This is a genomic window from Paenibacillus plantiphilus (assembly GCF_927798095.1).
Lineage (GTDB): Bacteria > Bacillota > Bacilli > Paenibacillales > Paenibacillaceae > Paenibacillus_Z > Paenibacillus_Z plantiphilus.
Genome location: NZ_CAKMMF010000019.1, coordinates 57,672 through 115,342, shown reverse-complemented (window position 1 = coordinate 115,342; position 57,671 = coordinate 57,672). Strand labels below are relative to the sequence as shown.

Below are 57,671 nucleotides of genomic sequence, written 5' to 3'. Positions count from 1 at the left end.
GCTGATCTCGCTTGATCCCCGTCAACCCCAGCGTTGACATGGCCTTCCCGCGTATCGCTGACTGCGGACAACTCACTGCTCCGAATAGCGTTACTCCCGGTTATGCCGTCCCCCGACAGCCGCTCATCACGACCGCTGAATCTGCCTCCAGCAGCCCCTCCGCTCCCGCCAATGGCCCCGGAATGGTGCGTGGGCTCCGCCATGTAGCCATTGAACTCCTGCAGCATTCGAAAAGCCAGCTCCTTCGACAGCGGCGCTTCATCTACCGCTACAGCACGCAAATATTCCAGCCATGCCGAAGGCGACAAATTTTTCAGCAAATAACCTTGCGCCCCCCGCTTGATCGCCTCGAACAAATCGGTTATATCATCCGATACCGTCACCATGACAATCTTGATTCTCGGATCGGCGTTTTTAATAAAATGCGTAGCTTCCATACCATTCATAATCGGCATATTAATATCCATCAGCACGAGGTCAGGCTCCAGCTCAATCGCCATAGCAACAGCCTGCTCGCCATTGACCGCTTCGCCGACAATATCAAAAGACGGGTCGCAGCTCACAATTTCACGCATGCCCTCGCGCCCGTGAGGATGATCGTCCGCCAGCAGGACACGAATTGCCGCTTTTCCTTCCGACATCCTCTACGCCTCCTTCACCACTTCTACGATCATTCCGTTCCTCTTACCCTGTTCACTGTCGATCCGCTTGCCTTGTTCACTCTCGACCCTCTCGCCTTGTCCGCTTTCACCAGACTTGCCTTGTTCGCTCTCATCCCTCTTGCCCTGTCCGCTATCGTCAAGCTTGCCTCGTTCGCCCTCGCTCAGCTTTCCAATATGCAGCGACCAGCCCATCGCCTGCGCGCGACCCTGCATCATACGGACGCCATAGCGTCCCTTGGCAAGCAACTCGGACATCTCAGCGCCTTCGCCGTCATCCTCTATCGTACAACGAAACCCTTTGCCCTCAGGCTGCGGTACTGCGCGTACAGTCAGGCGAGCAGCATTGGCATGCTTCTGAACGTTCAGCATGGACTCCCGAACGATGGCAAGCAGCTCCACCTTCTCCTTGGCCGTCAACTGGCTGTCCGACAGCCGCCAGTCTATAACAACGCTCAGACCTCCGAGCTCCAGCTCTTCCGCCATTCGTTTCACCGACTGCATCCACTGCACCTCTGTCTTGGAGGGGTCGCTCTGCAGACTCGCAATGGATTGTCTTACATCATCATAAACATGCCGAACGGTTGAGCGAATTTCATCCGTAGTTTTCTGCACATCGCCGTGGTCCTTCGCCTGCTCCAGCTTATCCAGCTTGACAGACAGAAGGAACAGCGATTGCGAGATGCCGTCATGCAGCTCGCGCGCCAGCTGTTCACGCTCCATGAATGCCGCCTTCTCCGTCTGCTCCTGATGCAGTGAATCAGCAACCTCCTCCATCCTTCGAAACAATTTGCGCACTAACGTTATCGTAATGACAAATACAAGAATCGGGGCCAGCACATTGCCCAGATCCATCGATATAATCGGCAGCAGGAAGGCATGCCGCACATACTCCCAGATCGCTAGCGTTACAGTCGGAATAACTAGAATAAGCCATTTGATCCGTTGATAGGACGGCATGCTCCGCTCCCCCTCCGATTATTAATAATTAGTGAACTCGTACTGCTCAACCTTCTCATTATCCTCTTGATCCATGATCCGTATCTCTGCTTTCCATCCACCGGCAAAAGGAATGAAGGGACCTTCAGCAACATAATCCGCCTTAACGAAGCCCTCGAAGGAAGTGAGGTCCTTATCTTCCTTATTTATTTCCAGCGGCACATCAATCGGTCCAAGCTCCTCTCGGTCCAGGGACCGCAGACGCAGCAGCACCGACTTCGGCATCCCCACCTCTTCCGGCAGCCATACCTTGAGCGTGAATTTGTTCACCCCCGGTTTATTGGGCGAGATACGAAGCGTATAGTGCATGTCAGCCCCCATCTTGTGATTGTAAACGGGCGCATTCGCCGGCAGCGGACTAATATAGGTAAAGAGCGCGGCAACAGCGATAATAAGCGCCATTAATCCGATATCGATGCGCAATAGCGAATATGTCGGCAGATCGCCCCTCCTTGCACGCAAGTGCAGCAAGCCGCCTGTTAGAAACACGAGGCAGACAAGCCCTGTTTTGATCAGAAGCAGCGTGCCCCAGCCGGTATAGAACAAGTAGCTCCAGCTTGGCAGGAACATCAGCGTCATCCCGATACCGCTCAGTACAAGCAGGGCAAGCGAGATGAGAGCAGCTCTGGAGAAACGGGCAGCGAAGCGCCCCGCCTCCTTGCGATCTGCGAACCAGAGCGCCAGCAGCAGCGCGAGTCCGCCGGCCAGAACAGCTGAGCCGGCCAGATGGATGAAGTCCATAAGAACCGTTAGAAGGGCTGGCTTAAACACGACCGCATGCCCGCTCCAGCTTTCCAATCCCAGCAGAGCTGCCACCCACAGCACCCGCACAGTCCTGCCAAGCCGCAGCAGCATGAAGCTTGCCACCGTCAGCACAAGGAGCGCAATCCATCCCCGTCCAACCGCGGTTTGCAGAAACAGCCGGCTATATTCCTCACTCGGGAAACCAATCAGAATATCCCTTGCATGGACAAAAATATAGAGGATCGCTGCTATGAGAAGCGCGCGCAGGGCGAACAGCTCCCACCCAGGAACAACCTTGCTCGCCGCATCGACTCGCACGCCAATGACGGACCAGAGCACAAGACCGGCAGCAAGCAGCAGAGCCAAATAATAGAGAATACGCACCGCATAAATAATAAACTGCTCTGTTGTTAACTGCGTTTCAGCCGTATGGCCTTCATGGCCCATCTCGCTATGCGGATTGAATGCCGAGGCATCCACACTCTCCGGCGGGTTGCCCACGACGAAAATATACGAGCCGCTCACAGGATGTCCGTCGGCAGAAACGATCTGGTAAGAGACGGTGTAGACGCCTTCCCTGAGCTGAGGCAGCGCAAGGCGCAGCGACTTGCGGTCACTGCCTGCCACTGCGACATCCTCTGTCACCCTGTTCGAACGCGAGTCAAGCACAGTGATCGAGCCGACATTGGCCTCGATCGCTTCGTTAAAGTACAGCTCCACCGCCGAAGGGGAGACATCCACCCTCGTATTGGGATCTGGCACGGCCTGCTCCAATTCCGCATGCGCTCCCGCTGTTCCCGGTGAACCGATAAGCAGCAGTATAAACAACAAGCCCGCAGCGATCCTGCTGCAAGCTTTCCCTATCGAAATCAAATAACGCGGATAAACAAACATAGCGTTGTATCCTCACTTTCTCTCCTGTACAAATATTGCCGGGCAACTATAGCATGGTCATTCATTAGTTTACTAAACGATTGCGGACAAAACCATTCCATAAATCCGAATTTTTTATGAGCAAGCAATAAATATTTATGGAGGGCCGATTCGCTGAAAGGAAGCATAGCCATTCCAAGAATATGAGTCGCGACAAGTTTTCATCGTCTTTTCAAAGGAAAAAAAAGCCCTTTTTGGCATCCTTTCATGTCGAACTGCACACCTTGACACACCACTATATATTGGTGTAATTTAGTTTAGTGCCATCAACATATTGTGTATATAGGGGTTAAAAACGACACCCTTCGACAAGGAGTGAATCCGCTCGTGGATATTATTAAAAGGAACGGACAGAAAGAAGAACTCATTTTTTCCAAGTTAAAGAAAGTTATCGATTTCTCTTGCGTTGGTTACAACGATTGCGATCCGCTTGAGCTGGAGACGGCGCTGCTGCCGTACTTCCGCAACAATATCACAACGAAAGAAATTCAGCGTACGCTCACACAAGTAGCAGTGGAGAAAACAAGCATCGAACAGCCAAATTGGCAGTATGTTGCGGCGAAGCTGCTCGTGTACGATCTCTATAAAGAATCTGCGATCAATCGGAAGTACGGCTATTTCGGCTACGGAGACTTCTACTCTCTGATCACCTATTTGACCGACAAGGGCTTCTATGGCAAGTACATATTGGAGCACTATACCCGTGAAGAAATTCGCGAGCTCGGCAACTATATCGCGCCTGACCGTGATTACTTGTTCAACTATATCGGTCTGAAGACGCTCGCTGACCGTTACCTTATTAAAGGCTTTAACGGCGAGGTGCTGGAGCTGCCGCAGGAGCTGTTCATGGGTGTTGCCATGCATCTGGCCATGAAGGAGAAGGACAAGCTCGGCTGGGCTCGCAAGTTCTACGATGTGCTGAGCCGTCTGCAAATGACGGTCGCCACTCCGACCCTTGCGAACGCGCGCAAGCCGTTCCATCAGCTGTCCAGCTGCTTCATCGACACAGTGCCGGACAATCTGTGGGGCATCTACAACGTCGATTCCAGCTTCGCGCAAGTATCGAAGTTCGGCGGCGGCATGGGAATCTACATCGGCAAGGTGCGGAGCCGCGGCTCCAACATTCGCGGCTACAAAGGCGTCGCTGGCGGCGTTGTGCCTTGGATCAAGAACTACAATAATACCGCAATCGCGGTTGACCAGCTTGGCGTTCGTTCCGGCGCTGTCGCCGTCTATCTGGACGTCTGGCACAAGGATATTCTGGACTTCCTCAATTTGAAGACCAATAACGGCGACGATCGGATGAAGGCGCATGATATTTTCCCAGGCGTATGTATTCCCGATCTGTTCATGCGCAAGGTGCAGGAACGCGATTCCTGGTATCTGTTCGATCCGCATGAGGTTCGCTCCTACATGGGATGGGCGCTTGAGGATTCATGGGGCGAGGAGTGGGAGAGCCGCTACGAGGAATGCTTGAACCACCCGGAGCTGTCCCGTGAAGAGGTTCCTGCCATCGACATTATGAAACGGATTCTGACCAGCTCCTTCGAGACCGGAACGCCTTTCATCTTCTATCGGGATACCGTTAACCGCGCGAATCCGAATAAGCATAAAGGTCTCATTTACTGCTCCAACCTGTGTACGGAAATTTGCCAGAACATGAGTCCGACGGAATATGTCACCACGACGCATGAGGACGGCATCATTACAACACAAGTGAAGAGCGGCGATTATGTCGTCTGCAACCTGTCTTCGCTTAATCTTGGCCGTACCCGCACGCGGGAAGAGATTGAAGAGGTTGTTTCCTGCCAAATGCGGATGATGGACAATGTTATCGATCTGAACCACTATCCGATTCCGCAAGCGGAAATTACGAATCAGAAATACCGCGCAGTCGGACTTGGCACAAGCGGCTATCACCAGTGGCTTGCCCTGAACGGCATCTCATGGGAATCCGAGGAGCATCTGGACCGTGCGGACGAACTGTATGAGTGGATCAACTATTGCGCTGTTAAAGCATCGATGGAAATTTCCAAGGAAAAAGGCGCATATCGCGTATTCGAAGGCAGCGAATGGCATACGGGAGAGTTTTTTGACCGTCGCGGTTATGAAGGGCCATTGTGGCAGAAACTGAAGGAAGACGTAGCCGAGCATGGCGTGCGCAATGCATGGATGTTCGCAATCGCGCCTACAGCCTCCACATCGCTCATTGCCGGTTCCACAGCAGGAATCGATCCGATCTTCAACAAGTTCTTCGTTGAGGAGAAGAAGAATGCTGTCATTCCGCAAACCGCGCCGAACCTGAACGATGAGACGTTCTGGTTCTACAAGGAAGCGCATCATATCGATCAGCACTGGAGCATCCGCGCAGCGGGCCGCCGTCAGCGCCATATCGATCAGGCGCAATCCTTCAACCTGTATATTACACCTGAATATACAGCCAAGGAGTTCCTTGAATTGTATATGGCCGCATGGGAGAACGGTCTGAAGACCGTATACTATTGCCGGAATAAGAGTTTGGAAGTCGAGGATTGCGTAAGCTGCAGCGCATAAAGCGCTGCAGCTTTGCTGCCAATGGAGACATAAGATAACCATGGCGATGAAACACGGCACTGTACCATGCCGTGTTTCATCTCTGCCAATTGAAGGTATGGCCTTATAGAGCAACGAGTGTAAAATGTAGTATTGAATTGAAGGAGGAGCAAACATGGAGTTACAGAAGAAAAAGCTGTTCAATGAGGACGGCGACCGCGACTGGGGCAAACGCCGCATGATCGGCGGCAACACGACGAACCTGATTGAGCTTAACAATGTCAAATACGACTGGTCCACCAAGATGTACCGGACCATGATGAACAATTTTTGGATTCCCGAGGAAATCCCTCTTGCCCAGGATGCCAAGGATTACCGCAACCTGTCGCTCTCTGAGCGCAACAGCTATGATAAAATCATCAGCTTCCTGATCTTCCTCGACTCACTGCAGACGGCAAACCTGCCCAACGTGAATGAGTACATTACCGCACCGGAAGTTAATCTGTGTCTTACCGTTCATACCTTCCAGGAAGCGGTGCACAGCCAATCCTACTCCTATATTTTGGATAGTGTCTGCTCTGCAGAAGTACGCGACCAGATTTACAATCTGTGGCGCGAGGACAAGAACCTGCTGAAACGGAACCGTTTCATCACCGATCTGTACGAGAATTTCATTGCAAACCCATCATCGCAGAACCTGATCAAGACGATCATGGCGAACTATATACTTGAGGGCATTTACTTCTACAGCGGGTTCAGCTTCTTCTACGCCCTTGGACGTCAGGGAAAAATGCTCGGAACGGTCTCCGAGATCAAATACATTCAGCGCGATGAATTAACTCATCTGGCGTTGTTCCAAGGCATCTTCCGTGAAGTTCGCAAGGAGAATCCTGAATTGTTCACACCTGTTCTTGTTGAAGAGCTGCGCCAAATGATGCGCACTGCCGTTGAGCACGAGATCGAGTGGGGTCAATATATAACGAACAACCAAATTCCAGGCATCACGAATGAAATCATCGATCAATATATCAAGTTCTTGTCCAATGAGCGTCTTCGCAAGCTCGGTCTGGACATCCTCTACCCAGAGGTCGTGGATCACCCGATGAAATGGGTCGAAAGCTTCAGCAACATGAACGGTATGAAAACCGACTTCTTCGAGCAGAAAGTGACCAACTACAGCAAATCGTCCAACCTCAACTGGGGCGACCTGTAGTACGAAGAAGCAACGGACTCCACAAACATTTGCACTTCGCAATACAAGCATCTTCAAGCCGTCATTCCAACTTGACTGGCTCGAAGGTGCTTTCATTTTAACGGGGATATAGAAAGCCCCTTTGTTCAGCGCACATATCGGCTCACGACTTAGTCTTGTATGGAAAATATCAAACAGAAACCGCAAATATATGGTATGATTTCAATGGAACTTATCTGATCTGATGACGAGTCCATTGATAGGCCGCCGTGCCGTGAGGTATATTTGCTCCCACTATTGTTTGATTGATACTGCTGACTACATCCTGAAGATTACGATCGTACGCGACTTAAGTCTGGCTTCAAACTAGACTGCAGACAATTCTTCCCGTCCTGCCGTATCTGTAAGATAAGGGAAGTGAGTTGAACTGGGGGAGTTATAATGTTAGAAACGCTTGATCGGGCAGTTGCGATTGCCTCTCTTGCTCTTGTATTACTGACACTAATGGCCGGATATGGGGCCGGCAGCATTGCATATCGGACGAAAGTCGCCAGTATGCGTCGCGCTGCTGTCGTCAACATCGCGCTGCTTGCATTGACGGGACTTACTGCACTGGTAATTCTGCTATTGTTGGCTTATTCAACTTCCTTGCACTCCTCTTACCTATGGAAGAATACTGATATTCTATTTATTCCGTTTGTAGTCGTACCGTATGCGATTGCCATCCTGCTGACGATGCCTCGGCTGCTCACGCTGTCACGCCTGATGCCAGTTCAGCAGCATGCCATAGCAAGCCGCACGAAACGGAGAGCTGCGGCAGATGTAGCACTCGTCGTGCCTGTCCAAATGCTCACACTAGGCTCGCTGCTGTACACGTACCTTGTTATTTATCCGATGCCATTGCAATTCGGCACCATATTAATCGTTATCGCACCTGTAATGCTAACCGCCGCCTCATGGCTCATATGGCGTCAATCGGTGCGGCGCAGACGCATCCATCGTGATAACGGAACATCGTTGATTCATTCGGTAAAACGAATTAGCGTATACACCTCCGCGTGCGGCTTAATCGTCTTAGGCATCACGTATCCGGCTGTTAATATCAAACAGGGCAATAATCTGCTGGATCTCGATGATTACGGAGCAATTGAGTATGAATTCGGCGTTCAACCACCTGAACGCCCTCCAATCGTACCCGCTCCATACGATTCGCCCATCGAGATCGAGAAGATCAATAACAGCGAAAGCCATGTACCGCATAATCAGTTGTCTTCACAGCCCTACAGTACGATTATTCCGGACTCATCCTTGATCAATGAGGAAATAGCTCTGCATCATGTCACGTTGGCCTATGAATATAGCGGCAGCCACTAGAGGCGGGACGGGTGGAGACAATGAAAAAGGGGTCATTCTCCTTGCGCTAATGAAGCGCATAGAGAATGACCCTTTTTTTAGATGAGCATGCCCACTCTGCCCCATTAGCAAATCCGGGACAACAGCGATGGAAAGTACATTCTGCCTCCAATGCCGCTTCCCTTCCTGGCATTGCCCGTCTTGAATCGCCTGCCTATTCAGCACCCATCTTGCTGAAGTAGAAAGTCGGCCAATATTCCTCCATAATGGGCGGATATCCACGGGAAGTGTCCCAGACATATACCCATCCGCAATGCTCCGCTTGATGGGCATCCGCTGTCCATACGCGATCATAATCGTTATCCTCGTCTATACCCGAGAAGCCCTCCAGACGATCCATCTCACGCAGTCCATTCCGATCAATCACGATCCACATTCCTCTGACCGATCGACCTTCCAAGGCTGCCTTGTCATCTCTTACGAGAGCAGGATAGGGTCCGAAATCAACCAATCGACCAGCGATACGGCCTGGTCTCGAAGAGATCACATACGCTGCGACAACATGATGATTCATATGACCCGGCAGAAGGCTGCCGTATATGAAAACAGTGATATTCTCTTCGTTCATATCGATGAAGACCCTCCTGCATAAAAATTGCTAAATTATTTGTTCGCGATGTCGATACCAATTCTCGAACAAGTTGGCAGGGATTGGCTTCGTAAAGAAGAAGCCCTGCGCTTCCTCACATTGACGCTCGCGAAGCAAGCGGACCTGCTCGTCGTTCTCAACGCCTTCTGCTGTAACCTTCAGATTCAGATGCTTGGCCATAGCTGTAATCGTAGTCACAATCGCGGCATCACTGCCGTTCTTGTCAAGATCGTTGACGAAGGAACGATCAATCTTAAGCTTGTCGATCGGGAATTTCTTCAAGTACACAAGCGAGCTGTAGCCAGTGCCGAAATCATCAATGCTGATCTGGACGCCAAGCTCCTTCAAGCTGGTAAGCATTTCAGTCGCAAATTCGACATCGCTTGTCATGCTTTCCGTTATTTCCAGATCCAAATATCGCGGATTCATTCCCGTCTGCTCCAGTATGGATTGAATCCGCTCTGCAAGTCCATGCTGTCTGAATTGCCGCATAGACAGATTGACGCTCATCATAATCGGCGGAAGCCCTGCATCCTGCCAAGCTTTGTTCTGCTTGCATGCAGCTCTGAGCACCCATTCGCCAAGCGGCAATATTAACCCGTTCTCTTCGGTGAGCGGGATAAAATCACCCGGTGGCAGCAGACCGCGCTGCGGATGATGCCAGCGGACTAGCGCTTCAACGCCGACAACTTTGCCGGAATCCAAATTAATAAGCGGCTGGTACGCCAGTGTGAACTGCTCCTGCTCCAGCGCCTTGCGCAAATCGCTTTCCATTCGCAGCCGATCATGGGCTTTGACATTCATCTCCGGCAAATAGCTCGAAAACTCATTTCGGTGTACCTTGGCGCTGTACATCGCTGTATCCGCATTTTTAATCAGCACATCAACACTCTCGCCATCCTTTGGAAAGAAAGAGAGTCCCACGCTGATCGTCACGTGGTATTCCGCCTCGCCCAATACGAACGGGGCGTCGAACAATCCCATGAGTGCCTGGGCATGCTTATCGGCAGCCTCCGTACTCTCCAGATCAGGCAGCAGAATGACGAACTCATCTCCCCCCATCCGAAATACATGGTCAGGCTTGGCCGCTGCATGGCGCAGCCGCTGCGAGACGGCTTGCAGCATTTGATCGCCGAAGGAATGGCCCAGTGCATCGTTGATCGTCTTGAACCGGTCAATGTCCAGCAGCATAATCGCGAGCCTGCTGTCATTCTGACGCGCTCGCTGCATCTCGGCATTCAGCCGTTCACCGAACAAGCGGCGATTCGCAAGTCCTGTCAACTCATCGTGAAACGCCAAATAATGAATGCGTGAGTCCGAACGCTTCTGCTGCTTGAACGGCTCCTCGATCGTTACGAAATAGATGCCTTTCATCAGAAAATAGTAGCCGACAAGCTTGTACACATGACCAAACAGCATATCGGTATCATGTATATTAGCGCCCAGAATGAACTGAATATTCGAGAAAAGGAAGAATACAAGCGCCTGAATGATCGTAAGCAATGCCTGTGGACGCTCATTGCGATTGCTGTACAGAATGGTCCCAATAGTGAAGAGGTAGAACATCAGAATCACTGTCTCGCTCAATGAATACAAGTAATAGAGGCCAGTGCCTGCCAACTGCTCTGCTGAAAACCAATCCCCGATTGCGTAGATGAGGATCGCCAGTATTGCACCTGACCCTAAAACGATGCTCACAACCGGCAATCTTTTGTCCGCTCCAATCGGTTGATCTTCCTTGCGAAAAATAATATAGAGCCCGATTGCGCCGATCATCTGTGCGGAAGCCGCATAGATCAACGATAATGAAGTGTCGCCAACCAACCGATAGAACGGCATGCCCTCCATTGTGAGCGCATGCAGCATATCAAACAAGCCGACCACACTGAACAATGCAGCGGTGAACAGACGCTGGCGGGAAAGTGACTTCACGAAGAACAGCCATCCCAGCACCAGCATGGTGAAGCTAACTGCAAAGCTGATGAACTCCATGCCAGAGTGAAGAAACAAGTAGGTGCGGCTTGGTATTAATAGATACAATTCGTCATGAAAAACTCTCATGATAATAAAGCTGAATATGGCGATGAATGCTGTCCATATCGTTATTTTTTCCGCCCGGTTAATTGACACGTTGTCCTCCTTTTGAAGGAAAGCCAGAAGATGTCTGTTTGTTGGATGAAGTATAGGATGAATAGAGCAGTTGGAACTGCGATCATAATCTGAGTTTCGATACTTGACTTATAACAATCTATTGTGGATGCTGCAGCCTGATGCCTGCCTCCTGGAGTCCTTGCCTAAGCGAAGCTGCCAAATGCAGCGCATTGGGGCCATCGCCATGCAGACAGACCGTCTCGGCCAGCACCGCAGCCTCACTTCCTTCGGCTGTGCGGGCTTTGCCGCGGATAATCATATCCAGCGCTTGTCCAAGCGCCTCCTCCGGCTCCGTCAATACGGCTTTCGGCAGATGCCGTGGCGTTAGAGCCCCGCTCGGCAAATAGGTTCGATCAGCGAACACCTCGGCTATCGCTCTCATTCCCTGCCTCCTCGCTTCCTCCAGCAGCAAACTTCCCGATTGGCTGTAGATAAACAGCGCAGGATCAAGCGACTTGACCGCCCGAACAACCGCTGCGGCAATGGCTTCATCATGCCCCGCCATATGATAGAGCGCCCCGTGAGGCTTCACATGGCGAAGCTTGCCGCCGGCAGCCCGCACAAATGCCTGAAGAGCACCCACCTGATACAAGGTGTAATCACAGGCTTCCTCAGCGCTGATTGCCATCTCCCGTCTGCCGAAGCCAAGCCGGTCAGGAAGTCCCGGATGGGCGCCGATTGATACACCGGCTGCCATTGCCCGTTCGACCGCTTCGCGCATCGTATGAGGATCGCCGGCATGAAAGCCGCATGCGATGCTCACAGATGTCACATGCTTCAGAAGCGCTTCGTCCTGACCGAATGTATATGCACCGTAGCTTTCGCCAAAATCACAATTTAAATCGACGGTTCTCATGCCAGCCCCATTCGATTGGGGTTGAAGCCCAGTCTTCCTTAAACGCATGAGCTAGTCGCCCCTCTCATGTACAACGGACTAAACAAAAGCAACGATACTTATTGTGATACTTATAGTGATACTTGTAGTGATACTGACAATTCGTGCTGAAAGTGATACTAACAATCTTGGCAACCTTAATAGAAATGCGGTGCTAAGACATGCGGAAATGTTAAAGCATGAAAAATGCTAAGTCTTGAGACTCTGCTAAGGCAATTGGCATCGAATTCCTGCAGCAAGATGCCGCATCTCGCGCTCGAATGCCAATTCGATGCGCTGCGCCTCAGCAAGCGCCACCTCGCGAAAAAAAATGGCGGCCCCAGGCCTCGCCTGCGCAAGCAGCGGCAAATCCGCCGCGATGACATGCGCAATCTTGGGATAGCCGCCCGTCGTCTGGCAATCGGCGGCTAACACGATTGGATTGCCCCCGTACGGCAGCTGCACCGTGCCGGGGACAACACCGTGCGACAGCAGCTCTGTGCTGTAGCGCTGCTCCAGCGGGGGTCCCGCCAGGCGGACCCCCATCCGGTCTGATGCCGGAGCGACGTTGAATCGCTCCGTGAAGAACGCTGTTCGGGCTGCTGCGCTCAGCCGCCCGAACTCGCTTCCCGGCATCGCGCGCAGCTCGATGCCGTCCGCTGCGCCGCCGCCATAGGCGAGCGGCGGCGCGAACCAGCCCGGGGCCGCGAAGCCATCGCGGCCCCGCGGCTCTGCCGCTGCGCGCGCAGCAAGTCCCGCGCGCCACAAGCGCGCCCATGCCGCGCGCGCTCCGCTGTCGCTTCCGCGCTCGCCGCAGGGCAGCGCATCGCCCGCCTGCAGCGGGCGACCGTCCACGCCGCCAATGCGCGCGCGGACATCCGTGCTGCGGCTGCCAAGCACCGCCGCAGCATCAATACCTCCGGCCACCGCGATGTACGCGCGGCAGCCCGCAGAAGCCGCGCCGAAAGTAATCCGGCTTCCGGCGGCAACCCATACGGGGCGCCACATCGGCAGCTCCCCGTCATCCATTTGCGGCGACATATATGCGCCGCATATCGCCAAGAGCATATCCCGCTCCGTCGTAAAAGTCGGTCCGACGAGCGTCAATTCAAGTCCTGCTGCTCCCTCGTCATTGCCTACGAGCAGATTGGCCGTTCGCAGCGCGTAGCGGTCCATCGCCCCGCCCGCAGGAAGACCGTCCTTGCGCCAGCCGTTCCGGCCCAAGTCCTGTACAGTCGTGAAGAAGCCGGGCTTCAAGATGATAAGACTCATTGCTGCCCTCCCCACGCTTCCAATTGCTTCTTGTCAATCGGGATGAAACGAACCTCGTCTCCCGCTTGCAGCAGCGAAGGTTCCTCTTGCCTGACATCGAACAGTACGACAGGAGATCTGCCGATCAACTGCCATCCTCCAGGCGAAGAAAAAGGATAGATCCCTGTCTGCATGCCTGCAATTCCGACAGATCCTGCCGGAACTCGGCTGCGTGGCGATGATTTGCGAGGCTGTTGCAGCTCTCGCGGTAGCCCGGTCAGGTACGGAAACCCGGGCATAAAACCAATCATGGCAACACGATATCGAGCGGAAGCGTGGCGCTCGGTGAACTGAGCCGCGCTCATTCCCGCGCGCCCTGCCGCCTCCTGTAAATCTGGTCCGTATTCACCGCCGTAGCAAATCGGAATATCAACAACTTTCGCCATGCGATCAAGCTGTTCATCCGTTCGCTTCAATAATTGCTGTATATATGCAAACGCTTGCGCATATGGCGTGCTTGCAGCCCGCTCTGCTTCTGTCATCATGTCTGCCAGCAGGACGGGGTCATAGACAATCGTAACGGTGTCGAAAGCAGACACGACGTCAATCATCCATTCTCTGCCCCCAGCTCTCAGCTTACTAGCGATAGCAGCCATTAATACGGGATTGCACGACTCGCTATCCCCTGTCCAGCGCGCAACGAGCGCTCTGTCGCCCAATGGCTCCAAACGCATATCCGTCCTCTCGGAATGGCTCACAGTACTCCCCTTCTTTGACAAGGTTGTATTTTTGATATAATGAAATGGAAGCAACTCCCGTGATGCCCTAATCACTACTAGTTTGTACCATTACAGTACATCTTGTCTAGACTCTTTCTAAAGCTTTGTTAAAACTTTTTCTACAAACGTCTCGTCTTTGCATCAGGAGGAGAAACATCCATGCTATCGGCTACCAATTTAGGTAAGAAATATAGAAAAATATGGGCAATTGAGCCCTTGTCCTTGCAGCTCTCTCAGGGTATGTACGGATTGCTCGGTCCTAATGGAGCCGGCAAATCCACGCTGATGCGGCTGCTGGCCGGCTTGCTGGCTCCATCGACCGGGGACGCCACCGTGAACGGAATTTCCGTTCGCAGCGGCAGCAAGGCCCGACTGCAGATCGGCTATGTGCCGCAGACGTTCCGGATGTACCCGCAGCTGTCCGCCCGTGAATGGCTCCGTCATGTCGCCAAGCTGAAAGGAATCGGCTCCTGCCGCGAACAGCATTGCGAGGCGGACCGCCTGCTCAGCCTCGTGCATTTGGAGAAGGAGGCCGACCGCCCTGCGCGCACCTATTCCAGCGGGATGGTCAAGCGGCTTGGAATCGCGCAAGCGCTGCTCGGCAGCCCTGCGGTCATTATTGTGGACGAGCCGACAACAGGACTTGATCCCGAGGAGCGCGTCAGGCTGCGTCATGTATTGTCTGAGCTGGCGCAATCCAGCGTTGTGCTGCTGTCTACGCATGTGCTGGGCGATGTGGAATCCAGCTGCAGCGATGTCATTGTGCTAGGAAACGGCAAGCTTCATTATAATGGGCGCGTGGCGGGTCTGGCTCAATTCGCAGAAGGCAAGCTGTGGGAGTGGGAAGCTTCCCATCACGAATGGCAGGCAATCGCGCAGGAGCGCCTGCTTGCAGCGCGCAAGACGAGCGAAGGCGTTCTGTGCAGAGCCATTGCCGACACGCCGCCAAGCCCTTATGCAACAGCAGCGAAGCCCGCGATGGAGGATGGCTATATGGCGCTTATAAGCAGCTTGTCAGCTGCTAAGGGAAGATGAGAATACTGCTGCTGCAAATCATGCTGGAGCTAAAGCTTCTGGCCAAAATGCGCTGGCCGCTGCTGCTGCCGCTGCCTGCGGGCGGCTGGCTGCTGCTGCAGACAACCAATCAGAGCCACGGCGCAGCCATCGACATTGACCTGTATGCCGTCAGTGCCAATACGATAATTTTAACTTTCGCTATGGCAATCCCTATACTGCTTGGCGTTCTGCTTATTCGCCGCGATACACTCAGCAGCGCATACGAATGGAGCCTTGGCCTGCCCGTGTCCAATGCCGTCATCATCGCGAGCAAATGGATTGCCGGGTTTCTCTACAGCAGCTTGTTCACGGTATCCGTTCAGGCCGTCTACCTTGCCTTGGCATGGCATCACGGACTTCCATGGTCTTCCACATTGCAGTTCATGCTCTACTATAGCTTGATTTACGAAATGGCTTTTGCAGCTGCCGTTGCGCTGGGGCTTGTGCTGGGAGCGATGATGCCGCTCAGATTCTCATTGCCGATCGCATTTTGCGGCTGGGTGTTCGGATCACTGTTTGTACCCGCATATCTGGTGATGAATATGGGTATGTACCCGCTCAAAGCATTCAGTCTGAACCACCTTACTATTCCTTCAACGATGAGCAATGTAGGGTGGTATAGAAGCTTAAGTGATCTGGAGAATATCAGAATGTATCCTTTTGTCGCCCTGTTCAGCCTGTTCATGCTGACAGCAGCCGCAGCTTTAGTCGCTCGAACCAGACCCGTTCGCCGACCTCGGCTGCCTGTCATTATTATGCTGCTGACACTGCTCCTGTCAGGCATTAGCTACATTCCTTACGGCAAGCTGTGGATGGATCGGCTGGAACAGCTGGATGTCATGCAGGCTAACGCAGCTGACATAACGCAGTTCATCCAGCCGCATGAGCCTCATGTGTTCCGAATCTCCAGCATGAAGCTTGATGTGAAGCGGCATCCTGACAACGAGCTGGAGATGACTGCTGTCATCGTACTGCCAACTAACAAGGGCCAGCTGATTCCGGCAGCGCCTGGAATCAAGAAGGTTGCACCACAGCAGGAAGGATACGTTTCCTTTCTGCTGGACCCGCTGCTTGAGGTTCAGACTCTCACAGTTAACGATGCAGAAGTCTCATGGAGACAGCACGGACAATTCGTATCCTTTGAGCAAGCTGCGCTCATGGATGGAGCTGGCGATAAGCACACCATCGAGTTTCGCTATCGCGGCACGATTAATAGATGGCTTCCTCTATTCGGCGGCGAGAGCTACCTTGCCTTCGCTGTTGATCAAAGTGTCTTCCTTCCCAGTTATTTCGGCTGGTTCCCGCTGCCTGGGGGTTACGGACTATATGTCGATAGTGCAAATGTACGGTCCAGAGGGGATATAACACGATATTTGCGCGCAGACTTTGAATTAACAGCAAGCGGCTTTCCCGGTCCGCTCTATTCTACCCTTCAAGCGGCGCCGGATGATACGGCACAGCGGAGACATTTTATCCAGCATGACTCTGAAGCTCCAGAACTGTTCGGCGGTGATCTCGTAACGGTTCGTATCGAAGGTGAGCCTATTGCGTTTATTACGACAAAAAGCCGCGAGCAAGCGGGCAGACAATTTTTGAAGGAGATCAATAAGCAGCGCAGCTTTTATGAATCATGGCTTGGTAGGCCGCTTGATTCCATCCACCAAATTGTTTATTTTCCAATGGGGTCCATGTGGGACTGGATGAACACGGGTGAAAGCTATTCCAACGGGAATACGATCTATATTAACGCACAGAGGTATCAAAGCCTGGATGCCTCTCGTGCTCAAAGCATAATAGGGCGTCTATTATTTGACGACCCCGTGAACGCGCACCAGCATGTGAATAACTGGGCGGACTATAAGAATCCCAATGAGGACTACTCGATGATACAAGAAATTCGCACGCTCATCTTATCGCTCCATCGTCTTGAATCGTTGAAGCGCGAGGAGCTGACGTCGTCCGATTATTTTGTCGCTAGCTGGTTCAAATTAGCAGATCCAATGATCAAGATGGTTAAGGAAGCCTACGTGGAGGGCAACTCCGATCTGGTGAAAAGAGTGCTCAAACGCTTCTATGACGGAGGACTGCATGTGGAGGACCACTTTGAAAGAGGAGCTATGACCTCTCAGATGGCACAGGGCACACGCTATCTTTTCCCAACAATCAATTGGCAGGACTGGCTGGCGGTATGGAATGAAGAGAAGGGCAGGTGAGGACGACGTGACAGATGATGATATGCTCCAAGGGATGGCGTCAGGCGATCAGGCGAGCTTCGAAGCGCTAATCCATCGCTACCATGCGCCATTATCGGGGTTCCTGCAGCGCCAGCTTAACGATACAGGCAAGGCCGAGGATTTCGTGCAGGAAACATTCCTGCGGCTGATCAGGCAGCTGCAGCACAAGCAAGCGCCGGATAATGTGCAGGCCTGGTTGTATCGGGTTGCGCTTAATATGTGCCGCGACTACTGGAAGAGCGCTCAATATCGAATGGACCGCTTTCCCTTCGACGAGCCTCCGGAGCAGCGCGATGCAAGTCCCTCTGTTGTAGAGCTTGCGGAGAGGCAAGAGACGCGCAAGGAGATGCAGCAGTCGCTGGAATCGCTGCCAGAGGTTCAGAAGGAGATTATAACCCTTCGTTTCTATCAGGATCTGAAGCTGCAGGATATTGCCGATATTCTCAGCCTGCCGCTAGGCTCGGTCAAGACCCACCTGTATAACGGCTTGCGCAAATTGAAATCGCGACTTCGTCCCGAACAGCCAGAGACGAAGGAGAACAAAGGAGGCAAACGGTATGAACGCGCCAAAAGACAATGAAATCAAGCAGCTAGAAGACGAGCTCCGTCAGCCATTGTCGCAATTGATGGTCAAGCCAGTTTCATCAATGGATACGAGCATGCTGATCAAAGCGCTTCAGCCTGCCTTCGACACGTTGAAGGAATCCGCTGAGGAAGAGCGTTTCGCAAGACGTGAAACGATCCGTTCCCGTCACCCCTCCCTCCTTCGTCTTTTGCGCTCGCAGCTGTCCTCCTATTCAAGGATGTATTGGCTTGCCAGTCTGTTTGTATTCGGGATGCTGCTGTACCTGCTGCCAACCGACAATCATACCTCCTACATTTCAGTTGGCGACACCTTTTCCTTCGTGCTGCCCGCCCTGCTGCTGGCTTCGCTCGCCTACAGCTTCCGAACCTGGAACAAGGAAATGCGCATCATCGAAAGCATTACGCCATACCCTCCGGCGCTGCTGCTGATCGTGCGGATTATGATTGTCATCGGCCTCAACCTCGTATTCGGCATTACCGGCTCCATCTATATGAATGTGCAGGTCGAGGCATTCCCTCTCCTTCCATTCATGCTCCAATGGCTGTCGATTCTGCTGCTTTTAAGCGGGGTGACCGCTTATGTACTCATGTGGAAAGGCTTCAAAGCCGCCTTCTCCTGCTCGATCATCCTGTGGATCAGTTGGCTCGGAATGACGCAGGTCGATTCCCCTATAAGAGAAATGGCGGATCACCGGAATTGGACTTCCCTGCAGGGCACGGCGCTAGCCGCAGGTCTTCTCCTGCTGGCACTGGCTTACCGCAGAACTTTCGGGATGAAGCTGTTGCCCTAAAGACTGCAGACGATTCATGACGATATTACCTTGTCAATCCCATGAATCGGTTCGCAGTATTTGAATCAAAGAGGAGGCTCGACAGCTATGCTGGAGCTGCACCAATTAATGTGGAGAAGAATGCGAGCCGATTTTCACCTGCACATTCCCAGACTGACCATCAAGCCGGGAATCACACTGCTCGTCGGGCGCAATGGCGCGGGCAAATCATCGCTTCTTCATCTGCTGGCTACCGCACAATTTCCGAATGAAGGGGATATCCGTTACAACGGACTGACAGCAGCCCGCGACCTTCCGCTCATTCGTTCGCAGATTGGCTTCGTGCCGACAGGTATCGAGCTGTATGAAGAGATGAAGACAGAGAAGCTTCTTCATTATCTTGCCGAGCTCAAGGGCGGCGCTGAAGCAGGCGAGCTTGACAGGCTGATGGATGCCTTCCAGCTCATGTCCTTCCGCAACAGCAGGATCAAATCATTGCCCCAGGGCATACGCCAGCGGGTCGCCCTTGCGCAAGCATGGATCGGCTCGCCGCCGTACATCTTTCTGGATGAGCCGCTCAATGCGCTTGATTCCATTGAACGGCTTCGATTCATTCGTTTCGTGGCCGCACATGCCCGCAATCGGACAATCGTCGTATCCACTCATGAGCTGAATGAATGGGAGGCCTGGTCGGATCGCATCCTGTGGCTGGACGAAGGCGCGCTGCAGTTCCACGGCTCCCTTCAGGAATGGAGCAGTCATCTGCCGCTCTCTGTCTGGGAGGGAACGATTGACATGCCTGCATACAGAGGGCTTGATCCCGCGCATATTCTGCACATGCGGATGAATGAGCAATTTTATACGGTGCGGCTGCTGGGCAAGAAGGCTCCTGCTCCGCAGTTCACAGAGCAAGAGACGACGCTTGAGGATGCCTATTTCATCCGTTGCCGCAATCAACATTCCTCCACAGCATGACGATACCGGTTAATGCCCAGCTTCATAGATGGGACATGGACCGGTTTCTTTTTAAGAACATTAACCGCCTGAAATAGAGGATTGCAAAAAACGAAGTCCGACATTACAATCAAAACAGGACTGCTGTTCGAGTTTTTTCGACATCGGAAGGAGTCTTTAGAAGGAGGCATTAAGTCTTGGACACGTATCTATTGGAGGATCTAACTCTCACTTATGACGATCAAACATCGAAGCTGCAATTCACATCTGCTGTACTCGTGATTGTGACAGAAGCAAGCTATCGGCTCTGGTATATAGAAATTGATGGTATGACACAAATAGAGCTGCTGCAAGCCTTTTTAGAGCGTGAAGACATCCGTGTCGACTTATCCGGCGTAACAGCTGGCGGTCTGCGATTCGAAGGCATCGGCTACTTGCATCCGAATGTTGCGCATCATGCCGCTGCAATAAGGGGAGATGATGAATTAACAGGCTTCTTATCTCAATAGCAAGTAGCTCCAGTGGAGCTGTAAGCGCATGACCATTAGATTGGGGGGAAGATTGCATTGAACAAACTGGACATTTTACACAAAAGGAACAAGCTGTTAGTCATACTCGTATGGTGCTTCCTATGTCTTGGACTCATCGGAGATTTCATTACCGACACAGGGTTGGATTCCATTCTCGCCCTTGTCTATGCAGGTGTCGCAACAGCGGGCACTTTAACAATCCTTATGTATAAACGCTGGTTAATCAACCACCTTATGTACCTCATCGTTATTAGCATTGCGATCATCACCTATGTTCTTATCAGTACCGGTCCCATTCTGACTACATATCTTATGGTTTACGTAAGCCTCGGAATTGCATCGCTGTACAACAACTACAGGCCTATGCTGCTATCCTCGCTATTCGGGTTATTCTATACCAACCTGTTCTGGTTCCAGTACCGGGAAGAAATATTCGGCGCTTTCCAGGATGACAGTCTGATCTCCTTCAACTTGTTCTTCTTGCTAACATCAGGCTCGATGCTTACCGCCTCCATATTCGGTCAGCGTCTTCAGAATCAGGTGCTGGTCCAGCATGATGAGACTAACGCAGCCAAAGAGCAATCTGAACAGATGCTGGAGCAAATTCAGACCTCTGCCCAGGTATTGGAGCAATTCAGCTCGGAGCTTAGCGGGCATACCGATATGACTCGAACGATATCCAGGGAAATGACGACCTCCTTCTCCGAGATGTCCGTCAGCATTGAGACGCAGACACGCAGCATCAGCGATATAAGCGACGCCGTTCAGCAGATGGATAGCCACGTCGGACAAGCGTCAACGAATGCCGCTGTATTGCGCGGGCTCTCCGAATCGACGCAAGGGCTGACAAGCTCAGGGAGCAGCGAGATGAGCATTCTATCGCAGGAAGTGACGCGTGTAGCTGACATTATCACGGCAACTGCCGAGCGAATGAACGAGCTCAATGCCCAGAACGAGCAGATCAGCGACATCGTTGTCAAAATAACAGCCATCTCCAATCAGACGAATATGCTCGCCCTTAATGCGGCCATTGAGGCAGCTCGGGCAGGCGAGCACGGCAGAGGCTTTGCCGTCGTATCCGGCGAGGTGCGCAAGCTGGCTGATACATCGCGTCAGGCAGCGGAGGAAATAGCGGCGATTATCGGAGACATCCGAGATCGGACGAATGAACTGACGGATCAGGTGGCGCTTGGACTGCAAGCCGCCAAGGTCAGCCTCAAGGCGACGAGCACAGTCGACAACGTATTCCGCGACGTCGCAGGCAACACGACCGAGGTGCTCTCGCAATCCGAAGCCGTCGCAGAGCTCGTCCGCGAGCTGCAGGGGATCAGTCATACAGTCGCATCGGAAATGTCGCAAATTGCCGCCTCCACCGAGCAGAACATGGCCTCCGTGCAGGAGATGCTGGCCGGTCTGGAAACACAGGACAGCAAGATCAACTCCGTAGCCGAAAGCGCCGTCCAGTTGGAGACGCTGACGAAACAGCTGCAGGGGATGAGTTGAGGGATTGAATATGGAAAGGGCACCCGCATGTGACGGGTGCCCTTTCCATATTCAAGTATGCTGTGAAGCTCATCTGTTTTAGCCATTAGCTCAACCCTGTTTTTGTACTCGTACATAATATCTGCTTCTTCTAATGGTATGCTCTTATCCATGTAATCCTTAAGATTGAGAGACATATTCGCATATTGGATATAAGAATCACCTATTATATAATCTTCATTACGAAGAAATTTAATAAATGCATACGTTCCCTTTGCTTCGCGACTTAATGCTTCCTCATTTAATTCAAAATTCCGTTCAATACTCAGCGTATACTGGAGATTCTCCTTATACTTTTCCCTATATATTTTGTAGCTCAAATATTGCTCTTCAATTTTCTTGTCTCTTATAAGTATCTTCGGAAAGACTTTCACTTCTTCTTGGAAAATTTCATATAAAATGTCTTGAAATTCTGTTCCAGCATCTTTTTCAACTATTTTTTTATGCATAAATTTTAGTGATTCGAAATCTAAAGCATCATTGGTAGGGAGTGAAAAGGGAAAATTAATTCGTTCTATATATCCTCTTACTAAAATCTCAATCCCATACTTCCCCCTAGTAACGCTTTTTAATGTAACCTCTTCCTTTAATAAACTTTCAATTTTCTTCTCCGCCTTTTTCATAAAAAAAACTTCTTCAATTACGGAACCATTTTCCTCATAATCAAGCAGACTAAATAACAATGCACATGCGAAAATAAGTACTAAAATTTTTTTCATGTTACCCTCCGTAGACTCATGCCTTTAAGCTGACTATTCCTAGTATACATCATATCATTTATATGGTAAATTATGTAAATATTGATTTTTATAAAGTTATTGATCATTGATTTCTATGTTTATTGAGCACTACCCGAAACAAAAAAACAGCTATGTATTGCGTCATATAACGCAATACATAGCTGTTCTCCCAATATCAATCCTACCTATATAACTTGAACGAGGGAAGAACAACAGCGATCGCAAGAACATTCCCCGGCGCAGCCGCCTGCTTGTATCTTTCACCCGTTCAACTTATCTAAACAACAATCCCCTTAAAAAACAGATCAAACGTAACCACCATCTGTTCATTAAGCTTCTCCTCATCCTCTTCCATGGACCATAGAATGAGGGTCCCAAAGTACGTATGAAGCGCGAGCTGTGCGATCATGTCCGCAGGCATTTCCTTGCGCAGCTCGCCGCATTCCTGTCCATACTCAACAAGCGGGATGATAACATCCTTCAGATCCGCGATTAGCTTCCTATGCTTCTCCAGCGCCTTATCGCTTCCCAGAATGGCTTGAAACAACGCCCTTGTGAGTCCCTTATTAAGCGGAAACTGCCGCAAAAGCTCGAAAATAATGAGCTGCATCTTTGGAATTAGAGGCCCCTGCTTGTCCTTCAGCTTGATGATTTCATTGATAACGAATAATCCTTGCAGATCACATATAAGTTCATCTTTCGACATGAAATAGTTAAAAAAAGTCCCCTTGGCGACACCTGCCAGCTTCGCGATCTGTTCAATCGTCGTCGATTCGTAGCTTTGTTCGGCGAACAACGATAACGCCGCTTCTTTAATCCGCGTCCGTGTCAGCTCTTTCTTCGTCTCACGATTCATCCTTGCCGCCTCCCTCATCTACATCATCCGTCATCGCTTCCCTGTATTGTATCATAGGACAATTTAAAAGGGGAGAATTTTATTGACTATTGGTCACTTATTATTCATCCCCCATCCCTTAATACACGCAATTGAAATCGAATTCACAATGAGGACTTGCCTTTTTTATGTGAAATAATTATGACCAATAGTATAAAATTGTTGATTTTTTATTGTGCATCCGCTATAACTAATCGTAGAGGAATCATCCGCACCACAGCGAAAGCCAATAAGCTTAATGCACAATAAAGGGAGGAATTCAAGATGATTGAACGGCTAGTTCGCGGTCTGGCGCGCACCAAATGGATCGTGCTGATTGCCTGGATCGCCATAACAGCAGTCTCCATTCTCGCATTGCCTGATCTACAGGCGATCGTACGGGAGACGGAGCAGAAATTCGTGCCTTCCGATTCCGAATCGGTTGTAGCGAAAGAAATGATGGAGCGCATCGATCCTGAGCAAACGACCAAATCCAATGCCATTATCGTTTATTCCCGCGCACAAGGTATTACCGAACAGGATCAGCAATGGCTGCAAGAGAAAGCCAAGACGCTTCAGAATCTGAAGGGCGATGACAGCATTAAATCTGTGCAATCAGCCTATGAAATGCCTGAGATGGCATCTAAATTCCGCAGCGCCGACGGCACAACCGAGCTCATTATCGTCGGTTTCCAGCGGGCTGAGAATGATACAGTCACACAGGAAGCTGTTGATGTCCTTGAAGAGTCACTCAGCGGCGCTCCCGAGGGCAGCAGTGTTGCGCTGACAGGCAGCGCGCCAATCAGCAAAGATTTTCAGAAGAGCTCGGAAGAAGGATTAAAGAAAACAGAGCTGCTCACAGTAGGACTCGTCCTCGTCATTCTGTTGATCGTCTTCCGGTCTCCAATCGCGCCATTCGTGCCGCTGCTCACAATCGGGCTGTCGCTCGTCATTACAAGGGGGCTCGTAGCACTCGCAACCGAGTACGGAATGCCGGTATCCTCCTTCACAGAGTCTTTCCTTATCGCCGTCCTGTTCGGCGCCGGAACCGACTATTGCATCTTATTAATCCAGCGTTACAGAGAAGAGCTGCGTGTTGACAATGACCGCGTCGAAGCGTTAGTGCGCACGATGCGCACAGTCGGCAAAACTGTCGTATTCTCTGCCAGCACCGTCTTTGTCGCCTTCTTCTTAATCGGATTCGCGCAGTTCGGCCTCTATCAATCCGCGGTCGGCGTATCCATCGGCGTTGTTGTTACTTTAATAGCTGGCTTGACACTAACGCCCGCCCTGCTGTTAATTCTGGGGCAAGCGGCTTTCTGGCCCTCCAAGGTCAACAGCGGACAAGGACATGGCGAATCGAAGCTATGGTCTGCAATGGCTTCACTCGCTTCCAGACGTCCAGTAGCTGTACTGCTCGTTACAGTTATTTTGCTGGCGCCTCTCACGCTGCTGTTCGAGGGCAAACGCTCATTCGACGATATCGCAGAGATTGATCCGGGGCATGGCTCTGTTCAAGGCTTCCGTCAGGTCGAGCGTTCGTTCGGTTCAGGGGAAGTATTCCCCGTCTCCATCGCTCTCACCTCCTCTGATTCCATGCGCACGCCAGAGGCGCTCGCAGCGCTGGAATATGCGAGTGCCAGCGTCGCTCGCATTGACGGTGTGAAGGAGGTTCGCAGCGTCGTCAGACCTCTTGGCGAACAGCTCAGCGAGCTGACGGTGCAGGATCAGCTGACCAAGACTTCCGCAGCGCTTGAAGAGATGCAATCCGGTGTCGATAAGGTTGCCGCTGGACTTTCAACCGCCAGCAGCGAAATCGCAACTGGGCAAGGCGATATCGACAAGCTGACGAGCGGCTTGCAAGAGATGTCCTCCAAAACGAAGGATGCCAAAAACGGCCTTCATCAAATTCACGGCGGTCTGGTAAGTGCCGCCAAAGGCACAGACAAGATTGTCGGCGGCCTTACTCAGAGCTCGAATGTCGCCTCATCCATGGCTGCCGATCTTCAAGGATTGCTCAAGGCACATCCGGAGCTCATGAATGACAAGAATGTACAAATGCTGCTAGGCAAGCAGCAGGGGTTGACTAAAGGATTGTCCGAACTCAAAAAAGGATCAGCAGCTGTACAGAGCGGCTTTAAGAAGCTCAACCCTTCCCTTGACAAGGTTGCTGACGGATTGGGCCAACTGGCAGAAGGCCAAACCCAAGCCGCTGACGGAGCCAAACAGCTCAAGGGCGGGTTGAACGAGCTGACCGGAGGACTGAAGGATGGCGCCAAAGGGCTCACCGATATTTCATCGGGCTTGACGCAGGTTAATGATGCCCAGAAGGCCATCGCAGACAAAGGCGGCAACCAGATTCCTGGCTGGTATATGCCAGAGGAAGCGATAAACAGCCCCGAATTCCAGCAAGCTTTGGACTTTTACATGTCCAAGGATGGAATGACGACAAAACTGGAGGTCGTGCTGGATGTGAATCCATATTCCGGCGATGCCCTTGTTACTGTCGATCGAATCCGCGACACGCTGCGCCAGAACTTGTCTGGCACAGCAATTGCCGACCCGCAAGTGCTGCTTGCCGGAACGTCGGCGCAGATTAGCGAGCTGAAGGATATATCGCAGAATGATTTCACCCGTACCGGCACACTCGTGCTTATCGGCATCTTCATTGTTCTGATGATTCTATTGCGCTCCATTCTCGCACCGCTATATGTGCTGCTCTCTCTCGGCTTCAACTATCTCGTCACGATGGGCATTGTGGAATTTATTTTCGTTGATCTGCTTGGTGAACCAGGTCTCTCATGGAGCGCTTCCTTCTTCGTGTTCCTGATCATCGTTGCGCTCGGCGTCGATTACAGCATCTTCCTGATGGCCCGTTTCAAAGAAGAATATCGTCCGGGCGGCATTGCATATGCCATGTCCAGAGCAATGACAACGACAGGCGGCGTTATCATCTCTGCCGCTGTCATTATGGGCGGCACATTCGCAGCGCTCATGATGTCTGGTGTTAATACACTGCTGCAGATCGGGGCAGGGATTGTGATTGGCCTCATTCTCTACTCCACCGTATTTATGGGTCTCGTCGTCCCGGCATTGGCTAATCTGATCGGTGAAGCGAACTGGTGGCCGTTCCGCAAGCAGAATTCAGCAGCGGTCGTCGTCAAAGAAACTCATCAGAAGAAAGCCGATCCCGTCCTTGAAGGTTGACATGAATGAAATTTAAATAGGCTGGCCCCGTATCCAGCAGGCAGATTGTGCAGCCTGATGAACGGAGCCAGCCTTTTTTTCACCTAACCATTAGCAGCCGTGCGTGAGTAAGCGAGCAGCTCGATCAATTCATGACGCTGCAAATATTGAAGCACACCCCTCGTGCTCTCAGCAGCCCGGCCGCTCTCCTGCAGTTCAATGGCATCGGTCAATAGACCAGAATTCCAAACGTGCTGATGCTGCATCTCGCGCAACAGCTCAATCATTCTATCTTGATGTGCCGCAGCAATCCCATCTATGCCTCTGCTGATCCACTCCGCTGCCTTGGGCCCGATGGAGTGCATGGCAGGGTGACTACCGGCTTGATAGAACCAGTACTTGGAATTAGAATAATCCCCTTCCATCCGATGCATCAACCCATGCCAATAGCAGCCAGCAGCATCGTCCTCGATTTCCTGTGAATAGGAATGGGACCGGTCCAGACTGTCATTGCAGAGATGCAACCCTGCCTTCAAAGCAATCATAGCCGTAGACGAAGCCCCAGGCAGTGAATCAAGAGCAGTAATTTCCTCATCCAACGCAGCATTCCAAACCTTGTCAGGCCGCAGCTCAGGCAACGGCTGACGCGATTCCAGCAGATGAACAATACGGTCCAGCTGTGTCCGCACACTCATTCCTTCTCCCCGTTTCAATGTAAGATCCGAACTTTCTGGCTTCTTCAACCAATCTTCAACCGAACAGTCCCAGACATATAATGCCCGCCGTTATTACAATCGATGACCATATTCTCCGCGCGCCCTGCTTCTCCTTAAGAAGAACTACAGCGAATAGTGTCGCAAAAACAGTGCCAATCTCGCGCATCGGAGCGAGGACCCCTAATGGAGCAAGGCTCAGCGCAAACAAAAACAGCAAGTACCCGGATGGCGCAAGCACCCCGGCAACGATAATAGCTCGCTTGTTCTTTCGCCACTCCTGCGACATGTCATTGCCCCGCATTACAACAAACGAAAGCACAGCAAGATTGCCGATGTTTGTTATTAAATTGAGCAAAGCCGGCTGCACGAATTCAAGCGCAAGCTTGTCGATAACCGTATACATCGTAATACTGATACCGACTGCAAACGCATAGACAGCGGCTAATCCTTGCGAACGAAAATGAAAGCCGTTACTTATCATGAAGATACCTGCAACAATGATAAGAATGCCGATCCATCCGCCAATCGGCAAAGGCTCCGCCAGTACCGTCACCGCGACAAGCGGAACGAGCAGCGGACTTGTACCGCGCATAATGGGATACACCTGCGACAAATCGCCAACGATATAAGCCTGGGCCAGCAGCAGCATATAAATGCCGTGTATTACAGCCGAAGCCGCTAGCAGCAGGACGCTTTCCCATACAAAGCTCGCAGTCTGCAAATCCATAATCGCCCATGGCAAAAAAATCAGGATCGCAACAAGCTGGCTGTACCAGAGAAACACATTTTTGTTCAAGCTGTTCTTGGCCAGCATATTCCAAGTCGCATGAAATACACCGGACAATATAACAATTGCTGCTGCCGCTGCCTGCTCAACCATACCGTTCCTCCTCCCCCGCCGATACGCAATTCAAAAGCTGTATGATTGCATGGGCACTGACTCCTAGTAAAGAGCCCGTCCCAGAGCCAATAAATTGGCTGCCTGGACGGGCTCTTTGATGTAAACGACTGCCGCACGCTTGCTTATTTGCTATGCGTAACTTCCGGTGTCGTCAGCTTGTCGTAGAAATCTACGCTGTTGTCCTTGTCCGCTGTATCGCGCAGCGCCATTGCCGAGCGCGGATGCTCATCCAGCATACCGGTAATCATGTAAGGAATAATATAGCCCCACTCTTCCTTCTCTCGCAGTGGAATCATATACTTATCAATCATGTCCAGAACCGGACGAACTTTGTACTTCGCATTCTTCAGGTTGGCGACAAGCAGCTCTGTCGGACAGTTTCCTGCTGCACGGCCCATGCCGTATACAGAAGCGTCCAACAGCTCAACGCCCTTCTCAACAGATACGAGCGTATTAGCGAAAGCCAGCTGCATATTGTTATGCGTATGCACGCCAAGACGTTTGTTCGGAAGATACTTCTTGAATTTCTCTACCAAATAGTTGAAATCATTAGGACTCAGGCTGCCATAGGAATCAACGATGTATACAACATCTACTACACTGGCATCGATCATCTCGAACGCTTCAAGCAATTGGTTCTCCATAACGTTGGAGAGCGCCATAATGTTAATCGTAGTTTCGTAGCCGCGGTCGTGGAATACTTTGACCAAATCCAGCGCTTTGTCTACGTCTTGAATGTAGCAGGCGACACGGATCAGGTCGATCAGGCTTTCCTCGCGGGGCAAAATGTCATTCTCGTCCACGCGTCCGATATCGACAAGCGCCGACAGCTTCGTGTTCAGCTTCTGCGGAATAACCTTGCGCAGGAAGTCATCGTCCAGGAAGCGCCAAGGACCGGCAGATTCTGCGCCTTTAAGCAGCTTTGGCGAATTTTTGTAGCCAATCTCCATATAGTCGACGCCCGCTTCGTTCAAGCTGTTGTACAAGTGCTGAACGAACTCGACGCTGAAATCCCAGTTGTTCACAAGTCCGCCATCGCGGATCGTGCAATCGACGATTTTGCAATTGCTTGCTTTTAAATTCATGAAAGTGAGATCTCCTTTAACCTTAACTTGTCTTTTCTATCATGATACTTGAAAAAAGCGCTGAACGCAAAACCATTTTGTCAAACCTCGTCGTCGTTTTCTGGCAATATATCTATCGGTTAAAAAGTCGTCAATCCAGTCATAGTCAAAGTCATGACCACTCTCTCGAAAATCATGACCACATAAGGGATGCCTTTCCAGTATAATGAAAGCAAATGCATGGAAATAGATAGATAGGAGCTAGACAATGGCAATCACTATAATAATCGCTGATGATCAGACACTAATGCGGGATGGCCTGCAGACCATCGTACAGCTGGAGGACGACATGAACGTCCTGGCAACGGCCGAGAACGGCTTGGAAGCCTATGAGCTTGTAGGGCTTCACCAGCCGAACCTCATCCTCATGGATATTCGGATGCCGATCATGGATGGCATTGAATGCACACGGAGAATCCGTCAGGATTACCCCAATACGTTAGTACTGGTGCTGACGACCTTCGCAGAGGATGACTATATCGTCGATGCCCTGGTGAACGGCGCATGCGGATTTCTACTGAAGGATATGCCTGGGGACAAGCTGCTCCAAGCTATCAGAGATGCTATGAAGGGCGAATTGATGATGTCTGCGCCGATCGCATCCAAGCTGGCAGCCCGTATCTCCTCCCTGTCCGCCAAGGATAAGAGACCCAATAAGAGCAGCGCCGCAGCGCAAGCGGGCAAGCAGTTGAACGGCGTTCGGTTCACCGAGCGGGAGAAGACGGTTGTTGCGCTTATGATGGAAGGGATGACGAACAGGGAGATTGCCGGCAAGCTGTTCATGAGCGAGGGCACAGTCAAAAACTACATTAGCACCATCTACGATAAAATAGGTACGAATGACCGGACGCAGGCTGTGCTGCTGCTGAAAGGCATGACTGATATATGACGGCGGTCACTGGTCAATCAACAGAACGTTCCATACAATTAAAGTAATCATTATCTGGATACCCTGTTCAGATAAGCTAAAGGAGACCTCTCTTGAACCTCGCGAATTGGCCCAAAAAGTATCGGCTGCCTTATCTTATAGCTGCGCTGACACTCGTGTTGTTCGCCATCGCGATCGCACAATATTACGTCGCGTCTGATAGCAGCCGCCCCGCTCCCGTCTTTATGAAACAAGTGAGAATCGCCGAAGCATCCTCCGTTCCTCCAGACCATGCCGCCGGCTCTCCTTCCGGTGTACAATGGATGAAGGTGCGGGAGATGCTTCCTCATTTCGACGTACTTCTCCCCCCTGGACAATATTGGCTCAAATTCACGCCTAAGGACGAGGAATGGAAGCTCAATCCATCGATCTATATTCATATGATCAATTACTTTCGCCTGTACATGGATGGTCAGGAATTGTACCGCTTCGATTCCACGAATACGAACGCACCAGTCAATCCGTATTACAATTGGCATATGTTTCCTGTTGATTCCAAGCTGAGCGGCAAAGAGCTGACAATCTGGCTTGATACCGCAGGAATGAAAGTCCCGCTTCCTCAATTAATGATTGAACAGCCAGAGAATGTGCTGTATTACATGATTCGAACAGACCTGGGCAATTACATGCTTGCCGCCCTGTTCATCTTTTGCGCGATTGCCGCGCTCTTCTTCAGCCTGACCAGAAGAGAACGCGCTTACGTCAATTTGTCCATGTTCGCCTTTACCGCAGGCTACGCGTCGCTTGTGCGCAACCCGACATTCAAGCTTTTTGTCGAGAATACCTGGTTTTCTTATGTGCATGACATTGCACTGCCATTCTGCGTATTCGCATTCGTCGCGGTTGTGGAACGATTGTATCCTGAGCTCTATCCCCGAACACATCGGTTCCTGCGCTGGCTATTGCTGGCCTTCTCGGCGCTTACAGCAGTATCGGCATTCGTTTCCTCCTACCTGTATTACTTGCTGCTGATTACCTATTTCCCGCCGTTGTTTCTCGTTGTTTTCGCAGCCATTACAAGAACAATCTATCGCGCCTATAGAAGATATGACGAGGTGGAGAACAGCTGGATGATGGCTGGTTTTTCAATTGTTACGATTAATGCGCTCATTCATATTATGACGACCTCTTTCCCAGCGCTCTATGCTCAGCTCTTGCCGCTGTTCCCTCCGCTTGGATTTTGGAACAATACGCTGCTGTTTTGGAGTATTTTTCTGCTCATGATTTGCTTTGTGAGGGTGCTGTACGGTCGTTATGAATCCGTTAACAGGCAGTTGGAGACCTTCAACCGATCACTGGAGGAAATGGTGCAGCAGCGAACATCGGAGCTGGAGGACACGCATCAGCGTCTCACCGAATCGATGCGCGATTCAGCAGAAGCAACAGCAGCGACACTCGTCATGGAGGAGCGGCAGCGCATCGCTTATACGATCCACGATACTGTCGGTCATACTCTGACCGCGACGATCGTTCAGATCGAGGCAGCCAAACGGCTGATCGACAAAGACAGGGAGCTTGCCTTGAGCAAGTTCGAAGCCTCCCAAGGACTTGTTCGCAAAGGATTGGATGAAATCCGCGGATCTGTCAGGCTCCTTCAGGAGGACCCTGCCGACTACAATTTGCTCGGTGCGATGGAGAAATTAATAGCCGACACATCTGCAGCAACAGGTGTCATCGTGGAGAAGAAGATCGAGCAGCTGCCTCCTGGACTTACAATCTTCCAGAAACGTGTGCTTTACCACGCCCTTCAGGAAGGCTTGACCAATGGAATACGGCATGGCAAATGCGATCGATTCATCTTCCAGCTCACTTGTCATGAGGGACTGCTGACCTTCCAGCTAGGCAATAATGGCCTCCCTTATACAAAAGCCGAGTTCGGCTTCGGACTCAAGGCGATGGAGGATCGGGTGCGGCAGCTTGGCGGTACGCTGCGGGTCGAGCCCGGAACTTGCGGCTGCGTGCTATCCTTGATTCTTCCGTTAAAGAACAGCAATGGACAATAAATAGCAATGGTAGAAATGACTAAGCAGTCTCTTGAACAGCCATTCTGATGGGAGGAACGTTCAAGGGCTCTTCCTATTCGATTCCTGCTTTTCGCCTGCCCGATGTTTGTTATAATGGGGACAGAATAAAGGTGAACTATTGGAGGAGAAGCAATTGGCTCAGCTATACTATAAATACGGCACCATGAACAGCGGCAAATCATTCGAAATTATTAAAGTGGCTCACAACTACGAGGAGCAGGGCAAATCGGTCCTCATCTTCTCGCCTTCCATGAGCGGAAGGGGCACGCAAGAGCTGATCGGCTCCCGCGTTGGCTTCGAACGAGCAGCCATTCCGGTTGAGCATGATACCAACCTCTACGATAGTGTCAAGACACATACCACCCTGCCATCAGCTAACAAAATATACTGTGTGCTCATTGATGAAGCGCAGTTCCTGAAGAAGCATCATATCGAGGAATTGACCAGAGTCGTGGATGAGCTTAACATCCCGGTAATGGCCTTTGGTCTTAAAAATGATTTTCAGAACGAGCTGTTCGAGGGCAGCTATCATCTGCTCGTACAAGCGGACAAGATCGAAGAAATCAAGACGATCTGCTGGTACTGCGACCGCAAAGCAACGATGGTCATTCGATTCCGTGACGGACAGCCCGTCAATGCGGGACAGCAGATCCAGATCGGCGGCAATGAGGACTACAAGCCGGTATGCCGACGCTGCTATAATGGGGCTTTTCACACGGAGTAGCTCAGAAGCAACAACGAAGCCCTGAGGCGAGAGTCCACCTCAGGGTTTCAGATCAACTATCGACCCAGTGGGCTAATAGTCAACCTTCTTGTTGCAGCTAATTATCTTACGAACGTATTGCGCACTCTTTTAGACTTAATAAAATAGGGGATAAAGATCGCACAAGTAAGCGTATCACGGACAACAGCTTTCAATGATTCCCCTTCATCAAGTTCCAGCGCTAACGGAATTTGATACAGAAGAATAAGATTAATGATGCCGAACACAACCGGCGCGATATAGAAAATGATCATCAATCGAGGCACCATGGCTTTTTTTCGATAAAATTGGATCAATATGTATCCGGTAAGCAGAATCAGCAAAGCCATGTATACCAAATGGATGACGACCATCGGTCCCCATAGCACGTGATAATGTATCGACTCCTCTGAAGTCATCCCTTCCCATACCTCTGTGATGAGGATAAAATAAGCGGGAGCACTGAGCAATAATAAAATAAACGTGGAATATAAAACGATTTGTACAAGCACCAGCCAGCCGCCCAATCCTGAAATTCCCTGTGGCGCCGGGTATGGCTCCCTAGTTGCATTTTCCTGTGTATTGCTTTCCAAAGCTTCATTCCCCCATTATTTCACAAACGTATTCTCCACTCGTTCGGACCTAATAAAATACGGAATCCATATTGCACATGTGAGTAATGAACGTACAAATTCCCTAATCAAGCTGCCACCATCAAGCTCTTCTAGTAACGGAATTTGATATGCCCATAAAAGATCAATAAAGGCAAACGCTGCGGATACGCCAAAGAGAATGATCATTAAGCGAGGCAATATCGCTTTTTTTAGATAAAACATAATCAGTACAAATACAGTGAACAACAGTATGAGAATGGTAACTACCACCTCGAAGACAATAAGCGGTCCCAGCAGCACATGAAATTCTGAAAAAAAGCCCCATGCTTCAGAATTCATCATCTCTAAACCATCTAATATTGTTTTAAACATCAGCACAATACTCGCATATAACCCGATCTGGACAAGCACCAGCCAGCCGCCTAATCCTGAAGTGTCCAGCGGCACCGGGTGTCTCTCTCTTTCGATTCTTTCCGTTGTATTACTTTCCATGCTTCATTCCCCCATATCTTCTCTGTTTGACAATTTACATCATTATCTCACGAAAGTATTCTCTACTCGTTCGGACTTTAAAAAGTATGGAATCCATATTGCACAGAAAGCTAATGAACGAATAAATTCTCTAATCATGATGTTATTCTCGGATTGCTGCACCGAAGGAATTTGATACGTCAGTATAAGTTCAATAAAACTGTATGCCGTTGCAACGCTAAAGAGGATGATCATTAGACGAGGCAATATAGCTTTTTTTTGATAAAACAATATTAAAATAATTGCAATGAACAACAGATATAGAAATGAATATAACAACTTGAAAGATACAAGCGGTTCCCAAAGCGCATGGTATCTAACAGAAGTCTCAGTAATCAGCAGCTTCCAATCCTCACTATTGATCAGTTGCATCCCTTTGCTTAAAGAATCAATCGTTTGCCAAATTGCTAGAAACATACCAATTTGGATAAAAATTAACCACCCTCCCAATCCTGAAACTCCAAATGGAGTTGGATACTTTTCTCTTTCATTACTTTCCATCGTATTACTTTCCAAAATTTCATTCCCCCACCTGTTTTCCAATCAATAATCCATTAATGTAAACACTTTGAATATATGGCCCTATCATAAAATATCACATTATATAACAAAAATATATATTTTTTAATGATTGATGTTCGACTCTTAGAACGCAAAAAGCTTCCGAGCTGTGTATGATACCATTCATACAGCCCAGAAGCTCTATTGAATTGATTGATGATTCGCGTGCAATCCTCTGTCGTTCATCCAGCGGTCAGCACTCGCCAGCTTCGCTCGGTTTCCCAGCATCGCTAGCAGTACGGAACGATGACCCGCACCCGCATGTAGCGGACGCATTCGGGTTCTCGATGGTAAACCCGCCGCCCATTGCCGACTCCTTGAAGTCGATTTCGAGGCCATTCAAATATTTCATGCTTTCATTATCAACTACAACCTTGAGGCCGCTCATATCGAATGCTTTATCGCCCTCATTCTCCTCGTCATCGAAGCCCATTCCGTAAGAGAAGCCGCTGCAGCCGCCTTCCTTAACGCCTACCCGCAGAAACAAATTCGGAGTTTCCTCCTGTTCGAGCATTTCTTTTATTTTCTCATTCGCCGATTCGCTAATGTTAATCATACTGTTCCCTCCTTCTTAGACGTCCTGTGACAGTCCAATATCTACAGTATACTCCACATCCTAAATCCGCTCAAGAGACGGAGGACCAAGTTCCGCATCGGTCCGTTTTCCATCATGCTTTTCTAGTTGCTGCACTTGCTCAGGAGGTTTATAATAAGGACAGTCCTTGCTTAAAGACCGTTGTTTACGGTAATTGCAAGTTATTTTTTTCACAAACTATATAAGACAACCGCCAGTACTCGCCAAATCGGCCGTATTCCGACCGAGTGTGCTTATACCTTATTTATTAACTTTCGGACCCAGTCGGCGCCCGGCGGATTAGGAGGAAATCCTCATGAACGTAATTATTCAGACAGAAGACAAACAAATGCAGGAGATTATGGAGAAAGTCCATCACGGCCAGAGACTTTCAAGGGAGGACGGGGAGTTTCTCTACCGCTCTGACGACCTGCTCTCCATTGGCAGAATGGCCAATGAAGCTAACCTGCGCAAGAATGGCCACAAGGTTTATTTTATCGAGAACATGAGCCTGTACTTTACGAACGTATGCGAAGCGCGCTGCGCCTTCTGCAATTTCAGGAAGGACGAGGGCGAGGAAGGCTCCTACACGCTGTCCGGAGAGGAAATGATTGCTTATGTCGATCAGCACATCCATCCTGGTGTAAGAGAATTCCATATCGTCGGCGGTCATAATCCCCATGTCCCGTTTCAATATTATGTCGATTCGTTAAAAGCATTACATGAGCGTTACCCTGAAGTGACGCTTAAAGCCTACACCGCAGCAGAAATCGACTTCTTCTCCCGCATTAGCGGACTCAGCTATCGAGAAGTCCTTCAAGAGCTCATCAAGGCCGGCCTAAAGAGCTTGACCGGCGGTGGGGCGGAAATTCTATCCGATGAATATCGCAAGAAAATGCGTGTTGACAAAGCCGATGTGTCACAATATCTCGATGTGCATCGTACTGCTCACAGTCTTGGCTTGAAGACGCATACGACAATGCTTTACGGATCGGTCGAGAAGCATGCGGATCGCATAAATCATATGCTGCAAATCCGCGAGCTGCAAGACGAAACGAACGGATTTCTTGTATTCATCCCGCTGTCTATGCAGCCGATCAGTCCAAAAGCTGGGATTCGCCGCCGCAACTCGGCATTCGAGGATTTGAAAACCATTGCGATAAGCAGACTGATGCTCGATAATTTCCAGCATATTAAGGCATACTTTATCAATATCGGCACACAGCTAACACAAGTGTCGCTCACGATGGGCGCATCCGATGTTCATGGCACGATCGTCAAGGAACGGATCAGCCACGCTGCCGGGGCGCTTACACCGGAAGGGATTACGCGCGAGGATCTGATCTGGCTTGTCAAAGGCGCTGGGCGTATCCCCGTAGAGCGCGACACCTTCTACAACGAAGTGAAAATTTACGAATAGTACGCTGCACCCGGGCATCAGAACATACTACGGCTTGGCTGATGTCTACAATATACGACGTACAAATCAGAAGGTTGGGATGCCATGAAACGGTTTGTAATTCTTGGCGGCGGCTACGGCGGCCTTACTGTAGCACATGAACTGCTAGAGGGCGAGCTTCCCGATGATACAGTGATTGTGCTTATCGACAGAATGCCCCATCAGGGCTTGAAGACAGAATATTACTCGCTAGTTGCAGGAACCTCTGCAGACATCGATTTGCGTGTCAATTTCCCTTACGATCCGCGATTGATCATTACTTACGGAGAAGTAACAGACATCAACCTGTCCGCCAAGCATATTATGCTCGCCGGACAGGAGCCGCTTGAATATGATTGGCTCGTTGTGGCGCTTGGCTGTACGGACAAGTATCACGGCATCGAAGGCGCAGAGCTGTATTCCAACAGCATTCAGACGTTGTCGTCAACGCGCAAAACCTATCTGGCTGTCAATGATGTCAAAGCTTACGGGCAGGTGACGATCGTCGGCGGCGGTCTAAGCGGCGTTGAGGTTGCTTCAGAGCTTCGAGAAAGCAGGCCAGACCTTAATATTCGCATTCTCGATCGCGGTCCGTCTATACTCTCCGCATTTCCCGACAAGCTGCAGCAATATGTATCGTCATGGTTTCTGGAGCATGAAGTCGAGATGAGAGGCAACGTATCGTTATTCAAGCTGGAGGAGGGCGCTCTGCATGACACCAATAATCCGGTGACGCTTGCAACAGATGTTACGGTATGGACGGCTGGCATACAGCCTGTTCCAATCGTGCAGCGGATGAAGCTTCCCAAGGACAATCAGGGACGGCTTATCGTCAATGAGTTCCATCAGCTGCCCGAGCATACAGATGTTTTCGTTATCGGCGATTGCTCTTCTCTGCCGTTCTCACCTAGCGCTCAGGCCGCAGAAGCACAGGGCAAGCAGGTAGCTGAAGTGATGCAAGCCGTATGGAATGGCAAAACGCCCCGGCTTTCACAAATCAAGCTCAAGGGCGTTCTAGGTTCGCTCGGCAAGAAGGCCGGCTTTGGCTTAATGGGACAACGGTCCATCAAAGGCCGCGTGCCGCGTGTGCTCAAGAGCGGCGTACTGTGGATGTCGAAGCATCATTTCGGCTAAATGCTTACAGTGGTGCTCGGCCGCCTAATCTGCTACATATCGTCGATCAGGCGGTCGAGCGCTTCACGCTCGGCTCGCTGCGATTCGACAGCCTCCATAATGCGTAATAACAGCTCCTCTGCCGTCTCTGCAGCGACAATCTCGCCGTTGACCAGTCCGAAGGGGAACAGATAGCATTCGCCGCAGTTGCCCAGACAGCCGTATTCGATGACATCCAGCTCGGGATTGTCCTCCAGTTGTTTCATAATACGTCCTGTCCCGTGATGCATATTGCTGGCACAGAATTCAATGATCGGCTTTAACATGTATTTTCACCCTGCTTTATATGATATCCATTTTCAATTCGTTCACTTTGTACTATAATAGGGGAGAAAGGAGTTGATTGCAATGAGTGAAAATGCACAAAGCACCATGTACGATGAAGTATTAGACGTTCTTGACAAGCTCCGTCCGTTCCTGCAACGCGATGGCGGCGACGTTGAGCTCGTTGATGTAGAGGACGGCATCGTTAAGCTGCGTTTGGTTGGCGCTTGCGGCAGTTGCCCGAGCTCGACAATTACGCTTAAGGCAGGAATCGAGCGCGCGTTGCTTGAAGAAGTCGAAGGCGTACAAGAGGTTATGCAAGTGTTCTAGGCACGCAGAAACCGCCCTACAACAACAATAAGAGTCTTGCCGACGGATCAGCGCTTGTCGCACTGATGCCGGTAAGACTCTTTTTTCTGTGCCAATCACGGCTCTCGAATCGTGTTTTTAATGGGATCAAAGCCGCCGGTCACATCAATGATATTCCCTGTTAAGTAGTCAGACTGCGGCAGACACAGGAAGGAGATCACCCTTGCGATATCCTCTCCACTGCCTGGGCGAACGCGAGGTGACTCCACATCCAGCTCACCGATGACATCAGCAATTGTCCGCTCCTTGTTCGCGCCGCGTATATCACCGGGGCATACCATATGCACCGTAATGCCATTGCCTGCTTCCTCGACAGCCAGTGATTTCGTAAAAGACACAAGTCCGGTCTTCGCTGTTGCATATACAGCGCGATGCGGCCAAGCACGGCCCTCTCCAGCATGTCCGAAGCCGAAGTGGATAATTCGTCCCCACTTCTTCTCCCGCATGCTTGGCAGAAGCTTATGATCCAGCAGCATAACGCCCAGCAGGTTGCCATTCACAAGACCGATAATATCCTCCACACTATAATCTGCGAAGGATCTCCGCTCCCGGATGAACGGGCCCGCATTGTTGATTAGAATATCCACTCCGCCCGTCGCGGACCAGCGTTCTGCCTCTCGCGCAAGACGCTCCACATCGGTTTGATTGGCAATGTCTGCTCTTATAGCAGTCGCTCTTACGCCCAACTGCTGGATTCTCACCGCCAGCTCCCTGGCTTCCAGCTCGCTGGTGACGTAGTTGATTACAATATCGCAGCCCATCCCAGCAAGCACTAGCGCTGTCATTTTGCCTAGTCCCTTGGCGCTGCCAGTTATTAAGGCTGTCCTGCCCTGAAGCTTCACGAGCGTCCCTCCTCAAGGAAGACGATTCCGATTACTTGCGTTTCCGCAGCTGCGAGCAGGCATGATTGAAGGTTAAGCGAAGCGTCTCCAATACCATATCTACACCCTCGGCAAGGTCATCGCATTGCTTCTGCAAATTTTCCAATCGCGGATTGCCATTGTGAGTCTCATAGATTTGCTTCAGATCGTCCTGCAGCTCAGAATTCATATAATGAATCTCCGTGTTGCGCCTCTTTCGCAGACGAGCGAGCACATCCTTGTTGCTCTCCTTCAAATTGTTCAATGCCACCATCAATTCAATGTGAACATGACGCACACGCATCGTTCGAAGAACAGTGAAATAGGAGAAATGCGGCTTGATCCGCTCTGTCTGCAGGCCAAGAAAATCGTTCATAAGCGTACCCAGCTTATCAAGCAGAGCGAACAGACGGATGAAGGCGTTCTTGTCGTAATACACATACCTTTGATAGAAGACCCGCTCTTCCTGCGACATCGCAAGCAGCAGCTGTGACTTCACCCGTGCCGCATACTGATTCGCGGCGTACTGGCTTTGCTCCAGCTCATTAAGAGACGACAGCAATCCCAGCGTCCATATCTCATACTTGCGCAATCTGGAATCCTGATCACGTTCATTGGCAATTTGCTTGCGAAGCATCTCGACAAACCGCTCCATTGCCTGCATTGATTGTAGAAGTCTGCCTTCCGATATTCGCGGCGGTTCGCCGAAGAGCATTCGCAGCATCGTCGATTCTAATCCTCCTGCGCTGGCAGCTCGGCGCCCGAATCTGTCCGGGCGACTGTCAGCTCAGCTATGATAGTGTTATCTTCAGGCACAACCGTTATATTCAAGTACGGAAATATTCATTCCATCTGCGGTCCACAAGCTCCACAATATCATCCCTCGCCACAACCTCATCCGGATATCCCGGCTTCATCCGGGCATCAATGACGATCGGCAGCTCATAGCCGATATGATGACGATTGACGATCATCCCTGCATAGATATCATCCGCTGGATTAAAGCGTGTGAACACCGTCCAGAGGAACGGCGTCTGCGCTCTGGCGATTGAAGCGTCATCCACCAGCATAACGAGCGGCCAGCGTGTGCTGTTCGCCTGCAGCCTTGCCAGCAGACGCTGCGCAAGCTCTGGCTCCTGCTCGTAAGCCGCCCCTGAGACGACGAGACAGCCGCGGCAGTAGACCTCAATGCCATTGATCTCATCAATCGGTCCTTCGTCATATTGGCCTGGCAGCTCGCGTACAGGCTCGCCAACGCCGAGCATTACCGCCTTGCTGCCATGATTCAGCTTGCCGCTCGTATAATCGAGCGTATCATGCGAGGTCTTATCGAACACATACAGGTCCGTCTCCGGCTTGAACCGTTCCAGAATCCGCTCCAGAAGAACATCGAATTTCGCCAGATCAAGCGGCTGATCCGTGATCATCAGAAATTTAGTCAGCGTAAGCTGTCCTTCACCAAGGATGCGGAAGGCAGTCGCCAGCGCTTCTCTGGAATAGCTCTCCCGCACGATTGCTGCGGCAAGCGCGTGAACACCTGTTTCCGCATAAGCCCATAGATCCTTCACTCCAGGCATAGCCATCGGGAATGCAGGAGATAGAAGCCGCTGCAGAAACTCGCCCAAATAGTAATCCTCCTGGCGAGGCTTGCCGACAATCGTCGCCGGATAGATCGCGTCCTTCCGATGCCACATATGGCTGACATTGAACACAGGGAAGTCATGCGTCAACGAATAATAGCCGAAGTGATCGCCGAACGGACCCTCCGGACGCCGAACATGCGGCGGCACAGAGCCGCTAATTACAAATTCCGCTTGCGCCGGAATTCTGTGGCTGCTGTGCGGGTCCTGTACAACCGGCAGCTTGCCTCCGATAATGAGCGATGCCAGCATTAACTCCGGCAAATGCTCCGGCACTGGAGCAATCGCCGCTGCGATCAGTGCAGGCGGTCCGCCAAGAAAGACAGAGACAGGCAGCGCTTCATTGCGCTTCTCCGCCTCATAGTAATGGAAGCCGCCGCCTTTATGTATTTGCCAGTGCATGCCTGTCGTTGAATCATCGAATATTTGCATCCGATACATGCCCAGATTATGCTTCTTGCGATGCTCGGGATGCTCCGTGTAGACCAGTGGCAGCGTCACGAACGGACCGCCGTCAAGCTGCCAGCTCGTCAGTGCAGGAAGCCCTGCCAAAGGCCGCTCCTTCTTATACACCTCAAGGATCGGGGCCGAAGCAGGCGCAACCCCCTTCAATCCTACCTTTAGCATATCCCAGGCGAGTGTCCGCTCCCCCCATATTGCCTTGGGCGTTGGCGGCATAATCCGGTCAACAGCGCCGATAATTTGCTTCATCAACGCTTCCGGACGCGGTCCGAAGGCCAGATCAACCCGGCGGTTCGTACCGAACAAATTCGTCACAACAGGAAAAGGACTGCCCTTCACATTGGTGAACAGCAGCGCCTTCCCTTCCTCTTCGATAACGCGCCGATGAATTTCTGCAATTTCGAGATAAGGGTCAACCTGCGCATCAATAACCGCCAGATCCCCTTCACGGCGCAGCACCTCTATCATTGCCCTCAGATCTGTTAAGCTCATTCCTTCTCCCGCCCTTCACGCCATTTCCATGATCGAATCGTCAGATCGGCAAGAACGCCGAACAAGCCGGATATAATGATATTGTGAAACATGCTTGTAAATAGAAACCAATCTTCATTCTCAATCGTTGCAGTCAGCCACGCCCCGCTCAGCACCTGACATAACACAAGCACAAAAGCGATTGTGGCCGACAGTCGAAGTCCGCGGTTCGTCTTGCAGACACGATTGACATGCAGTGCCAGCCAGCCGATAAGAATGAAAATAACCATCGCACCCAGACGATGAATGAACACGATACGGGTAGCGCCCTCCCATTCAGGAATAACCTCACCATTGCATAGCGGCCAGCCAAGGCAACCTCCGGCCGATTCCGTATGGCGGATAAAGGCGCCCAAATAAATGACGAAATAGCTGTAGATCAGTATAGACAGCGAGAAAATCATTACAGAGCGCGGGACGCCAACAGCAGGTCTGCTAATACCGCTGCCTCGCTTCATCCTGTTCGCCCACAGCAGCAGCAGCAGTGTGCTTGCAAAGGCCATAATAGAGAAGCCGAAGTGAAGCGCCATAACCGATGGAGATTGCGGCCACTTCACCGCAGCCGCTCCCAGCAGCGCTTGCAGGACAGTGAAGAAGCCCGCGCTGCTGGCGTAGAACACGGCCTCGCGGCTTGTCCGATGGCGTACAAGCGTCATAATGAAAATAGCCAGCACAAGCAGTCCAACAATACCACTTACAAGCCGATGCGAATATTCAATTAGAGATTCCACTGTATAAGCGGGAATAAATTTACCATGACAGAGCGGCCAATCATCACCGCAACCAAGACCGGAATCGGTATTCGTTACGAGTGCGCCTGCCAGCAGCACAATGAGCATTCCAATACAAGTCGCCGCGGCGAGACTGCGATACCGGCTGGAAACCAAAGCAATCACCTTACTTCCGAAAAGAATCAACTTCCATTATATCGAACTAAAACGACAAATTCCATGTTCAAAATGTGAACGTCCGCACCGCAAACAAATAACGTCCGCAAGAATCCGGATTCCCGATTCCCTGCGGACGTATTCATTCCTGCTGCATTAGCTGCCCATCGCTTCGGCAACCTCAATTGCACGATCCAGAAATTGCTCGATCTCCTCGCGCGTTTTGCGCAGCTTGCTCACAAAACGTATAAGCTCCTTGCCATTCCGGAATGCAATGAAGCTTGGAATGCCAAGAATATTAAGCTCACTGCACAGGTCCGGCAGATCATCGCGATCAATCTGGGCAAATTCGATTCTGCCCGCATATTTCGTCTGAACCTCCGGCATGAATGGCTCAATGTAATGACAATCCTTGCACCAGGTTGTCTTGAACACAACTACCGTAATCCCGTCAGCGCCAACTGCATCTCTGAACGCTTCGTCTGTCGTTATCTTTCTCATCTGGACTACTCTCCTTAATTGCGCCGCAGGGGCGCCTATAGTTCGCGTTCGATGAGGAAAAACCCTCTTTCTTCACCATCGTACTCTTCCCACCTCGTCGTACCGCCCAATGCTTTGGCCAAATCTTTACCCGCGACATACGTTGTGCCGCTCACAACAGTCGCAGGAAACGCCCATGTCAGCTTCTTCCCGTTAACGGTTGCTATATTGCTGCCCGTCTTAAGATGAATTGTCGTATTCGTAGCCTCATCATTGATCTTAATCGTACCAGTAGCCGCATCCTTCGTCAAAGTCGCTCCAAGATCGTTAACCGTATCACGAAGCGATACGATCGTCACACCTGCAGGTGTCAGAATCCAATCCGTATATACCGATTGTCTCGTAATATGCAGATCGTTGCGGAGCAGATTGTACGTATCCGAGCCCTTGCTGAAATTGCTGAGCAGTTGATATCCTTCCATCCTGAACAAATCTTCCATCGAGATCGCATCGTCAGCGGCATTCGGCGCCTCAGGAGCAACCTTGCCATTCACATTCCATTGTTCTCGCGATATTTTGATCCAGATATTATCGAATCCGAATCCTCCGTCTTCCTCATTAAGCCGGGACTGGAAATTAAATTCCAGATCTAACTTGCGAATATCCAGCTTGCTGTCCACCAGAAGATCTGCCTTCACATACGTGCCGTCATTGAACAGCTCCTCCAGCATTTCCGGCTCTTCCTTCTCCGTTCTCTCCAGCTCGGCTTTATAATCCGTCAGCATCGTCATATAGAGATCAACGGCCTCATCAATCTCATCCGACTTCTCATCAGCCTCTGATATCGAACCGAAGATACTCTCCCCGCCTGCCGATTCCATCAGCTCGGACTGGCTGTACAGCAGATCCATCAGCTCGCCAAGCATCTCGCGCAGACCTTCCTTATTGTTAGCCAATGCGTCTATGTAGGACTTGGTCCAGGTCCACATTTCTTTGCCCTTTAATTCAGCATGCACCTTGAAGCCGTTCACCGATTCACCGCCAACACTCTCTTGAGCAGGCGCAACCGTCAGATTCGTAGGATTAGGCAGATTGTCAATCGCGAACCCTCCAACAAGCTCCAGCATTTTATTGCTGGTCTCAAGCAGACTCTCCTCGCTCAGCGCTTCCTCTTCAGAGAGCTCCTCCTCCCCTTCTTCCACGGGCTCTTCGAGATCGAACACGAACGGCTTGCTTGCGCCGTCGATCTCAATGACCATAAGCTTATCATTCATCTTCACCGAGAAGCCGACCATCTTGCCGCTAAAATCCAGACTGCCGTCCATGGACATATTCTGCTCATCCGCAATCTTCACATGATCAAGCTGAAGCTTGAAATGAGCAAACAGCTCCATCAGCTTGGCCGTCTCTTCGCCCAGCATGGCATTCATGCCCTCATTCATAACCGATGGCGTCAGCTTGATCTCTATCGTTTCGCTGCCTTCGTATGCAGTTACCTTCAACGTGTTCTTGAGCATGGTATTGAAATCAAGTCCGCCCACCGCTTGACAGCCTGCCACCACGATCAGCACGATTGCAAGCAGCGCCGCCCCTATCGTTTTCCTGCTCCAATTCCATAATCTCATAACTAAAAATCCCCTCTCCATGGGTAAAAAGACTAAGGTCTATTCTACCATGGGCAGGGGATTATTGGAAGAAGGAAGAATCATTGCGAATTGGCGTTAGAACGCGCCGCTATGCGGATTATCGGGCTTAGCAGCTTGCGCAGCGGCCCTGGAAACTGACGGGCATCCTCAGCTGTAACGACACGCAGCAGAACAAGAAGCAGGACATATAAACCAAGTGAAACGATGCCTGTAGCAGCTGCCGAGAGAAAGTACATCGCTTTCCCTGGCAAAGCGTCCATCAGGCTTCTGCATGCCATATCTGTCGCCCAGCCTGCGCCAGCCGAGATTGCAATTGTCAGCAAATAGCCGATCCAGCGCGTGCCCAGCACGGAGAACGCGACCTCTTTCTTAATCACTCTTAAATTAAGCGATGCAATCGTAATGAAGCATAGCGTTGAAGCTAGTATAAGACCATACACACCCATGAACGGCGCAAGCGCCAAGCTTAGGAGTACCTTGATGACTAGCCCAATAATCGTACTCTTCATCGGAACTCGCGTCTTGCCAAGGCCGAAGAGAACCGAGCTGCTCGTCATCATCGTAATTTGAAAGATTGTGCCCACTGTAAGCGCGGCGACCACGCCGCTGCCGCCTGCACCGTCAAAAATAAGTCCTGTCACTGAAACAGCCGCAACAGTTAGCGCCAGCGCTGCCGGTACGCCTGTGAAGACGACGATTCGCATGACGAGCGCCGTTTGCCGCTGAACCTCCTTCACATTACGGGCCGCATAGGCCGACGTAATGACGGGAATTATCGACGTACTGAGCGCAATCGCCAGAATGGGCGGAATGCCTGCCAACGCCTGCGCTCTCATCCCAAGCCAATCGTAAGCCTGCTTGGCCGCATCATAGCTCGTATAAAAGCCGCTCGTCAACCGAAGAAACAAGCTCGTATCGAAATTGTACATAAATTGAACCGTCATCGCTGCGATTACAATCGGAATAGAAATCGAGAACATTTCCTTGTAAATGGACCGATAAGGCAGCTTCTCTTGCGGGGCTTGAATTCTCGCAGAAGCTTGCTTCCCCGCAGCCAGCCCAGTCTTCGCATCCTTCGCATCCATACGACGAAGCCTGCGGGCATACAGCAGCATCACGGCAAATGCGCCGATGCTGCCAAACACACTGCCGAACGTTGCAGCTGCGGCGATCCAGCGGTCTCCCCATCCCCATGTGAGCACAAGCAGCGCAAGTCCGACTGCGACAAGCACGCGCGCTACCTGCTCAACAATCTGAGAAATGCCGCCAGCCATCATCATTTGACGGCCTTGAAAGTAGCCTCTCATCATGGCGATGACAGGGAAGAGAAGCAGCGCAGGCGCAATCGCCCGAATGGAGGTCGACGCATCCGGCACGTCCATAATGTATGCAATTTGCGGCGCCAGCACGAACATCAGGGTAGCAATTACGACACCTGCTGCTGCACCGAACCATAACGCCGCCCGATAAATCCGCTGCGCCTCACCCGGCCTGCCTATGGCGTAACGTTCCGATATCATTCTGCTTATCGCGCTCGGGATTCCGCCCGTAGCAATAATCAATAAGAGCAAGTAAATATTATTGGCGGCACCAAAATAGATGCCGCCTTCCTTGTCCATCATATAATCCAGCGGAATGCGCTGGAAGAGCCCTAGAAAACGGGCTACCAGCGCTGCTGCCGCAAGAATAATTGTTCCTTTAATCAGTGAATCTTTTTTTACCACGCTCAACATCCGCCTTACCTTGTTTATTTCGCCTTGATGGGTTCCAGCGGCTCATGATTGCCGCGGATTGGAGCAGCCGCACCGCTTGGCGCCGCCCAGCGGATGCCGTTCTTGATCACTTGCAGCACATTGGCGTTGTAATAAGTCGGGTAAGTCTCATGACCTGGGCGGAAGTAGAAGATTTTGCCTTGGCCGCGATTGAACGTACAGCCGCTGCGGAATACTTCGCCGCCTTCAAACCAGCTGACGAAGATCAGCTCGTCGGGAGCCGGAATATCGAAGTGCTCGCCGTACATCTCTTCACTCTCAATTGTAAACTGCTCAGGCAGTCCAGCCGCGATCGGATGCGCCGGATTAACGACCCAGATGCGCTCCTTTTCGCCGGCTTCGCGCCATTTCAGATCACAGCCTGTGCCCATGAGTGTCTTGAATATTTTGGAGAAATGGCCAGAGTGAAGGACGATCAGCCCCATGCCGTTCCATACGCGCTGCTTCACACGCTCAACGATGGCGTCGTCAACCTGATCATGCGCCATATGGCCCCACCAGAGCAGCACATCGGTGTTGTTCAGAACTTCCTCCGTCAAGCCGTGCTCAGGCTCCTCCAGCGTGGCGGTGCGAACCTCGAAGTTCTCCGTTCCGATACCGTCAGCAATTGCCTTATGTATGCCGTCCGGATACACCTTGCGTACAACCTCATTGTTAATCTCATGCTTGAACTCATTCCACACTGTAACTTTAATCATACTCGCTTCCGCCTCCTATAGAATCCATATGATGAATAAAACAATCATACCCAATTGCAGAATAAACTTCACAACCATACTGGAAAATAATCCGACAAGCGCTCCCAAGCCAACCATAAACGACTTTTTCAAATCCGAGCCTGCACTCATCTCACCGATTATCGCGCCAAGCAGCGGTCCAAGAATAAGGCCAAATGCGGGAATAACGAATGGACCGATAATAATGCCGATTGTACTTCCCCATACAGAAGCCTTGGAGCCGCCGAACTTCTTGACGCCCCACGCGTTTACCGCATAATCTGCGACGAATAGCACAACGACGATAATTGTCTGAATCGACCAGAACCAGAATCCGAACGGCTCCCACGAGATAAAGAAGCCGTATACGAAGAATGCGGCATAAATTGCGAGCGCTCCCGGCAGAATCGGGAATACCGCCCCGGCCATCCCGACAACAAACAACAGAATCGTAATGATCCAACCGACTATTTCCATAACACTATCACCCCTTCAGGACATAATCCCGAATCAGCTGTGCAACAGCATGTTCGTTATTCGTCACCGCAACAGCATCCGCTGCCGCTTTGACCGCATCCTGAGCATTGCCCATGGCAACGCCAACGCCGGCTTCCCGGATCATCGCAATGTCGTTCATGCTGTCACCCATCGCTGCCACCTGCGACATGTCCAGACCGAGCACCTTGCACAGCTCGCGAAGCGCGGTTGCCTTGGACACGCCCTCGGGATTCAATTCCAAATTCCAAGGTGACGAGTTAGTAATTTCCATGCCGCCCCAGCCCGACACCTCCTCCAGAATACGCTCGCGCATGACGTCATCCTCCGTGTAATAACCGAATTTGAGCCAATGATGATCGTCATAGCCGCCTGCTGGCTTGATCCATTTCTCTTTGTTGTAGATGTCTTCAACCGAGTAAGCCCAGAACCAGCATTCCTCATTGCGGAGCGCAACCTCATGGAGCCGCTTAATATAGCTCGCCGGCATAAGCGAGCGCTTATGCAGAACATGCGGGCGACGCCATATCTCGCCTCCATTGACCGTAATCATCGGCGTATCGAGCTGTAATTGCTCCGCATAAGGAAGTGCGCTTTGAAATCCGCGCCCTGTTGCGAAGCAGACGAGAACACCTGCGTCGATCGCCTTACTGATCCAGTGCGCGTTCTCACTGCTAATCTCACTTTGTTCATTAAGAAGCGTTCCATCCATATCAAGCGCCACTAATTTGATGTTACTCATGAAAGCCTCCCCACTGCTGCATAACAAAGCCAGTTTCATATGCTGTCTAACGTCTAACGACATAGTAGCACATTTTCGGCGGAATCCAAACCGGCAGGCCACCAGCAGGCTCAGCAGATGGAAAAGCTATGACTTCATTATAGAGAATAGATCCTTAGAACGGCTATCCGATCTTGCGCAGTTTTTGTTGTAAATTGGTGTACGAATTTCTCCTGCAAATAACTGGAACTTTTCAAAGAAGTATGTCGTCATCTCTATAGATGAGGAGGTGAACCAATGATAAAACCCTTTATAATTGCCGCAGCCGTTGTCGTCTTATCTGTCGGCAGCAGCGCAGTTGTTGCTCAATCCACCAAAGGCGAAGTCGAGCCCAAGCAGCATAATAAGCCATTATTAGCTTACGCACCGATCAGCAAGCAAGATTTTATCCGGATGGAGAAAATCATTCAATACGTAAACAAAGGGAAGCTGCCCGTGTCTGCTCTAAAGGATGCCCAGCCTCTTCTTGATCGACATCCCGAATATCTGCATAAACATATAGCTGTTCAGCGTTGATCCAATCAAGCATGAAACAAAAAAAAGGCCTGGCAGGGTCAGTCAGTAAAGCGCCCCCCCTTAGAATTCATCGGATTTCCAATGTCTATTCTAAGGGGGGCGCTGCTTTAGTCCCTATCAGGCCTTTTTTGCATGCATATACAGTGTCACACTGCAGTATTCCCGCTCAGTGTACGGCGGCGCAGCTTGCGCGCAACCAATCCATGGGACGGTGACAGCAGAAAAGCTAGAATGAACAGCACGGCCGCCGCACATACCATGCATCCTGCGATAGAAGCATCCAGAACAATCGATACCCCGTACCCAATGCCAGTACTTGCAATTCCTATCGCGACACTGATGAAGATCATGGCTCCGAGACGGTCTGTAAGCAAGTATGCAGCCGATGCGGGAATGATCAGCATGCCGACTACGAGAATAGCGCCTACGCTTTCGAATGAGCTGACCGTCGCCATCGATACAAGACCCATGAGCAGGTAGTGAAACAGCGCGACAGGAATGCCGATTGCCGCAGCAAGCGCCGGATCGAAGGCGCACAGCTTGAATTGCTTATAGAAGAGGCTGATAACCCCTATAATAATCAATAAAGTAATGCCCAGCATCCATACCGCCTTCGGCCCCATATCCATGCCGGACATCTCCCATGTATTCCAGTGTACATGAGCAATTTCTCCGTACAGCACGCAATCAAGATCGATATCGACATTTTTCAGATTCAAGCTGACCAGCACGACACCGATTGCGAACAGCGCTGTGAACACAACGCCGATTGAAGCATCGGCCTGTACGCCGCTCTGCTGAAAAAGCTGGATTAGAAAGACAGTTATAAGTCCAAGCACCGAAGCTCCCAGCAGCATGATGAACGAATCTCTCGATCCGCTCATCATGAAGGCAATAACGATACCCGGCAGTACCGAGTGGCTGATGGCGTCTCCGATCATCGACATCCGGCGAAGGACGAGGAAGCAGCCCAGAATCGCGCAGCAGCTGGCGACAAGCGCACCCGTCAGCAATACCCAGAAATCCGTCATAACGAGCTCCCCTCCTTCACCAAATCGCGCATCCTGCTCTTCTGCTCTTCCATCAGCGTTTGACGCGCGCGCGAACGGACGATCCGCTTGGCCAACAGACCTCGGCGCGGTCCGAACAGCAGCGACACAATGAATAGTAACGTCGATGCCAGCACACTGATCGGTCCAGTTGGAAGACTTGCTGTTGTAGAGCTAAGCCATGTTCCCACGACACCGGCAAGTGCGCCGAACAAGCCGGACATCACCACCATAATACCGAGACGATCCGTCCAATATCGTGCCGAGACCGCAGGGGTAATCAGCAAGGCGGCTACAAGAACAACGCCCACTGCCTGAATGCCCACAACAACGGCTACCACGATAAAGAACATGAGAAGCTGTTCCAGTACGCCTACCGGAAATCCAAGCCCCCGGGCAAATCCGGGATCGAACGATATCAGCTTGAACTCTTTGAACAGCAGTGTGCAAGCAATAACGATAAAGGCACAGACGATGAGCATCGTCTGCACGTCCGAGCCAATCATAGAGGCTGCCTGACCGAACAGAAACTTATCAAGTCCGCTCTGATTGCCATAATCGCTATGTTGAATTTGCGTCAGCAGCACAATCCCAAGTCCGAAGAAGCTGGACAAGACGATTCCCATTGCCGCATCAGACTTAATACGGGAATATCGGGTAATCCAGCTAATGCCGAACGTTGCAAGCAGCCCGGAAATGCCTGCGCCGATAAGAAAGAGCAGGATCGACTTCGTACCCGTAAGCATAAAAGCAATACAAATGCCCGGCAATGCGGAGTGAGCCAGCGTATCGCCCATCAGGCTCTGCTTGCGCAAGTATGCGAAGCAGCCAATGACTCCGCTGCACAGACCTAGCAGTACGCAGCCAAGCAAAATCCATTGCGAGTTTGGATCCGTCATCATATCCAATAGCGACTGCATGTCCTCACCCTCTTCCTTTTCCAGAAAGAAGCGTCAGCTCTTCATCCTCTTGGCGATCAAGGAAAGCAAAGCGCCCTCCGTAGGTTTGCTGCAGATTGGAACGCGTGAACACATCCTCGGTCTTGCCGAAAGCCTGCACCTCAATATTCAGAAGCATGACGGAGTCAAAATATTCCTTCACCGTTGCAAGGTCATGATGAACGACGATAACCGTCTTCCCTTGACCCTTCAGCTCCTGCAGGAGCATAATAATCGCTTTCTCCGTCGCCGCATCCACTCCAGCGAACGGCTCATCCATAAAGTACAGCTTGGCATCCTGAGCAAGCGCTCTTGCCAGGAAGACGCGCTGCTGCTGGCCGCCGGACAGCTGGCTAATCTGCCTGTCAGCAAGCTCTGCCATCCCGACTTTGGCAAGGCATTCCATCGCGATCGCTTTCTCCTTGGCGCCCGGCCGGCGGAACCAGCCAAGACGGCCGTAACGGCCCATCATAACAACATCCAGCGCATTCGTAGGAAAATCCCAGTCCACCGACTCCCGCTGCGGCACATAACCAATCAGCTTCCGCTGTTCATTATAGGGCTTGCCATACACGAGCACGCTGCCCTCCAGTTTAGGGATCAAACCCAGCGCCGCTTTAATAAGCGTTGATTTGCCTGCGCCATTGGGTCCGATAATACCGATAAGCTGCCCTTCTGTCACCTCTAACGAAACATTGCGCAGTACCGGCTTCTTCTGGTAAGCGACACTAAGACTGTTTATTTGAAGCGGCACTCCTGCTGCTTGTAATTGTCGCGACATCGTTCTCACTCCCCGTTTCCATCCGTCACACATCCTGCTCGATTATACGGTCTATTCTAGTTGCTGGGTTGTATGGTTCATTCTATTTCAAAGCATGTACAATGGTGTCCACATTATGTCGGACCATCCCGATATATGTGCCTTCCACTGTTCCACTCTTGCCCATAGCATCCGAGAACAGCTCGCCGCCGATGGCGACATCATGTCCCATCTGCTTAGCTCCCTCGATTACAGCTTCAATCGATTTCTTAGGCACGCTGGACTCCACGAATACAGCTTTGATTTTGTTATCCACCAAATAATTTCTCAGATTGCTAACATCCTTGGTCCCATATTCCGATGCTGTGCTCATGCCCTGAAGCCCCATAACCTTGATGCCGTAAGCATCACCGAAGTATCCGAATGCATCATGGGCCGTAACAAGAACCCTGCTTGCGTCCGGTATGGATGCGATCTGCTCCTTCGCATAATGATCCAGCTCTTCCAGCTTCGCCAAGTAATCAGCAGCGTTCTTCTTATAGTTCTCCGCATTGGCCGGGTCCTTCTCGACGAGCGTATCGCGGATGACCTCCGCCGCGGAAATCCAGTTGCGCACATTAAACCAGATATGCGGGTCATGTACGCCTGCTCCCGATGGATCTGACCGCAGCTCCGTTTCACCCAATTGGCTGGACACCGCAACGGTTGTTTTCGTCTTGCCAACCTTCTCCAGCATTTCAGCCATCTTGCCTTCCAGATGAAGGCCGTTGTAGAAGATCACATCCGCTTCATCCAGCTTCCTGATATCGCCTTGCGATGCTTTATACAAGTGAGGATCGACGCCCGGCCCCATCAGACCAATCGCCTCGACGTGCTCCCCTCCAATATTATTAACCACATCTGCGATCATGCCTATCGTTGTCGTTACTTTCAGCTTGCCCTCGCCTGATTTGAAGTCCTCTCCATTGCTTCCGCAAGCTGTCACGAACAGCATCGCTGCCGTCAAAAACAGCATAGCCATTATCCAGCGGCGAATTGCAGAGTTTGTTTTGAGCCGCATTCCAATTCCTCCTCTTTCTCTCCCTATTCATTTGCCGTTCATATCGCTGCATTTCCTTGTTGATACGCCTATATTCCCCAAAATAAAGCTTGTTTTGCCCAAGAGAACATTAGTTTACTCTATGCCTCTTTTTTACTATTATACAACAATGTTTCTCTAGTGCAACATTTATTTTTTAGAGGTTGTACGACAACAACAAAAAGAACGAACGGCATATTCGCGTTCGTTCTTTTTGTTGAGATCGCTCTATTGAACATTATTAGCAGATGTGCTGCATGAGCCGTAAAGCACATACCCGATTACCAAGTTACCAGTTCACACCATTATGGACGAAGCCGGAAGTCGGTTCTTCAACGGTTACTTCCTCTGTAAGACGGTTTCTCATGCTTACAGCGCTCCACGCTCAACTTTTCTGGGCTGTAACGCGGAAATTCCTTCTTACAGCTATGGCTGAAGTCAGTTCTTCGGCGCTTTGCCATCTGTAAGACGGTTTCTCATGCTTACAGCGCTCCATACTCAACTTTTCTGGGCTGTAACGCTGAAATCCCTTCTTACAGCTATGGCTGAAGTCAGTTCTTCGGCGCTTTCCCCATAATTAAGAGCGTTTCTCACGCAAGGGAACAGCAGGAGTTTTCCTTTTTCAACAGTCTGACTGACGAACCGTATTATCACTTTTTCAACAGTCTAACGAACGGTATCATCCCGTTCATTCTTTTCGTTCGTTCGTTTCCTTCAACTCTGCATTATTGTGTTGCGATTGTTTTATTATCTACTGTAGTCGATGACTTCTTGGGTGTGCCATGCAAGCCGATCTCCTCGTCATACGCGTCGAAGATTTTGCGTGCGATAGGAGCTGCCCCTTTACCCCCGAATCCGCCTTCGGGAACGATGACAGCGACGGCGATAACAGGGTTCTCCGCAGGCGCGTATGCGATAAATACGGCATTATCCTTCTTCACGCCTCCGGCTACAGACTGCTCCGATGTTCCTGTCTTGCGCAGCACTTTATAGGGCGCATCCTTGAATGCATCTACATTAACCAATGACATTCCAGTCTCGACTTCCTTCCAGTAGGCGTCTGGAATATCAATCGTATTCAGCACTTCCGGCTCAAACTTCTTAACGACATTGCCCTCGGAATCGCGAATTTCATTCACGAACTGCGGCTTCATCCGTTTGCCGCGATTGGCAAGCATCGCGGTATACTGCGCAAGCTGAAGCGTTGTGTATTTGGCCTGCTGCCCGAAGGAAGCGAATATGAGCGCCGATTGCGAGCTCGCAACCTCCATCTCATGGAAGTAATCAATAACACCCTTGCTTTCATTAAGCAAGCCGCTGCCGGTCAGAACGCCCAGCCCGAACTGCTTCATGTAGCTGTCCCACAACTCTACGCCTTTACTCCCGTCACGCTCATTGAGCGCATTCCCAATCATTTTGGCCATCCAAGGATTGGAGGACTTTCCGATTGCTTGCGCTGGGTCAAGCGAGCCGTATACATGGCCCTGTGCATTTCTGATAGCTCTGCGATGCACACTACCTTCTTTACCGTATTCGAATTTACCATTGTCTGTCCATCGGTCCGTAGTCCTGAACAGCTTCTCATTCAATCCGATCAGCACCGACAGCGGCTTTAGCGTTGACCCCGGTGGCAGTATGGAGGAAGGATGCTTTCCCAGCTCCTTGGCTGTTTTGTAAGGCCCGTTAACCGTAGAAATCGTACCGTTTGGCAGCATATTTTCAATTTTTTCATATTCTTCCGTACCAATGCCGCCGCCTTCCCAAATATTCGGATCATAGTCCGGCATACTGGCCATTGCGATTACCTTGCCTGTATGGACCTCCATAGCAACTGCAAAGCCGATCTTGGCATTGGGCTGGCGGTCCTTTGTATACGTCGTTTGGAGATAATGCAGCTGGTCCATAATCGCTTGCTCCGTCTTCAGCTGCACATTGCGGTTAATTGTCAGGTACAGGTTATTTCCCTTCTCAGGTTTCGTTATTTCCGGCAAACCGATGATGCGGCCCTGGGAATTAATCGGAAAGTTCTTAACCCCGTTCTTGCCGCGCAGCTCTTCCTGATACATACGCTCCAAGCCATCGTAGCCGACATCCTCCTGCTGCAGGTAGCGCATTCGCGCATCCGGCACTACATCCTTCTTGTCCTTACCCTTGTAGTATTTGGAGGAGTCGCTAACCCCTTTAAATTTCTTCAAGTAACCGACTAATTGAACAGCAATTGTATCCTGGTTATAATGGCGGATGCTCTCCTCCAGAATGTCGATCCCTTTAAACTGATCGCGATTCTCCAGGAAAAAAGCGATTTCCTTGTTCGTCAGTCCACTCTTGATGCGCCGTGGGACCGAGACGATATTTTGGCTATATTTTAAATCCATATTTTTAATAATTTGTTCAAGCGTCAACGCTTCCGCCGGATTGCCCAAGCTCTCGAACACCTTCAGCAGCCGCTTGGCCATCGCTTCAGAATCCGCAATCTTGGAGCCCGGTTCAATGGTGTAATAAAGCGTTTGTGTTGAAGTTGAGTACGCAATTTGCGTTCCGCTGGAATCATAGATATTGCCACGGATCGGAGGTATAAGCACTTGATTGCTGGAGGTGCGCGTCTCCTCCTCCCGGAGAGTGGGCCCTTCTACGAATTGCAGAATCGCCAGTCGAACGATTAGCACACTGAACAAGAAAAATGTAATAAAGAAAAACAGATTCAACCGGAATGAGAAATGCCGTCTGTTGACTATTTCCCTCTTCTGCGGATCGTCCCCCACCGCCATGCCTCCATTCTGCAAATCGCATCTATACAAAGTTCAACGATTGAAAGTCTATAAAAGTTTACGTCTCCCGTATATGAGTACGCTCGAATCCTTGCGGATTGAACCAATCGCCTGTTGATGCCCATGTCGCATCGAGCGGCACCCAGCCCCCGTCAGCATCCGCCAGACGAACCTCATTCCATGCATGCGGGCCGAACCCGCCTCGTCCGTCTGCGCCCTGCCCTGTCACGACTCTTACTTCAAGCCCAACTGTACGGGCCATAACGGCATAGAGACGGGCAACATCTATACATACGCCCCTGCGCGTATCGAACGTTTCCGCAGGTGTCTGTTCCTTCCAGATGCCCTGCTCTTCATAATTGTCAGCCTTGTCCCAGTCATAGGCTATGCGTGAGCCGAGCCAGTCATACAGCGCTCGCGCCTTCTCCTCAGCCGTAACCGCATCCTTCACAACAGCAAGAGCCGCTTGCTCGATATTGGCCGGAACAGCCGAATCGATTACCTCGTACTTGCGCTGCAACACTTTGCGGAATTCCGCCTCGACTGCTTGCGTCAGTACCGGCCCTCGTTCCAGCACATCGCCAGCTACAGGCTGAAGCAGCTCATCCGCCGTCTTGTTATAGAAGCTCGACGCGCGAATGGAATCGGTCAGCGGGCCTTCAGGCAGCAGCGAGACATAGACGAACAGTACTGCAATAATAACAAAAGCTCGACCAGCGCCAAGCAGTGCGCCAATAGCCGCCCCCGTCGTACGGCTTGCTGCCTTGGACATTGTCTCTGATCGCTCCGCTTCACTTCTGCGACCGCCGCCCAAGCTCTCGAACGCCATTGCAACCAGCGGCTCCAGAAACCCCAGCGCGAAGCGCAGCAGCAAATAACCGAGCAGGAACAGCAGGCTGAAGCGCAGCAGCTCGAAATCGCGAATGCTGGTCACCAATGTATACCAGAACTGCGACCATGCGCCAAGCTCCTCACGCGGTACAACAATATTCCGCGCAACGAGAAATTGTCTCAGCCATGGCGACAGCAATGCCGCCCCGTTTCCAGCCAGCAGCAGCGAGACCGTCACCATTGCCGCAGTCCAAATAAAAAAGAAAAGGCGCTTCGCTGATCCCGACGCACCTCTTCTCAGACCTTGAATAAGCGATACCACCAAGACGAGCAGCACCACAAGAGCAACCGGTTCCGGCTTCAATAAAGCTTGAACCCAGGTGTTCATGGCAGCATCTCCTAATTAACCATTCTTCTTCGCTTGTTCAATCAATGTTCGAATCGTCGCATCTATTTCCCATGTTCCAAGCGGAGCGCCCTGAAATGATACCTTGACCTCGTTAGCTCCCGGCGTGCCGATTAGTTCCAGGTTTCGGGATTTGATCGTATAAGTGCCGTCCTCATTCGCCGTATAGGTCGCTTCCTTCGCTTCCCCGACCATCGCATTAATCGCCTCTTGCTTGACACTGTCCGCTATCTTGCCGCCCAGTTCCTTCACATCATCGAAGGTAACGTTGGCAGCGAGGTTCTTGACCTCCTCCAGCGAATAGCCGCTGTACACGACAATACCGAGAACGATTGCCAGAATAAGGAGCCATCTGACGACCGTCTTCACAACGCGGATCACGATGAGCAATACAACAAGTGCAATAACAAGAACGAACCAATTGTCTTTGAAAAACTGAATCCAGGTATCTGCATCATAATTAAAATCAAATCCCATTATTCTATCTCCCCCATTATACGCTCTCAAAA

52 protein-coding genes (1 of these 52 only partly in view) are annotated in these 57,671 nt (G+C 51.0%); 18 read left to right on the top strand and 34 right to left on the bottom strand.

The features are described 5' to 3' along the window. The 3 genes in view from L6H65_RS17070 to L6H65_RS17060 are tightly spaced (at most 21 nt apart) and all read right to left on the bottom strand, a layout consistent with a single transcriptional unit that may run on beyond the window. Positions 1-641, bottom strand: the 5' portion of a protein-coding gene (locus L6H65_RS17070; RefSeq protein ID WP_236343817.1) for a response regulator. Its footprint begins 247 nt before the window's first position; 641 of the gene's 888 nt are visible here — the first part of the coding sequence; the start codon lies at positions 639-641; the stop codon falls past the left edge of the window. Between the two features lie 3 nt (positions 642-644). Beyond that, entirely contained in the window at positions 645-1,619 is a 975-nt protein-coding gene (locus L6H65_RS17065) for a sensor histidine kinase (protein ID WP_236343816.1), read from the bottom strand. A gap of 21 nt (positions 1,620-1,640) precedes the next feature. Beyond that, complete coding sequence (locus L6H65_RS17060) at positions 1,641-3,296, bottom strand: copper resistance CopC/CopD family protein (RefSeq protein WP_236343815.1); 1,656 nt, start codon at positions 3,294-3,296, stop codon at positions 1,641-1,643. A gap of 366 nt (positions 3,297-3,662) precedes the next feature. Here L6H65_RS17060 and L6H65_RS17055 point away from each other — a divergent pair, with 366 nt between their 5' ends. The 3 genes from L6H65_RS17055 (at position 3,663) to L6H65_RS17045 (ending at position 8,433) form a co-directional block, all read left to right on the top strand. Continuing rightward, on the top strand, positions 3,663-5,888 hold the full coding sequence (locus L6H65_RS17055; RefSeq protein WP_236343813.1) for a ribonucleoside-diphosphate reductase subunit alpha: 2,226 nt from the start codon (positions 3,663-3,665) through the stop codon (positions 5,886-5,888). 154 nt (positions 5,889-6,042) lie between these two features. Next, positions 6,043-7,080, top strand: a complete 1,038-nt coding sequence (locus tag L6H65_RS17050; RefSeq protein WP_236343812.1) for a ribonucleotide-diphosphate reductase subunit beta — start codon at positions 6,043-6,045, stop codon at positions 7,078-7,080. Positions 7,081-7,500: 420 nt separating this feature from the next. Further along, positions 7,501-8,433, top strand: a complete 933-nt coding sequence (locus L6H65_RS17045; RefSeq protein WP_236343810.1) for a hypothetical protein — start codon at positions 7,501-7,503, stop codon at positions 8,431-8,433. Between the two features lie 193 nt (positions 8,434-8,626). Here the strand turns inward: L6H65_RS17045 and L6H65_RS17040 are convergent, their stop codons facing one another. The 5 genes from L6H65_RS17040 to pxpB form a co-directional block, all read right to left on the bottom strand. After that, entirely contained in the window at positions 8,627-9,040 is a 414-nt protein-coding gene (locus L6H65_RS17040; protein ID WP_236343808.1) for a gamma-glutamylcyclotransferase family protein, read from the bottom strand. A 30-nt stretch (positions 9,041-9,070) separates the two neighbouring features. After that, a complete protein-coding gene (locus L6H65_RS17035; protein WP_236343807.1) occupies positions 9,071-11,191 on the bottom strand; it encodes a putative bifunctional diguanylate cyclase/phosphodiesterase in 2,121 nt (706 codons plus the stop codon). A gap of 118 nt (positions 11,192-11,309) precedes the next feature. Then, positions 11,310-12,068 carry a LamB/YcsF family protein gene (locus L6H65_RS17030; protein WP_371877712.1) on the bottom strand — a complete coding sequence of 253 codons (759 nt, stop codon included), beginning with the start codon at positions 12,066-12,068 and terminating at the stop codon, positions 11,310-11,312. Between the two features lie 246 nt (positions 12,069-12,314). Then, entirely contained in the window at positions 12,315-13,373 is a 1,059-nt protein-coding gene (locus L6H65_RS17025; RefSeq protein WP_307728358.1) for a 5-oxoprolinase subunit C family protein, read from the bottom strand. Next, entirely contained in the window at positions 13,355-14,095 is a 741-nt protein-coding gene (pxpB, locus tag L6H65_RS17020; protein WP_236343804.1) for a 5-oxoprolinase subunit PxpB, read from the bottom strand. Before pxpB ends, L6H65_RS17025 begins: the two co-directional genes overlap by 19 nt. A gap of 180 nt (positions 14,096-14,275) precedes the next feature. Here pxpB and L6H65_RS17015 point away from each other — a divergent pair, with 180 nt between their 5' ends. From L6H65_RS17015 to L6H65_RS16985, 7 genes are all read left to right on the top strand, one after another. Continuing rightward, the gene (locus L6H65_RS17015) at positions 14,276-15,151 is read left to right on the top strand and encodes an ATP-binding cassette domain-containing protein (protein ID WP_236343803.1); all 876 of its coding nucleotides are present in this window, start codon (positions 14,276-14,278) and stop codon (positions 15,149-15,151) included. After that, positions 15,148-17,385, top strand: coding sequence for an ABC transporter permease (locus tag L6H65_RS17010; RefSeq protein WP_236343802.1), 2,238 nt, complete (start codon positions 15,148-15,150; stop codon positions 17,383-17,385). Before L6H65_RS17015 ends, L6H65_RS17010 begins: the two co-directional genes overlap by 4 nt. Before the next feature lie 7 nt (positions 17,386-17,392). Continuing rightward, on the top strand, positions 17,393-17,986 hold the full coding sequence (locus tag L6H65_RS17005; protein ID WP_236343800.1) for an RNA polymerase sigma factor: 594 nt from the start codon (positions 17,393-17,395) through the stop codon (positions 17,984-17,986). Next, positions 17,964-18,782, top strand: a complete 819-nt coding sequence (locus L6H65_RS17000) for a hypothetical protein (protein ID WP_236343798.1) — start codon at positions 17,964-17,966, stop codon at positions 18,780-18,782. The genes L6H65_RS17005 and L6H65_RS17000 overlap by 23 nt, the downstream gene beginning before the upstream one ends. 87 nt (positions 18,783-18,869) lie before the next feature. Further along, a complete protein-coding gene (locus tag L6H65_RS16995) occupies positions 18,870-19,736 on the top strand; it encodes an ATP-binding cassette domain-containing protein (protein ID WP_236343797.1) in 867 nt (288 codons plus the stop codon). Between the two features lie 176 nt (positions 19,737-19,912). Next, a complete protein-coding gene (locus L6H65_RS16990; protein ID WP_236343796.1) occupies positions 19,913-20,224 on the top strand; it encodes a hypothetical protein in 312 nt (103 codons plus the stop codon). A gap of 57 nt (positions 20,225-20,281) precedes the next feature. Beyond that, positions 20,282-21,748 carry a methyl-accepting chemotaxis protein gene (locus L6H65_RS16985; protein ID WP_236343794.1) on the top strand — a complete coding sequence of 489 codons (1,467 nt, stop codon included), beginning with the start codon at positions 20,282-20,284 and terminating at the stop codon, positions 21,746-21,748. Between the two features lie 1,056 nt (positions 21,749-22,804). On the opposite strand, the gene L6H65_RS16980 is transcribed toward L6H65_RS16985, so the two are convergent. Continuing rightward, positions 22,805-23,383 (bottom strand): TetR/AcrR family transcriptional regulator, encoded by a 579-nt coding sequence (locus L6H65_RS16980; RefSeq protein ID WP_236343792.1) that lies wholly within the window; start codon positions 23,381-23,383, stop codon positions 22,805-22,807. 303 nt (positions 23,384-23,686) lie between these two features. On the opposite strand from L6H65_RS16980, the gene L6H65_RS16975 reads away from it, so the two are divergent. Next, on the top strand, positions 23,687-26,608 hold the full coding sequence (locus L6H65_RS16975; RefSeq protein ID WP_236343791.1) for an MMPL family transporter: 2,922 nt from the start codon (positions 23,687-23,689) through the stop codon (positions 26,606-26,608). A gap of 83 nt (positions 26,609-26,691) precedes the next feature. Here the strand turns inward: L6H65_RS16975 and L6H65_RS16970 are convergent, their stop codons facing one another. The 3 genes from L6H65_RS16970 to L6H65_RS16960 form a co-directional block, all read right to left on the bottom strand. After that, a complete protein-coding gene (locus L6H65_RS16970; protein WP_236343790.1) occupies positions 26,692-27,282 on the bottom strand; it encodes a hypothetical protein in 591 nt (196 codons plus the stop codon). Positions 27,283-27,337: 55 nt separating this feature from the next. Then, entirely contained in the window at positions 27,338-28,183 is an 846-nt protein-coding gene (locus L6H65_RS16965) for an EamA family transporter (RefSeq protein ID WP_236343788.1), read from the bottom strand. Between the two features lie 143 nt (positions 28,184-28,326). Continuing rightward, positions 28,327-29,289 (bottom strand): aldolase catalytic domain-containing protein, encoded by a 963-nt coding sequence (locus L6H65_RS16960; RefSeq protein ID WP_236343787.1) that lies wholly within the window; start codon positions 29,287-29,289, stop codon positions 28,327-28,329. 247 nt (positions 29,290-29,536) lie between these two features. Between L6H65_RS16960 and L6H65_RS16955 the strand changes: the two genes are divergently transcribed. The 3 genes from L6H65_RS16955 (at position 29,537) to L6H65_RS16945 (ending at position 33,004) form a co-directional block, all read left to right on the top strand. Beyond that, positions 29,537-30,217, top strand: coding sequence for a response regulator transcription factor (locus L6H65_RS16955; RefSeq protein ID WP_236343786.1), 681 nt, complete (start codon positions 29,537-29,539; stop codon positions 30,215-30,217). Positions 30,218-30,309: 92 nt separating this feature from the next. Then, on the top strand, positions 30,310-32,259 hold the full coding sequence (locus tag L6H65_RS16950; RefSeq protein WP_236343784.1) for a sensor histidine kinase: 1,950 nt from the start codon (positions 30,310-30,312) through the stop codon (positions 32,257-32,259). 154 nt (positions 32,260-32,413) lie between these two features. Beyond that, a complete protein-coding gene (locus L6H65_RS16945; RefSeq protein ID WP_236343783.1) occupies positions 32,414-33,004 on the top strand; it encodes a thymidine kinase in 591 nt (196 codons plus the stop codon). Positions 33,005-33,105: 101 nt separating this feature from the next. Here L6H65_RS16945 and L6H65_RS16940 read toward each other — a convergent pair whose 3' ends face one another. The 4 genes from L6H65_RS16940 to erpA all read right to left on the bottom strand — a co-directional run bounded on the left by L6H65_RS16940 (position 33,106) and on the right by erpA (position 35,284). Next, a complete protein-coding gene (locus tag L6H65_RS16940; RefSeq protein WP_236343782.1) occupies positions 33,106-33,615 on the bottom strand; it encodes a DUF2569 domain-containing protein in 510 nt (169 codons plus the stop codon). Positions 33,616-33,630: 15 nt separating this feature from the next. Next, on the bottom strand, positions 33,631-34,128 hold the full coding sequence (locus L6H65_RS16935) for a DUF2569 domain-containing protein (RefSeq protein ID WP_236343781.1): 498 nt from the start codon (positions 34,126-34,128) through the stop codon (positions 33,631-33,633). A 42-nt stretch (positions 34,129-34,170) separates the two neighbouring features. Next, a complete protein-coding gene (locus L6H65_RS16930; protein ID WP_236343780.1) occupies positions 34,171-34,683 on the bottom strand; it encodes a DUF2569 domain-containing protein in 513 nt (170 codons plus the stop codon). Positions 34,684-34,921: 238 nt separating this feature from the next. Next, positions 34,922-35,284, bottom strand: coding sequence for an iron-sulfur cluster insertion protein ErpA (gene erpA, locus L6H65_RS16925; RefSeq protein WP_236343778.1), 363 nt, complete (start codon positions 35,282-35,284; stop codon positions 34,922-34,924). Between the two features lie 334 nt (positions 35,285-35,618). On the opposite strand from erpA, the gene mqnE reads away from it, so the two are divergent. Both mqnE and L6H65_RS16915 read left to right on the top strand, forming a co-directional pair. After that, positions 35,619-36,722, top strand: coding sequence for an aminofutalosine synthase MqnE (mqnE, locus tag L6H65_RS16920; protein WP_236343776.1), 1,104 nt, complete (start codon positions 35,619-35,621; stop codon positions 36,720-36,722). 84 nt (positions 36,723-36,806) lie between these two features. After that, a complete protein-coding gene (locus L6H65_RS16915; protein WP_236343775.1) occupies positions 36,807-37,874 on the top strand; it encodes an NAD(P)/FAD-dependent oxidoreductase in 1,068 nt (355 codons plus the stop codon). Positions 37,875-37,906: 32 nt separating this feature from the next. Here the strand turns inward: L6H65_RS16915 and L6H65_RS16910 are convergent, their stop codons facing one another. Further along, positions 37,907-38,179: a YuzB family protein gene (locus L6H65_RS16910; protein ID WP_236343774.1), complete on the bottom strand. Its 273-nt coding sequence runs from the start codon at positions 38,177-38,179 to the stop codon at positions 37,907-37,909. 82 nt (positions 38,180-38,261) lie between these two features. On the opposite strand from L6H65_RS16910, the gene L6H65_RS16905 reads away from it, so the two are divergent. Next, positions 38,262-38,507, top strand: a complete 246-nt coding sequence (locus L6H65_RS16905; RefSeq protein ID WP_090578360.1) for a NifU family protein — start codon at positions 38,262-38,264, stop codon at positions 38,505-38,507. Positions 38,508-38,602: 95 nt separating this feature from the next. Here the strand turns inward: L6H65_RS16905 and L6H65_RS16900 are convergent, their stop codons facing one another. The 10 genes from L6H65_RS16900 to L6H65_RS16855 form a co-directional block, all read right to left on the bottom strand. Further along, entirely contained in the window at positions 38,603-39,388 is a 786-nt protein-coding gene (locus tag L6H65_RS16900) for an SDR family oxidoreductase (protein WP_290370442.1), read from the bottom strand. A 31-nt stretch (positions 39,389-39,419) separates the two neighbouring features. Further along, positions 39,420-40,130, bottom strand: coding sequence for a Cthe_2314 family HEPN domain-containing protein (locus L6H65_RS16895; RefSeq protein ID WP_236343773.1), 711 nt, complete (start codon positions 40,128-40,130; stop codon positions 39,420-39,422). A gap of 103 nt (positions 40,131-40,233) precedes the next feature. Beyond that, positions 40,234-42,000 carry a UbiD family decarboxylase gene (locus L6H65_RS16890; protein ID WP_236343772.1) on the bottom strand — a complete coding sequence of 589 codons (1,767 nt, stop codon included), beginning with the start codon at positions 41,998-42,000 and terminating at the stop codon, positions 40,234-40,236. After that, positions 41,997-42,935 (bottom strand): COX15/CtaA family protein, encoded by a 939-nt coding sequence (locus L6H65_RS16885; protein ID WP_307728355.1) that lies wholly within the window; start codon positions 42,933-42,935, stop codon positions 41,997-41,999. The genes L6H65_RS16890 and L6H65_RS16885 overlap by 4 nt, the downstream gene beginning before the upstream one ends. A 147-nt stretch (positions 42,936-43,082) precedes the next feature. Next, entirely contained in the window at positions 43,083-43,466 is a 384-nt protein-coding gene (locus L6H65_RS16880; RefSeq protein WP_290370443.1) for a thioredoxin family protein, read from the bottom strand. After that, entirely contained in the window at positions 43,463-45,031 is a 1,569-nt protein-coding gene (locus tag L6H65_RS16875) for a copper amine oxidase N-terminal domain-containing protein (protein WP_236343769.1), read from the bottom strand. Before L6H65_RS16875 ends, L6H65_RS16880 begins: the two co-directional genes overlap by 4 nt. Before the next feature lie 80 nt (positions 45,032-45,111). After that, a complete protein-coding gene (locus L6H65_RS16870; protein ID WP_236343767.1) occupies positions 45,112-46,776 on the bottom strand; it encodes a putative polysaccharide biosynthesis protein in 1,665 nt (554 codons plus the stop codon). 23 nt (positions 46,777-46,799) lie between these two features. Further along, positions 46,800-47,522 carry a ThuA domain-containing protein gene (locus L6H65_RS16865; protein ID WP_236343765.1) on the bottom strand — a complete coding sequence of 241 codons (723 nt, stop codon included), beginning with the start codon at positions 47,520-47,522 and terminating at the stop codon, positions 46,800-46,802. A gap of 15 nt (positions 47,523-47,537) precedes the next feature. Next, positions 47,538-48,017: a DUF456 domain-containing protein gene (locus L6H65_RS16860; protein ID WP_236343763.1), complete on the bottom strand. Its 480-nt coding sequence runs from the start codon at positions 48,015-48,017 to the stop codon at positions 47,538-47,540. 7 nt (positions 48,018-48,024) lie between these two features. Beyond that, positions 48,025-48,777: a Cof-type HAD-IIB family hydrolase gene (locus L6H65_RS16855; protein WP_236343762.1), complete on the bottom strand. Its 753-nt coding sequence runs from the start codon at positions 48,775-48,777 to the stop codon at positions 48,025-48,027. A 276-nt stretch (positions 48,778-49,053) separates the two neighbouring features. On the opposite strand from L6H65_RS16855, the gene L6H65_RS16850 reads away from it, so the two are divergent. After that, complete coding sequence (locus L6H65_RS16850) at positions 49,054-49,332, top strand: hypothetical protein (RefSeq protein WP_236343761.1); 279 nt, start codon at positions 49,054-49,056, stop codon at positions 49,330-49,332. Positions 49,333-49,478: 146 nt separating this feature from the next. Here the strand turns inward: L6H65_RS16850 and L6H65_RS16845 are convergent, their stop codons facing one another. The 7 genes from L6H65_RS16845 to L6H65_RS16815 all read right to left on the bottom strand — a co-directional run bounded on the left by L6H65_RS16845 (position 49,479) and on the right by L6H65_RS16815 (position 57,639). Continuing rightward, positions 49,479-50,363: a metal ABC transporter permease gene (locus L6H65_RS16845; protein ID WP_236343760.1), complete on the bottom strand. Its 885-nt coding sequence runs from the start codon at positions 50,361-50,363 to the stop codon at positions 49,479-49,481. After that, entirely contained in the window at positions 50,360-51,301 is a 942-nt protein-coding gene (locus L6H65_RS16840) for a metal ABC transporter permease (RefSeq protein ID WP_236343759.1), read from the bottom strand. Before L6H65_RS16840 ends, L6H65_RS16845 begins: the two co-directional genes overlap by 4 nt. Before the next feature lie 4 nt (positions 51,302-51,305). Next, positions 51,306-52,100: a metal ABC transporter ATP-binding protein gene (locus L6H65_RS16835; protein ID WP_236343758.1), complete on the bottom strand. Its 795-nt coding sequence runs from the start codon at positions 52,098-52,100 to the stop codon at positions 51,306-51,308. An 82-nt stretch (positions 52,101-52,182) separates the two neighbouring features. After that, a complete protein-coding gene (locus L6H65_RS16830; protein WP_290370441.1) occupies positions 52,183-53,139 on the bottom strand; it encodes a metal ABC transporter solute-binding protein, Zn/Mn family in 957 nt (318 codons plus the stop codon). Between the two features lie 743 nt (positions 53,140-53,882). Next, positions 53,883-55,919 carry a peptidoglycan D,D-transpeptidase FtsI family protein gene (locus L6H65_RS16825; protein ID WP_236343757.1) on the bottom strand — a complete coding sequence of 679 codons (2,037 nt, stop codon included), beginning with the start codon at positions 55,917-55,919 and terminating at the stop codon, positions 53,883-53,885. Positions 55,920-55,983: 64 nt separating this feature from the next. Further along, a complete protein-coding gene (locus tag L6H65_RS16820) occupies positions 55,984-57,144 on the bottom strand; it encodes a transglutaminase domain-containing protein (protein ID WP_236343756.1) in 1,161 nt (386 codons plus the stop codon). Between the two features lie 15 nt (positions 57,145-57,159). Next, a complete protein-coding gene (locus tag L6H65_RS16815) occupies positions 57,160-57,639 on the bottom strand; it encodes a hypothetical protein (RefSeq protein WP_236343755.1) in 480 nt (159 codons plus the stop codon). Positions 57,640-57,671: the final 32 nt, after the last annotated feature.

Coding starts and splice junctions, on each gene's coding strand:
- L6H65_RS16905 (WP_090578360.1), top strand. CDS start 38,262: ATGAGTGAAAATGCACAAAGCACCATGTACGATGAAGTATTAGACGTT.
- L6H65_RS17065 (WP_236343816.1), bottom strand. CDS start 1,619: ATGCCGTCCTATCAACGGATCAAATGGCTTATTCTAGTTATTCCGACT.
- L6H65_RS16995 (WP_236343797.1), top strand. CDS start 18,870: ATGCTGGAGCTGCACCAATTAATGTGGAGAAGAATGCGAGCCGATTTT.
- L6H65_RS16875 (WP_236343769.1), bottom strand. CDS start 45,031: ATGAGATTATGGAATTGGAGCAGGAAAACGATAGGGGCGGCGCTGCTT.
- L6H65_RS17045 (WP_236343810.1), top strand. CDS start 7,501: ATGTTAGAAACGCTTGATCGGGCAGTTGCGATTGCCTCTCTTGCTCTT.
- L6H65_RS16855 (WP_236343762.1), bottom strand. CDS start 48,777: ATGAGTAACATCAAATTAGTGGCGCTTGATATGGATGGAACGCTTCTT.
- L6H65_RS16910 (WP_236343774.1), bottom strand. CDS start 38,179: ATGTTAAAGCCGATCATTGAATTCTGTGCCAGCAATATGCATCACGGG.
- L6H65_RS17050 (WP_236343812.1), top strand. CDS start 6,043: ATGGAGTTACAGAAGAAAAAGCTGTTCAATGAGGACGGCGACCGCGAC.
- L6H65_RS16850 (WP_236343761.1), top strand. CDS start 49,054: ATGATAAAACCCTTTATAATTGCCGCAGCCGTTGTCGTCTTATCTGTC.
- L6H65_RS16835 (WP_236343758.1), bottom strand. CDS start 52,100: ATGTCGCGACAATTACAAGCAGCAGGAGTGCCGCTTCAAATAAACAGT.
- erpA (WP_236343778.1), bottom strand. CDS start 35,284: ATGATTAACATTAGCGAATCGGCGAATGAGAAAATAAAAGAAATGCTC.
- L6H65_RS16970 (WP_236343790.1), bottom strand. CDS start 27,282: ATGAGTGTGCGGACACAGCTGGACCGTATTGTTCATCTGCTGGAATCG.
- L6H65_RS17010 (WP_236343802.1), top strand. CDS start 15,148: ATGAGAATACTGCTGCTGCAAATCATGCTGGAGCTAAAGCTTCTGGCC.
- L6H65_RS16935 (WP_236343781.1), bottom strand. CDS start 34,128: ATGGAAAGTAATACAACGGAAAGAATCGAAAGAGAGAGACACCCGGTG.
- L6H65_RS16820 (WP_236343756.1), bottom strand. CDS start 57,144: ATGAACACCTGGGTTCAAGCTTTATTGAAGCCGGAACCGGTTGCTCTT.
- L6H65_RS17060 (WP_236343815.1), bottom strand. CDS start 3,296: ATGTTTGTTTATCCGCGTTATTTGATTTCGATAGGGAAAGCTTGCAGC.
- L6H65_RS16975 (WP_236343791.1), top strand. CDS start 23,687: ATGATTGAACGGCTAGTTCGCGGTCTGGCGCGCACCAAATGGATCGTG.
- L6H65_RS16965 (WP_236343788.1), bottom strand. CDS start 28,183: ATGGTTGAGCAGGCAGCGGCAGCAGCAATTGTTATATTGTCCGGTGTA.
- L6H65_RS17030 (WP_371877712.1), bottom strand. CDS start 12,068: ATGAGAACCGTCGATTTAAATTGTGATTTTGGCGAAAGCTACGGTGCA.
- L6H65_RS16815 (WP_236343755.1), bottom strand. CDS start 57,639: ATGGGATTTGATTTTAATTATGATGCAGATACCTGGATTCAGTTTTTC.
- L6H65_RS16830 (WP_290370441.1), bottom strand. CDS start 53,139: ATGCGGCTCAAAACAAACTCTGCAATTCGCCGCTGGATAATGGCTATG.
- L6H65_RS16890 (WP_236343772.1), bottom strand. CDS start 42,000: ATGAGCTTAACAGATCTGAGGGCAATGATAGAGGTGCTGCGCCGTGAA.
- L6H65_RS16915 (WP_236343775.1), top strand. CDS start 36,807: ATGAAACGGTTTGTAATTCTTGGCGGCGGCTACGGCGGCCTTACTGTA.
- L6H65_RS16865 (WP_236343765.1), bottom strand. CDS start 47,522: ATGATTAAAGTTACAGTGTGGAATGAGTTCAAGCATGAGATTAACAAT.
- L6H65_RS17015 (WP_236343803.1), top strand. CDS start 14,276: ATGCTATCGGCTACCAATTTAGGTAAGAAATATAGAAAAATATGGGCA.
- L6H65_RS16840 (WP_236343759.1), bottom strand. CDS start 51,301: ATGCAGTCGCTATTGGATATGATGACGGATCCAAACTCGCAATGGATT.
- L6H65_RS16895 (WP_236343773.1), bottom strand. CDS start 40,130: ATGCTGCGAATGCTCTTCGGCGAACCGCCGCGAATATCGGAAGGCAGA.
- L6H65_RS17000 (WP_236343798.1), top strand. CDS start 17,964: ATGAACGCGCCAAAAGACAATGAAATCAAGCAGCTAGAAGACGAGCTC.
- L6H65_RS16980 (WP_236343792.1), bottom strand. CDS start 23,383: ATGAATCGTGAGACGAAGAAAGAGCTGACACGGACGCGGATTAAAGAA.
- mqnE (WP_236343776.1), top strand. CDS start 35,619: ATGAACGTAATTATTCAGACAGAAGACAAACAAATGCAGGAGATTATG.
- L6H65_RS17040 (WP_236343808.1), bottom strand. CDS start 9,040: ATGAACGAAGAGAATATCACTGTTTTCATATACGGCAGCCTTCTGCCG.
- L6H65_RS16845 (WP_236343760.1), bottom strand. CDS start 50,363: ATGACGGATTTCTGGGTATTGCTGACGGGTGCGCTTGTCGCCAGCTGC.
- L6H65_RS16955 (WP_236343786.1), top strand. CDS start 29,537: ATGGCAATCACTATAATAATCGCTGATGATCAGACACTAATGCGGGAT.
- L6H65_RS16860 (WP_236343763.1), bottom strand. CDS start 48,017: ATGGAAATAGTCGGTTGGATCATTACGATTCTGTTGTTTGTTGTCGGG.
- L6H65_RS16960 (WP_236343787.1), bottom strand. CDS start 29,289: ATGAATTTAAAAGCAAGCAATTGCAAAATCGTCGATTGCACGATCCGC.